Raw genomic sequence first — 54,324 nt, forward strand, 5'->3', positions numbered from 1 at the left:
CATCCCTGGTACCGTCACCACCGGCCCTGTCAGCCTGCATGCCGCCTCCGCGCCCCGCCTCCGGTCGCCGAACCGTATAAGGCGACACCCCGCGCCCGGGCGCTAATCGCCTCGGCGCGCACCGATTGGGCATAACGTTTCGTTACGACCCTGCTTACACCGCGCTTCCCTTCCCCAATGGCGATGCCCCCCGCGAAAAGGGCGTGCACCGACGTGCTTATCCGCGCCTATCGCGATGCTTTCGGCGTCGATCTCAAGGCACTGGTCAATGCCGATATGCGCAGGGCCTTCGCCGCCTATCCGCGGAATCGGGCCTCGCCCCCCCCCGATCGCAGAATCGATCACGGCCGCGTCCCCAATCTCGCCCGCTTCCTTACGCGACAGGGCACGCGCCTGCCTGTACTGCGCGATGGCACTGGCTGGCAGGCTGGCCACATCTTCACGTCGCTGGTCGCCGGCACGGGCACGGGCACGGGCACGCATATCGGCATCGTGACGGACCGCGCGGCGCCGAGGCACCGCTCATCCGTCACAATATCGGCGTCGGCGCGCGCGAGGAGGATGCCCTGCTCGACTGGCCGATCACCGGCCGCTTCCGCTGGCAAGTCTAGAGGCCGCTTGCTATCGGCGCGCCAATCCCAGCGAAAGGCATGAGATGGTCCCCCGTTACGCGCGCCCCGAAATGACTGCGATCTGGTCGCCCGAGAGCCGCCTGGCGATCTGGTTCGAGATCGAGGCGCACGCGACCGAGGCGCTGGCGGATCTCGGCGTGGTGCCCAGGGAAGCCGCGGACGCCTTGTGGAAATGGTGGGCAACCAAGCCCGTAATCGACGTCGCCGCGATCGACGCGATCGAAGCCGTCACCAAGCATGACGTCATCGCCTTCCTCACCTGGGTCGCCGAGCAGGTTGGCGATGAGGCTCGCTACATGCACCAGGGCATGACCAGCTCCGACGTGCTCGACACGGCCCTCGCGGTCCAGCTTGCCCGCGCCGCCGATATCCTGATCGCCGATATCGACCATTTGCTCATCGTGCTCGAGCGCCGCGCCAAGGAGCATAAGCTCACTCCCACGATCGGTCGCAGCCACGGCATCCATGCCGAGCCGGTCACCTTCGGCCTCAAGCTCGCCCAGGCCCATGCCGAATTCGCCCGTAACCGCGCCCGCCTGATCGCCGCCCGCGAAGATATCGCCACCTGTGCGATCTCGGGCGCAGTCGGCACCTTCGCCAATATCGATCCGCGCGTGGAAGCGCATGTTGCCGCCAAGCTCGGGCTATCTGTGGAGCCCGTCTCGACCCAGGTCATCCCGCGTGATCGCCACGCGATGTTCTTTGCCACGCTCGGCGTCATCGCCAGCTCGATCGAGCGCCTCGCTACCGAGATCCGCCACCTGCAGCGCACCGAAGTGCTCGAAGCCGAGGAATATTTCTCGCCGGGCCAGAAGGGCAGCTCGGCGATGCCGCACAAGCGCAACCCGGTGCTCACCGAAAATCTCACCGGCCTCGCCCGCATGGTCCGTAGCGCGACCATCCCGGCGATGGAGAATGTGGCCCTGTGGCACGAGCGGGACATCAGCCACTCCTCGGTCGAGCGCTATATCGGCCCCGACGCGACCATCACGCTCGATTTCGCGCTCGCCCGCCTCACCGGCGTAGTCGACAAGCTGCTGATTTACCCCGAGCGCATGCAGAAGAATCTCGATCGCATGGGCGGCCTCGTCCATTCGCAGCGCGTTCTGCTCGCGCTGACGCAAGCCGGGATCAGCCGCGAGGATGCCTATGCCCTGGTCCAGCGCAACGCGATGAAGGTCTGGGAATCCGACGGGCAGCTCTCGCTGCTCGAGTTGCTCAAGGCCGACCCTCAGGTGACCGCCGCGCTCGGCCCGGAGCAGCTCGAAGACAAGTTCGACCTCGGCTATCACTACAAGCAAGTCGACACGATCTTCGCCCGCGTCTTCGGCAGCTAGCCCACCCGTCTAGCAATGTAGGGAATCGCCCGTTACGCCTCCGTCCCAATCAGCGGGGAGGCAGGCAATGGCGATCGGCGCATCGGTAGGCAAAGGCGGCATCAACGATCTGGCCGACGTCATCGTCGTCCAGCATCTCCTCAACGATTGGCTTGCGGCAACCGGCCAGCCTCAGCTTACGCCCGACGGCGATTGCGGCACGCGCACCATCGCCGCGATCACAGCCTATCAGGCGCAAGTCGTCGGCCTCCCCAAGCCCGATGGCCTCGTCACCCCTGGCGGCAAGACCTGGACTGCGCTGGCAGGCGGCCAGGGCTCGCAGGCCTCGCTTAGCGGCGCCGCCTGGTGGCGCGACAACCAGGCCAAATATCCGAACAGCGACAAGCTTGCCGACCTCGCCTCCCCCTTTCGCGAGCGCGCCGCGGCCTTCATCGATGCGCTCAAGGAAGCCGGCGCCAAGGTCGCCATCTCCGCCACCCGCCGCAACCGCACCCGCGCCCACCTCATGCATTATAGCTGGCGCATCTCCCGCGGCGAAGTCGCCCCCAGGGACGTGCCCGCCCTGTCCGGCCTGGCGATCCGCTGGGATCATGGCGACCTCGCCAGATCGAAAGCGGGCGCGAGGGAAATGTCCGACCTGTTCGCCATCGCCTACCAGCCCTCGCTGACGTCGCTCCACATCGAGGGCCGCGCGATCGACATGACGATCGGCTGGACCGGCACGATCCAGGTCAAGGACAAGACCGGCAAGAAATGGCCCCTCGCTGCTCCCCGCACCGGCGACGCCAACTTCGACCTTCACAAGATCGGCGCCACCTACGGCGCCATCAAGCTGCTCAGCGATCCGCCCCATTGGAGCGACAATGGGCACTGACCGCCACATTCCTCAAAAAGCGACGAAACCCCCGGCGAGACCGGTTGACAGCCCCCACCCCCACCCGTAGTGGCCACCGCCTACCCCGTGCCCAGATGGCGGAATTGGTAGACGCACCAGCTTCAGGTGCTGGCGGTCGCAAGGCCGTGGAGGTTCGAGTCCTCTTCTGGGCACCATTTTTCGCTTCGCAAGCAAGCTCTCAAAAACACCCCACTGGCCGCCGCGCATCGTCGTCGCTAAGGCGCATCGAGCGACAGCGGAGAAGCGAGAACCATGCCCGATCAGCCGATCCTTGTGCTCACGACCGGCGGCACGATCGACAAGCAGTATTTCGACGCACTCAGCCAATATTCGATCACCGACACCGTGATCGCGCGGCTGCTTGAGGTCGCGCGGGTCGGCCAGCCGTTCGAGATCGATGAAGTCATGCGCAAGGACAGTCTCGAGATTGTCGACGCGGACCGCGCCGCGCTTGCCGCGCGCATCGCCTGCGCGCCGCATTCGCGCATCGTCATTACCCATGGCACCGATACGATGACCGAGACCGCGCGCGCGCTGGCTGCCATTCCCGGCAAGACGATGGTGCTGGTCGGCGCGCTTGCCCCCGCGCGCTTCGCCGAGAGCGATGCCGCATTCAATCTCGGCATGGCCTTCGCCGCAGCGCAAATCGCCCCGCCCGGCGTTTATATCACGATGAACGGCACGGTGTTCGACGGGCTGCGCGTCATGAAGGACCGCGAACGCGGGGCCTTTGTCGCCAGCGAGTGATACGGCAAAGCAGGGTAAAGCGGTTGGTGGAGCTGAGGGGAATCGAACCCCTGACCTCTGCAGTGCGATTGCAGCGCTCTCCCATCTGAGCTACAGCCCCGCCGCCTGGCCCGAGCACCCCCGGGAGGCATTTTCATTAACTCCCGCCACTGCCCGATGCAACTGCATCCGCGCGCGCGGCGAAGCGCATCCGCCATGCGCCGGACGGCTCCCCGGCCCCGTTCCGCCTGGAACCAACATAGGTTTCAGCCGCTTGAATCGGAACGAGCATACCCGCCAGCCGCACGGAGATGGACCCATGGCAGACCGATATTCAGACGATCGCTTCTTCGGCCCCGAGGACCAGTATCAGGTCAGCGGGTCCTCCGATTATCGCACCTCGCGGCATCCGAGCGCGCGGGATTATGCCGCAGCCGGCACGGATCTGGATCGCGGCTCGGACCGATTCCGCAGCCGCGACGAGCACTACAATCAAGGCGATTACCGCCCCCGCGCCGATCGCGACTATCCGCGCGGCCGCGAACAGCAGGGCCGCGACAATCACGACCGCGGCTTCCTCGAGCGCGCGGGCGACGAAGTCCGCTCCTGGTTCGGCGACAGCGAAGCCGAGCAGCGGCGCGAGCGCGACCTGCGCAATCACGATCAGGCCTATGGCGCCTGGCGCCGCGAGCGGATCGACGAACTCGACCGCGACTATGACGAATATCGCCGCGAGCATGCCCAGCGCTTCCACAACGAATTCAGCTCGTGGCGCAGCGAGCGCCAGGGCCAGCGCGACAGCGTCCGCCGCGTCGCCGAGCATATGGAAGTCGTGGGCTCCGACGGCAGCCATGTCGGCACGGTCGACAAGGTCCGCGGCGACCGCATCATCCTGACCAAGAATGACAGCGAGGCCCGCGGCCACCACCATTCGATCCCCTCGCGCTGGGTCGATTCGGTCTCCGACAAGGTGACGCTGCGCAAGACCGCGGACGAAGCCCATGCCGCGTGGAAGGACGAAGAGCGCTCGGGCGCATTTTTCGGCGACGAACGCGACGACCGCAACGATTGGCGCGGCGATCACAATCTCAACCGCAGCTTCCGCGGCACCTATTGACCTTTCTCATTCCTCCCTCGCGCAGCGGGGGAGAAAGAGCTTCAGCTAGGAGCCCCGGGGTTTTCGTGAGCGCCCCGGGGCTCCGCCTTCATTTGCGCGCCAGGAACGCCATCAGCGCAGCGCGGAACGCGTCCGGCTGATCGAGCATGATGAAGTGCGCCGAATCCCCGATCCCGACGAATTCGGCTTGCGCGAGCCCGGCATATTGGCCGCGGAAGAATGCATCCGCGGGCGCCTGGCGCGGATATTCCGCGTTCCAGGCATAAGCGATCGTCGCCGGCGCGCGGATCGCCTTGAGTTCGCCGCGCAGATCGGTGGTCAAATTCTCGTAGAGCGCCTGCGCCACCACTCGCGCGTCCGCCGCCATTGCCCATTCGACTGCCCTTGCCCGCCCCTCGGGCTTGCGCGTCAGCGTCGCGACGTTGGCTTCGGCAGCCGCGCGGCTCGCCGGCTTGCCATAGCCCGCAGCGACGGCATCGCGCATCTGCGCGGCCCGCGGCGCGACCATGTCGACGGTCAGCTGGGTCCCGGGAGGGGCCAGCTGCACGGCGAAGAATGGCAGGGCATCGACCACCATCAGCCGCCCGACCAGATCCGGATGCCGCGCCGCCAGCATCAGCCCGATCAGCCCGCCCATCGAGTGCCCGACCACCGCCGGGCTCTTGAGCTTGCGCGCGGCGATCAGCGTACGGATATCCGCGACCACGCCCTCGATCAGGCCCGGCATGAGATTGCCTCGCGGATCGTCCCCGCCAAAGCCGTTGACCTGCACCAGATAGACGCTGTGTCCCTTGGCCAGCTCAGGCGTAACTGCGTCCCAGGCGGCACGCGGGCTGCCGAGGCCGGGGATCAGGATCACCGGCGCGCCCTTGCCGATCACTTGCACCGAGATGCGATCCATCTGGATCGCCGCGGCGGGAGCAGGCGCGGGTTGCGCGGACGCAAAGGAGGGAACGCTCGCGGCAATCGCGAGCGCGAACAGGATATTACGGATCATTTTGGATTTCCTGAAAAGATTGCGAGCGCGTCGCGCGCTCCTTCGCCGTCATCCCCGCGCGAGCGGGGACCCAAAGCCACGAGCGAAAACTTCCGCCACCCTGGGTTCCCGCTTCGCGGAATGACGAATGCTTACTGGGCGAGGAACGCCATCAGCGCCGCTCGAAACGCCTCGGGCTGGTCGAGCATGATGAAATGCCCGCTATCGCCCACGCCGCGCACATCGAGCTTCGGCGTCCCGGCATATTCGTTGCGGTAAAATCCCAGCACCGCTTCCTCGCCACGCGCCGCGGTCCAGGGCACCAGCACCGTCATCGGCGCCGCGATCCCGCTCAATTGCCCGCGCAGGTCGGTCAGCAGATCCTCGTACATTGCCTGCGCCGAAACCCGCATGTCGGCCTTTGCCGACCAGGCCTTCACCATTTCGCGCGATTCCGGCTTGAGCGCATTGGTGTTGGCGATCGCGCTCAGCATCGCATCGGGCACCGGCTTGCCGTAGAGCCCCGTCATCCGGGTACGGAATATCTCGGCCTGCGGCTTGACGGCCTCCAGGGTCGCACCGGGAAAGAAGGCGGATCCGGCAAACGGCAGCGCATCGACGATCATCGCCTTGCCGACATCGCCGGGATGCGCCTTGGCCAGCATCAGCGTCGCGAGCCCGCCCAGCGAATGGCCGATCACCGCGGGCTTCACCAACTTGCGGTCCACGATAAGCTTGTGGAGATCGGCGACCAATCCGTCGATCACCCCCGGCGCCAGATTGGCACGCGGGTCCTCGCCGGCAAAGCCATTGACCTGCACCAGATAGACCGCATGGCCTTTGGCCAGCTCGGGCGCGACCCCGTCCCACACCGCGCGCGGGCTGGAGAGGCCGGGGATCAGGATTACCGGCGAACCTTTGCCGATCACCTGCACAGAAATATGGTCCATCTGGATCAAATTGGCGGGCGCGGTCTGCGCTGCGGCAGGCCGAACTGCGGCAGGCTGGACAGGAGCGCTGAACCCCGGCGAGCCGTTTGCGGCCCAGATCGCGACAAGGATGGCGTAGAGCGGGAGCCGGCCCTTGCGGCAGGCGGCGTTGCGAAGAATGCGGTTCATAGTGCGGTTTCCTTGGAAGGATTGGTGAAGATGTCCTCGATCGCCATTTCGAACAGGTCGGCGATGCGGAAGGCGAGCGGCAGCGACGGATCGTAGCGGCCGGTCTCGATGGCGTTGACGCTCTGGCGCGAGACTTCGAGCCGCTCGGCCAGGTCCTGCTGGCTCCAGGCGCGCTCGGCGCGCAGCACGCGAAGGCGATTATTCATTCGCCGCCCCCCGCCATGCGCTCACGCAGCACCATCGCGCACTGGGTCAGGCCCATGCCGGCGCACCACAGGATGAAGGCGAAATAGGCCGGCATGTGCGGCAAGACGCCCGCTTCCTCCATGAAGCCCCAGGCCGAAGTGATGCTCAGCATCAGCCCCAGCCCGCCGAGCATCGCCGTGACGAGGCGCGAGCGCAGATACTCGTCCGTCTCCTCGATCAGATAGAGCCCCATCACGCCGATCACGGCGATGATCGGCAGCGCAGGCAGGATCGAGAGAAAGACCAGCGCAATGCCCTGCGGCTCGAAATGCCGCAGCGCCCAGGTCGCGCTGAACAGCGAAACGACATAGGCGGTCATGGTCGGCACGAACCGCTTCAGATAACGCCGCCCCGCAGGAGTATTGGTCTTCATGTAAAGCTCCCTTTCGAATCAGTAAAGGGAGCTTTACGTATCGCGGGAGGGTTTGTCAATGACGCTGGACATTATATACATGACAAAGCACACCGACACGCGTACCCCCTCAGGGGACAGGCCGGCGTTATTTGATCCTTTAGAGCGGGTGCTATACGCCTCGGCGCGTGAAAGCACTTGCCGCCTTGAGGACAGAGAAAGTGCTCGTTAGCGCGGGCGCTTGGCACAGTGGCAATATCACCAAAGCTGAGTTCCCGCTGGCGCACGTCACCAAGCTAAAACTGTCCAAGGCTTGGCAGTGGTCGGTTCACGTAGTTGCGGATGCCGCGCAGGAATATCGCCTGTTAGTGGCATTCGACGCGGGTAAAAGCCAATACTGGGCATGGCTGGGCGCGACATTCGGCGGCGACCAAGCCGTAATTGGGCGTGTGGAATTTCATCATTCGCACGATGGTTGGCACTGCCACTGGAAGACCGGCGCGCTGGTGGACGTTCCACGCGGAGCGGTGAAAGCCGGGGGCTCTAAGGAGCGCCGTCACCAGTGCAGCGGCCCACCTCAGCAAGTCAGCAAAACCGACGCTTTCAAACTCGCTTATAAGCTGTTCAACGTGTCAGCCCCTCCAATGGAGTTTGGCGCATGAAGGAGCAGCTTTGCCATGCATTCTGCGCTCAGCTTCATGTGGAACGCGTGCTTGTGGGGTGGGCGGTGCAAACGCCGTATCGCCTTCCGGACGGCGATCCGGTAGTGTTCTTCATCGTTAACGAGGCAGGCGGCATCGCGCACCTTGAGGATGATGGCGCGACCGTTGGTTTACTGGAAGCGGGAAACGTTTCGCTAGATAAGCGCGGCGCAAGGTACGCAGCCTTCTCGGATCTACTCGCGCAGCATGACGCCTCGTATGACGAGGACGCCGGGGTCATCCGAACCGCAGATGTGCCGGTCGCGGAGATAGCGGACGCGGCGGTGAAATTCACGGCCTTGATGTTGCGCGTGCACGATCTGGCGTTGCTCACGGTGGAACGGGTGAAGCAGTCGTGGCGTGACGATGCCGTGCGCGACCTGCACGCAAAATTCGACGGCGTGGCGAAGGTCGAAGAGAATGTGCCGGTGTCGGCAAAGATGACCGGCATCGAGGCCGACGTGGTTATACGCGCTCCAGACAGGCCCCCGGTAGCCGTGATCCTGGCCACGACGAACGCCAAGGGGTTGACCGCCTTGGTGCTCAAGATGGAGTTGGCGAAGTACCAGAATCAGGACACGCCAGTCATTCTCTTAGTCGAGCGCTCAAAGGACAATCCGCTGGCGGAAGGTACGTACGCCCTCGCCCAATCCCGCCTTGACGGTGTGCACACCTACCGCGGCACCGAAATTGAGGCTATGTCGGCAATCTCCCGCTTCGTGCCGGGACCGGAGACGTTGCAATGACGGTACGCCAGATCAGCGAAGATGATGTACTCCGCCGCATGCTGAGCACCCCGCCAAAGCGCCACGAGCCGCTTACGGAGTCAAGCGAGCCTCGGCGGCGGGGACGGCCAATCAGCCCGCACGGGAAAGAGAACCACACCTAACCTTTGTGATGGTGAGAGCCACAAGGCAGGTTCATGGCTCTTGGCATGTCATACGTCAGCTACGCGTTCCGCCATGATCCCAAGCAAGCCCGTGAAAATACGGCACAACTTGATCGCCTGACCGAGCAAGCGCGGCGGCTACTTGCTCGACCTATCTACCCGCGCGATCGATTTTAATCCTTCATCATCCACGGCGGAAGCATCCAGCGGGAGCCGTAGGCCCCGCCCTTAAACACGCGCTTACGCCCTAGCGCGGGATGCTTAGGCTGCGAAGCCAGCAGTCCGCCGATAGGTCAGGCGCTTACCGGCGATGCCGCGGAGGGCAATGTCGGCGCGCTCGTCATCGGCAACGCCGACTGCAACGCGGTTCGTGTAGCGGAAATCGAACTCGGCAAGATAGCGCTGCAAGTGCTGCGAGCCGCAATGCTGGTAGATGCCGCGCATGCCGCGCTTGAAGATGCCGAAGAAGCCCTCAATCGTGTTCGTGTGGATCGTGGCGTCGGCACGGCGGACATACTCGCCGCGAGCGTGGTCAACGTAGGTGTGCGAAGCGTAGGCCTTGCCGACTGCCTTATACATCTGCGCGCCGTCCGTCATAAGGCGGGCTTCCGGCGCGATATGCTTGGCGAGGATCGGCGCGATCGACGCGGCGCTAAAGTGGCCGGTGAACACGATTGACGTTGCGCGGCCCGTTGCGCGCTCAACGAGCGACAGCACCTTGTTCTTGTTGTGGATCGCCATGCGGCTCTCGCCGGGGACGCGGCCAATGTAGGTTTCGTCCACTTCGACCATGCCGCCGTCGCCGCCCATGGGGGTGTCATCGGTCGAGATCATGGCTTCGCGGATGCGGTGCGCCATGAACCAAGCCGTCTTGTAGGTGACGCCTAGCATGCGGTGCAGCTGGTGGGCCGAAATGCCCTTCTTGCTCGATACAATCAGATGGTTCGCAAGCAGCCACTTGTTCAGCGGAACCTTGCTGTCTGCGAACACGGTCCCAACGGTGACGGTGAACTGCTGGCGGCATGCGTTGCACTGAATGACGCCCTTGCGGATCGAGCCTTCCGGGTTCTTCTTGCTAGGCTTGCCGCGCTGGTCAGGCAGGCGCTTCGCATCGAGGCAGCCACAGTGCGGGCAGACCGGGCCTTCCGGCCAGCGCAGGGCTTCCAGATGCTCGCGGGCGGCGTCTGCGTCGATGAAGCGGGGGGCGGTGATGTTCGTCATGCCCTCTTATGGGCGCGTCACCGCTGCTTTGTCAAGTATATAATGTCCATGACGCTTTCCATAAAGGAAAGCGAGCGCGACGCCGCAGGTCGCGTCCTGAGACGGTGGCTTTCCAAAGGATGTATGCAAGGCATGGACGCCGGCCCTTACGCGGCCGGCCGGAGCCCCAGCCGGCGCAGCCCGAGGACGATCCCGAGCGTGATCAGCACCGCAGCCACGTCCGCTAGCCAGTCCATGAGTTCCGAGGAGCGGTGCAGAGCCGGGATTACCTGCACGACTTCGATCAGCACGCCGAACCCGGCCAGCCAGAGCAGCAAAGCAAGCGGGCGGCCGGCATAAGCCCCACTCCCCAGCACTGTCAGAACGGCAAAGGCCACGATGTGCTGGACCTTGTCGGTGGGAGCCAAGGGCACATTGGGAGGATGCGGCAAAGTCGCCATGACGAAGGCGAACACCAGCGCAAGCCAGAAGGCCGCCACGAACGCACGCCGGATCACGCGGTCAGGCCCGGCTGGCGGTCGTGCCCGATTCGGTTACCCAGCCATGCTGCGTGCGGATCATCGGCTTGCCGCAGCCGCGGCAACGCGATCGAAAGCTCTCGCCATCCTGATGGGCATGCCCGCGGCTGCGCACATGCTTTCCGCGCGCGCAATTGAGCAACTGGACGAGGTTCATTGGCCGCTCCCCCCTAATCGGAGCGTAACCATAATGGTCCTAAATTGCTGGAAAGTCCATGAGCCGGCAACAATCGCGAAACAAACTGCCCGCTAGCGCGCCAATTCTTCCAGCATTCCCGCCGCCAGGAGGCTCAGCGTATCGTCGCGCGCGCCCATTACAACGATGCGGTCACCCCGCTGCGCGGTCGCCGCCAGATGCGCCGCCGCCGCCGCACGGTCGGGGATGTGCATCGCCTGTTTCCCAGTTGCCGTAACGTCCGCGACGATATGCGCGCTGGTCACCTCGCGATTGGCAGTGCCGCCATGATAGACCGGGTCGGGCAAGACGAGCAGATCGTCGGCGCGCAATTTGCTGGCGAACATCGCCACTAGCTCGCTGCGCATCACCTTGAGCGGGCCATAGCCATGCGGCTGAAAAAGCAGCAGCAATCGTCCCGGGAAAGCATGCAGCGTATCGATGGTGGCGGCGATTTTATCGGGATTGTGCCCAAAATCGTCGATCACTGCGACTCGGCCGGCCTCGCCGACCAGTTCGAAGCGCCGCTTGAGCCCCGCAAACCCCTCAATCGCGGCAACCGCATCCGTCAGGGGCACGCCGGCCAGCGTCGCCGCCCCGATCGCCGCCAGCGCGTTAGCGACATTGTGCCGCCCGGGTACGCCCAGATGCACGCGGTGCGTCTCGCCGCGATATTCGAGATCGAAGCCAATTGAATAAGCCTCGGGCGCCAGGTTGCGCGCCGCCAGATCGGCCTCGCCTTCCACGGCAAAGCTGAGCTTGCGCTCCAGCCCCATCGCCAGCGCCGCGCTCTCCGCGTCGCCGACATTGACGACCGTCGTGACTGCCTTGGCCGCGAAAGCGCCAAACAAGTCGCGCAATTCCTCCAGGCTCTTGTGATCGAGGCTGACATTGTTGAGCACGGCGATCCGCGGCGAATAGAGCGCGATCGATCCATCGCTCTCATCGACTTCGCTGACGAACGCCTCACCTTGGCCCACCAACGCACTGGCAAACGGCGCGTCGGGATTGGCGAAGTTCTTCATCACCGCGCCATTCATCACCGTGGGATCGCGCCCGCAGGCATGCAATATCCACCCGATCATCCCGGTCACGGTCGATTTGCCGCTGGTTCCCGCCACTCCGATCCGCATCGGCGCTGCGTTGAACAGGCTGGCAAGCAATTCCGCCCGCGTCATCCGCTCGCATCCCGCCGCTTCCGCCGCGATCATATCGGGCACATCCGCCTCGATTGCCGCCGACGCCACTACGATCTGCCCGCTCGAAACTCCGCTGCCATCCTGCGGAAACAGCGTCACGCCACGCTTTGCAAGATCATCGAACTTGGCGGGCAAGCGCCCCGAATCCAGGCTGCGGTCCGATCCCGATACCTTGGCACCCTGCCCCGCCAGGATCATCGCGAGCGGCATCATTCCCGATCCGCCGATCCCGACGAAGAAGTAAGGTTTGCGATGTTCCATGGCCCCGCGCTATCGCCAGTTTGAAGGGAAGGGGCAAGAGATGCGCATCGGAGTGGTTGCACCAGCACGAACCGTCAGCAGGGAGGGCTCGGCGCGCATGGCTGCGTTCATGGCGCTGACCTATCCGCAGCACGAGATCGTCTTCCACCCACAATGCTATCTCACCGAGGGCCATTTCGCCGGATCCGACGAAGTGCGCGCCGCCGCCTTTCTCGAATATGCCAACGATCCCGCAATCGACGCGATCTGGTTCGCGCGAGGCGGCTATGGCTCGAACCGTATTCTCGAAAGGGTCATGCCCAAGCTCGGACCCGCCGCCAAGACCAAGACCTATATGGGCTATTCGGACATGGGTTTCCTGTTGGGCGCGCTCTATGCCCGGCGGATCGGCTTCCCGTGCCACGCCTCGATGGCGAGCAGCATGGGCAAGAACGATAGCGGCGAGGATGCCGGCTGGGCGCTCGGCTGGCTGATCGACAAGGACAAGAAGGCCCTCGAACCCAGCCTGCTCGACGGCCGCCCCGCCGCCGCCTTCAACCTCTCGATCCTGACCGCGCTGATCGGCACACCTTGGCTCCCCGATCTCACCGATCACGTGCTGATGATCGAGGAAGTCGGCGAGCCGACCTATCGCGTCGATCGCATGCTCTTTACCATCGCGCACGCCACCCAGCTCAAGGGCATTGCGGGGGTTCGCTTGGGCGCGATCAGCGACACCGTCCGCAACGATGTGGATTTCGGCGAGAGCGACGAGTTCATGATCAACCGCTGGTGCCGCGAAATGGGCGTGCCCTATCTCGGACGCGCCGAAATCGGCCATGTGAAGCTGAACCGCGTCGTGCCCTTCGGCGTTAGCGTCCAGGCTTGAGCGTTTAGGGGGAAGTCGATGCCGGGTGGTCTGGTAGCATTGTTGGACGACGTCGCGGCGCTGGCCAAGCTGGCCGCGGCCTCGATCGACGACGTCGCCGCAGCGGCGGGGCGCGCCAGCACCAAGGCCGCGGGCGTGGTGATCGACGATACCGCAGTCACCCCGCGCTACGTCGTCGGCCTCTCGCCCGATCGCGAGCTGCCGATCATCTGGAAGATCGCGGTCGGGTCGCTGCGCAACAAATTGCTGTTCATCCTCCCCGCCGCGCTCGCTCTCAGTTCGCTGGCGCCGTGGGCGCTCACGCCCTTGCTGATGATCGGCGGCAGCTACCTCTGCTTCGAAGCCGCCGAGAAGATCATGGAAGCGCTCACCGGCGTCCACCACGAAGCCGAAGTCGCGGAGATCGTCGATCCCGCCGAATTGGAAGCCCGCCAGGTCGGCGGCGCGATCCGCACCGATTTCATCCTCTCGGCCGAGATCATGGCGATTGCCCTCGCCGATTTGCCCGAGCTTTCGCTGGCAATGCGCGCAGCCGTCTTGGTCGCGGTCGCCGTCGCGATCACCGCAGGCGTCTACGGGGTCGTCGCGGCGATCGTGAAGATGGACGATGTCGGCCTCCATCTCAGCCAGCGCGCCTCGCGCACCGCCCGCGCGGTCGGCCACGGCCTGGTCAAAGCAATGCCCGTGCTGCTCAGCGCGCTCTCCAACATCGGCGTCGCCGCCATGGTCTGGGTCGGCGGCGGGATCATCCTCCACGGCCTCGCGGCGTTCGGCCTCGGCGCCATCCCCCACGCCGTCGACCATTTCGCCGAGACCACCGCGCATGCCGTCCCCTTCGGCCAGGGCCTCATCCAATGGCTGATCGGCGCCTTCGCCTCGGCAGTCGTCGGGCTGGTCGTTGGCGGCGTCATCGTCGGGGTGCTGCACGCGTGGCACGCCCGCAAGGGGGCACGCGACCGACACGCCCACGCACTAGGCGCTACAGCAAGCTCCCCTGCGCCCCCGCCTGGTGCGACACCCGCGTTTCCACTCGCGATGCCTTCTTCACCGGACTGATCAGCGGCGGCAGCTTCGGCTTCCTCCCCGAGAAAAGCTCTTCCAGCGTCACGAACTGCAGCGCCGGAAACCGCCCGAACTCGGTCTCGATCACGGGCTGCGACGCCGCTTCGTCGCGCATCCCCTTGGTCGGCAGCCCCTTCATCACGAACAGCCCGAAGCGATGCTTGTCGCGCTCCATCACCCGGCCCAGATCGCGCACCATATTGGGGTTCACATGGTCCCCGGCCTTGACGCTGATCACCCCCGTCTCGATCCGGCCTTTCGCGGCGAGATAATTGAACCAGCCATCGACGCCCTTGTCGCCACCCTTCTTCTCGCGCGGAAATCCGCCGACCTGCCATGACACCCATTGCTGGAACTGGTGCGGATCCTCCTCCGCCAGCCGCTCCGCGCTCGCCAGATCCTTGGGCACCCCGATCGTCTCGAAGGCGATGCCGGGATAGCCGCTGCGCATCCGATCCTCGATCATCCCGATCGCAATGTGGGTGACATCGATCCCGATCCATTTGCGATCGAGCTTCTGCGCGGCATCGACCGCCGTGCCGCATCCGCAGAAAGGATCGAGGACAACATCGCCCGGATTTGAGGAGGCCGCGATGATCCGCTCGAGCAGTTCGCGGGGCTTCTGGGTAGGATAGCCTAGACGCTCCTGCTCCGAGCCGTGAAGCGGCTGGATGTCGGTCCAGTCATTCTGCAGCGCCACGCCCGGCATCTCGTCAAGGTAACGCTTATATTGCGGGACACGGCCGGGGTTGGTCTGGATTATCCGCCCCGCGTCATGAAGCGCCTGCATTTTCTCTCGCGAATAGCGCCAGTATCGGGTCACGCCGAGAAATTCGTAATGCGGGTTTCGCTTGGCCGGGTTCGAGCCACCCGGTGCGGTAATGTCGCCCAGCCGATAGCGCCTTCCGGTTTCGGGTTCGACATGCCGGTAGAAGGATTGGACGTAGCGCTCTTCATAAGGCGTGTAGAGCCAGTTAAACGTCCACTCCTTCGATTTCGTGTAGAAGAAGATGATATCCCGGACATTACCGAACTGCTTGCGACCCTGGGCTGCGTCATTGTGCGCGCTCTGCCGGCGCCAACTGATCTCCGTCCGAAAATTCTCCGCACCAAACACTGCATCCAGCACCAGCTTCAGATAATGCGAAGCCGTCGGATCGCAGTGCAGGTACAGCGATCCCGTCGGTTTCAGCACGCGGTGCAGTTCCACTAGCCGCACCGCCATCATCGCCAGATACGCCATCAGCGGGTTCTCACCGATCGCCGAGTGCATCGCCTCCATCATTACTTGCAGCTGGCGATTGGTCCCACCCGCAATGTCCAGCAATGCGTTCTTGGAAGCGTCTCCCCAGGTCCAGGTGTCATCGAAGGCCTCAATGCTCGCCTCGCTGCCCGAGCCGCCCGAGGCCTTGAACAACACGTTATATCCAGCGTTAGAATTGAACGGCGGATCAAGATATACGAGGTCTATGCTCGCCGCGCCAATATGCTCGCGCAACACGTCGAGATTGTCGCATAATAGAGTTGGCTCATTATAGCGCGTCCATTCCTGCCCTGAGATGGCGGGAACATTAAGCGCTCAAACCACGAACATGCGCAGAAGCGGATCCGATTTGGAGTAAACTCGCGCCGGCGGGGCTAACGACCTGTAGACACTCGCTGATGCGTGTCTGACGCACCCACGTTGCTGGACGGCGCGCGCACGCAAGATTGAAGATTGCCACGGTTCTCTCGTCCCCCCGAACGTCAATCGATCAGAGTAGAACACGTATACATGCCAATGTTAAGGCGCTTTTGTACCTATTGCACCAATACAGCCGCGCCATCATCGCTATTCGCTAGCTAAAGACGGATTTCTGCCGCCGCCTCCTTGATGCGTTATTTAATATTACTCCAAAACGGATAAATCAAAGCGACGCTAGCGCGCCGCTCAACTTGCCTAGATCTCCCCCACCGGTCAGCTTGGCCCAGGGCTCGAATCACGTTGTCTTCTCGCAACATCGTCCGGGTGCCCCGGTGAAAGCCGGCGTCGCTCTGGGGGAAGCTGCGAATGGAAGATGCGCGGAACGGCAATTCGCTAGGCCAGGGAGCGACGGTGTCGCTGCTCGTGCTGGTCATCGTCCTGTTCGGGCTCGTCGTCGGCTATGGCTGGCTGCGTCTCCTGGCCTCCGCCATGGACCCCAAGATCGCCGGCTTCGTCGCCGCGCTGATCACCGTGATCGCGATCCTGCTGGCGCGGATGATCGGCCGCATCTGGCTCTCGGACCAGGGCCGCGGCAAGCTCCTTTTGCTCTACCCGATCCTGTTCGTCATCAGCGCGCTCGGCACGATCAATGCCGCATTCTATAATTTCGAGGGCGGCTCGGTCCTTCTCCAGGTCATCGACGATACCGAGACCCAGCTCGCATCGCTCGATGCCGCCTCGAAGCGGGCATTGCGCGACGAAGGACCCGCGGCGCAGGCCGCCGCCGAAGTCGAGCGGCTGCTGATCCAGCTGCAGAGCGAGATCATGAACCCGCAAAATTGCGGCGTCGGCCCCGAAGCGCGGCGGATCATCGGATCGATCAACCGCATCCTGCCCCAGTTCCAGGCGCTGTCGAACACACGCGGCGTGCCCGCATGCGATGAAGAGACGCTGCGCCAGCTGTACAAGGTCTATGAGAACAACGCGCTGCGCATGCTCGATATCGATCCCGCGCGGCGTGAGCGCATCGCGGTGCGCACCGCTATTGCCGGACCGGTGGCGCGCGCGATGGAGGAATTGCGCAAGGCCGAAACCCGCCTCGCTACCGGCGGCGGCTTCGGCAATGGCTATACCCAGGCGCAACTGGCGCTGGAAAACGCCTCGACCGTCTACACCGATGCGCGCGAGAAGCTGGCCACCGCCCAGCCTGCCGCGGCGGCCACACTCGCCCCCGCGGTCGATATCAGCCGTTCGCGCGATCTCGGCTCGATCACCACCATGCCCGGCACGCTGGCGTCGCGCCTCGATTACTGGACGACCTGGTTCTATTTCGTGACCGCCGTCCTCTTCGATCTCTTGCTGGTGTTCCTGTTTCTCGAAGGGCTGCGCCAGGCAGTCCCCTCCGCCGCACCGGTTCCGCTCCGGCAGAACGATCCGCAATTCCTTTGGGTCAACGAGGGAGCCTGAACCATGGCCAAAAGGCGCAACTCGCCGAGCCCTGCCGCAACGCCCGGCTATACCAAATCGTCCTTTGCCTTTGGCGCTGGCACTGCGAACGACGCGGCGCCCGCTCCCGATCTGGACGAGGAATATGAGGACGAAGACGAGCCGGCGGAGCATGCGGCCGCCGCAACGCCTCCGCCCGAGCGGGCCGACGAAGCGCGGCTAGGCTCGCTGGCCGATCATCTCGAACGCACTGGCCGCCACCCGGTCGTCATCTTCGGCATCGGCTCTGCGGGAAAGACCACGCTGCTGATGTCGCTCGTCCAGGCGATCAACCGCAGCAATGAGGTCAATATCTTTCTCGGCGAGCAGATCCTCCCCGAGGAAGATCCGCGTGCCGAGCAATCGCACGAGCAGGCAATCACCTTCTTCGAGCATGACGCCCAGGCCTTTGCGCTGGGCGAGCCGGTGCCGCCGACCCGCCTAGACGATCCCTATTTCATCCCCGTCGATATCGTCCACAAGCGCAACGGCCGCGTCGTCCGTCTGGCTCTGCTGGAAGGCAAGGGCGAATGGTATGCCCCCATCACCGGGGTCAAAAAGGGCAGCATGTTCCAGAAGTTCAAGCGGGACCTGGCGGATCTGCTCGAACTCTATGGCGAAAGCATCACCGTGTTATGGGTCGCGCCCTATGCCATCGGCGCCGGCAAGAAGCGCGACACCCGCAACAGCGATCTGGGCCTCACCGGCGCGATCAACAATTATCGCAAGCATCGCACTGCGATCTCGCAGGATTATCATCTGTTCCTGCTCAACAAATGGGATTGCTACGCCCCGCCGTTGCAGGACGACCCGCAGTTCAGCGTCGTCACCGAGACGCTGGTCGATGGTCTGATCGGCGAACTCTACCCCAATTCCTGGCCCAATTACGAAGCGCTGTCGCTCCAGACCGTCGGCCGTCGCTTCTTCATGCAATATGCGTCGGGGCACATCGTCGGCGATCAGGTGCGCGTGCCGCCGCAGCGCCACCGGTCGGCATTCGATCGCTATCCCCGCACCGTATGGAACTGGCTTTACGGCAACGCCACCCAGACCGAAGTCGGCGCCGCCGGCGCACGCACCCGCGAAACGCTGTTCCCCGACGTGCTGCCGCGCCCCGCCCGCGCCGAGCCGTTCTGGACGAAGCTGTCGCGCTGGATCCTGGCGCGCTGATCGGGGCCTTCGGCGCATGATCACGACCTGCCTGATCGGCACTGATACCCAGGTCAGGGTCCGGCCTTTGTGGACACGCGACAGCTTGCAGGGCGAATTCGTGGCGCAACTCAACGGCTGGGCCGACCTGACCGAGCTGGTCCTTCCGCCTGGGGGCGAAGCGCTCAAGATTGCGCGTTACAGCTATCAGGACGAGATTTTCACTTGGATCGGAATCTACCGTCACGCCCAAGCTTTCAATTCAGACCGCAGGAGCAACTTTATCGGCGCGGGCATCCTGTTGCGCGCTTCCCTGGTCGATCCCGCGGCGGCCCTCGAATATCTGGTCCAGGTGTTTGGGGCCTTCCGCGAGAAATTCGTCCCCGATGATCGGCAGACTGTCGGGCTGCTCGATATCGATCCGGCGAGCATCGCAATCCCGCAAAGCGCCCGCTTGCTGAGTGATTCGATACAGGCCCTTCCCGCGGGCGGCCTGACTGCTGCCGGCAAGTCTCGTGTCGGCAGCGGACTGATCTTCATCGAGGGCAAGGACGTCGACGATGCGCTCGCCGCCCGGTATCTCGAATGGGCGCAAAAGGGCTGGCAATTCCAGAAATACCACACGCTGATTATCGGCGCCCAACCTGCCAAAATGCTGATGACCAAGGCAAAAGTGGTCAGGCCGCAGGAAGTCGGCACATGGCAACCGCCCGCGCCCCCGCCTCCCCCGAAGCGCCCGCCCGCGCAAAAGCGGAAATCGGCGTCGAGTGCCAAGGGAGGCGGCCCCAGTTTTTCGGCCCAGCCGCAATCGTTGGCGCTGGATTTTCCGCCCGAGCGACCGGACCGGTTCTGGTTGGGGGTTACCGCCGGGATCATCGCGGCGGCGTGCATCGGCGCGGCAATTTGGGGCCTCTACATTGCGCAGCTCTGGGTGAACCGCGTGCCCGTTCCCCAGTCCACGACGGATCTCGAACCAATTACGGAGACCACGCCCGAGGCTAACCCTCCGGTCCCTTCCGCGACGAGCCATGATTTGAACGGTGCTCTCGCTACCACCGAATCCTTCTTCAAACAGCTCTGCGCAACCGGTGTTCCGCAGGGCACATGGTCGCGTGCCACGGCATCAGACTACATCACCACATTCGCCGACACGTACAGCCCCCTATGCCCGCTTACGGTCACGGTCGGCGCCGCGCAGGAGCGGGTCATCGAAGACGAGGGCAATGGCAAGGTACTCATCGCCGACGTCAAGCTGACCGCGGCCGGCGGTACCGTTGGTCGGCCCTGGAAAGCATCTGGCACCGTCGTGTTGCGCACTATGCTCAATTCCGCTGACCAGCCGCAGTCGTGGAAGATATTCTCGGTCACCTTCGATACGCCCGTACCATAGGGTCCCGCGAATTCATCTCTGTTCTGAACCGCTTGTCGCGCGCGCCGTTGATACCCATCTGGGCGCCTTCGCCGGGCGCTTGCAAGCCGCGAACAAATCTGGAACAGAATTACCGCATGGCACTCACCACCATTTCCGTCCGCGGCGCGCGCGAGCATAATCTCAAGGGCGTGGACATCGACATCCCGCGCGATACGCTGACGGTCATCACAGGCCTTTCGGGCTCGGGCAAATCCTCGCTCGCCTTCGATACCATCTATGCCGAGGGCCAGCGCCGCTATGTCGAGAGCCTGTCGGCCTATGCCCGCCAGTTCCTCGAGCTGATGCAGAAGCCCGATGTCGATCATATCGAGGGCCTCTCGCCTGCAATCTCGATCGAACAGAAGACCACTTCGCGCAACCCGCGCTCGACGGTCGCGACGGTCACCGAAATCTACGATTATATGCGGCTCCTCTGGGCCCGTGTCGGAATTCCCTATTCGCCCGTCACCGGGCTCCCCATTGCCGCGCAGACCGTCAGCCAGATGGTTGATCGCGTCCTGACCCTCCCCGAGGGCACCCGTCTGCTCCTCCTCGCCCCCGTCGTCCGCGGCCGTAAGGGCGAGTATCGCAAGGAGCTGCAGGAGTGGCAGAAGGCCGGCTTCCAGCGCGTCCGCATCGATGGCGAGATGTATCTGATCGAGGACGCCCCCGCGCTCGACAAGAAGTACAAGCATGACATCGAAGTCGTCGTCGACCGCCTCGTGGTCGGCGGCGAAATCGGCACGCGCCTCGCGGAAAGCTTCGAGCAGGCGCTCAAGCTCGCCGAGGGCCTCGCTTATGTCGATCTGGTCGACACCGTCGCTCCCGGCCGCGAGAACGAAGCGACTGATGCCGGCGCGATGAAGAATGCCGGCATCCCCGCCAACCGCATCGTCTTCTCCGAAAAATTCGCCTGCCCCGTATCCGGCTTCACCATCGCCGAGATCGAGCCGCGCCTTTTCTCGTTCAACGCCCCCCAGGGCGCCTGCCCCGCTTGTGACGGCCTCGGCGAAAAGCTCGTGTTCGACGAAGACCTCGTCGTCCCCAATCACGAACTGACCATCAAGAAGGGCGCAATCGTGCCCTGGGCCAAGTCCAATCCGCCCAGCCCCTATTACATGCAGGTGCTCGGCAGCCTCGCCCGCGAGTTCGGCTTCAGCCTCGATACCGCGTGGAAGGACCTCCCCGCGGAAGTCCATTACACCATCCTCCACGGCACCCGCGGCAAGCCGGTCACGCTGACCTTCGTCGACGGCCGCAAGTCGTACGACGTCAAGAAACCCTTTGAAGGCGTGATCGGCAATCTCAACCGCCGCATGCTCTCCACCGAAAGCGCGTGGATGCGCGAGGAGCTCAGCAAATACCAAAGCTCGCAGCATTGCGAGACCTGCCACGGCGCCCGCCTCAAGCCCGAGGCGCTGGCGGTCAAGATCGCCGGCGAAAGCATCAGCCACGCCACGCACCTCTCGGTGGTCGACGCCCTCGCCTGGTTCCAGAAGCTTCCCGCCACCCTCACCGATCAGCAGCGCGAGATCGCCCGCGCGATCCTCAAGGAGATCGACGAGCGGCTCGGCTTCCTCAACAATGTCGGCTTGGATTACCTCAACCTCGACCGCACCAGCGGCACGCTCTCCGGCGGCGAATCCCAGCGCATCCGCCTCGCATCGCAGATCGGCTCGGGCCTCTCGGGGGTGCTCTACGTCCTAGACGAGCCCAGCATCGGCCTCCACCAGCGCGACAACGACATGCTGCTAAAGACGCTCCGCCGTCTGCGCGATCTCGGCAACACCGTCCTGGTCGTCGAGCATGACGAAGACGCGATCCGCACCGCCGATTACGTCATCGATATGGGCCCCGGCGCCGGCGTCCATGGCGGCGAGATCGTCGCGCAGGGCACGTTCGAGCAAGTCCTCGCCAACAAGAACAGCATCACCGCCGACTATCTCGCCGGCCGCCGCTCGGTCCCGCTCCCGGACAAGCGCCGCAAGGGCAATGGCAAGAAGCTCACCGTCCACAACGCCACCGCCAACAACCTCACCGGCGTCACCGCCAGCATCCCCCTCGGCACCTTCACTTGCATCACCGGCGTCTCGGGCTCGGGCAAGTCGAGCTTCACCATCGACACGCTCTATGCCGCCGCCGCGCGCAGCCTCAACGGCGCCCGCATCCTCGCCGGCAAGCACGACAAGGTCACCGGCCTCGAATATCTCGACAAGGTCATCGACATCGATCAGTCGCCGATCGGCCGCACCCCGCGCAGCAACCCCGCCACCTATACCGGCGCCTTCACCCAGATCCGCGACTGGTTCGCCGGCCTCCCCGAGAGCCAGGCGCGCGGCTACAAGCCCGGCCGCTTCAGCTTCAACGTCAAGGGCGGCCGCTGCGAGGCATGCACCGGAGACGGCCTGCTCAAGATCGAGATGCACTTCCTCCCCGACGTCTACGTCACCTGCGACGTCTGCCACGGCCAGCGCTACAATCGCGAAACGCTCGAAGTGAAGTTCAAGGGCAAGTCCATCGCCGACGTGCTCGACATGAACGTCGAGGACGCCTTCGAATTCTTCAAGGCCGTCCCCCCGATCCGCGACAAGATGGCGATGCTGGCGGAAGTCGGCCTGGGCTATGTCAAGGTCGGCCAGCAGGCCACCACGCTGTCGGGCGGCGAAGCCCAGCGCGTAAAGCTCGCCAAGGAACTCGCCCGCCGCGCCACCGGCCAGACGCTCTACATCCTCGACGAGCCCACCACCGGCCTCCATTTCGAGGACGTCCGCAAGCTCCTCGAAGTGCTCCACGCACTGGTGGAGCAGGGCAACACCGTGGTGGTGATCGAGCACAATCTCGACGTCATCAAGACCGCGGACTGGGTGCTCGATCTCGGCCCCGAAGGCGGCGTCAAGGGCGGCGAGATCGTGGCGCAGGGCACGCCGGAGCAAGTCGCCAAGGAGCCGCGCAGCTTCACCGGCAAATACCTCGCGCCCCTGCTGGAGCGGAAGAAGGTGCGCGAGGCGGTAGCGGCGGAGTAATCTCCTTCTCCCTCTCCCCTTCAGGGGAGCTGCGGGCCGATGATGCCCCCCGCGTCACCTGAACAGCGCGGGGCGCTGTTCACCCGCAACTGGCCAGGGAGCGGGGCACTCTCCCCAAGCGACTCCGCCAATAGCTCCGGGTCCCCGCTTCCGCGGGGATGATGGCAATGCGAACTCCCCCGCCTAACCCCCTGTTCTAATTGTTTCCCCCGCGTTACGGTCCCCCCCACGCGCCGGTATCTCGCCGGCGTCGAGGGGGATCACCCACATGAAGAACATTGCACGCATCGCCGCAGTCGCGGTCCTGTTCGCCTGCGCACCGGCCGGGGCCCAGGACGGCAACGACTGGAAGTTCCAGCTCGTAAACCGCAGCGGCACCGCCGTCTCGGCTTTCTACACGATCAAGCGCGACGGCAAGTGGAGCACCAACTGGATCAAGTCCCAGATCGCCCCGCAGCGCACCTTCAACATGAGCTTCTTCGACGCCAAGGACGAACGCTGCGAAGTCCGCACCCGCATCGTCTTCACCGATGGCAGCGAATTCGACACGGCGGTCGATTATTGCGGCATCACCAAGGTGATCGTGAACGACGAGACGATGTTCTCGGAGTGAGTGCGCGCGGCCCGGCGGCGGCCTTCAAGGCTGCTGCCGGTCTGGCGAAGCCCAGCGCGTAAAGCTCGCCAAGGAACTTGCCCGCCGCGCCACCGGCCAGACGCTCTACATCCTCGACGAGCCCACCACCGGGCTCCACTTCGAGGACGTCCGCAAGCTCCTCGAAGTGCTCCACGCACTGGTCGAGCAGGGCAACACCGTGATGGTGATCGAGCATAATCTCGACGTCATCAAGACCGCAGACTGGGTGCTCGATCTGGGGCCGGAGGGCGGCGTGAAGGACGGCGAGATCGTCGCGGAAGGCACGCTCGAGCAAGTGGCGAAGGAGCCGCGAAGCTTCACCGGGCGCTATCTGGCGCCGTTGTTGGAGCGGAAGGGCGCGAAGGAGGCGGTGGCGGCGGAGTGAACTAGGGATAGACTCCAGATGCGTAACAGGTATCTTTCGGTAATTAAGAAGGATACCTATGCCTGTAACGCCATCCAGCATTAGCTACCCTGAACTTGTGTTTGGTATAGCTGGCCCAATCGGAATAGATATCGACGCGATAATTAGAGCTCTCCGTGACGAACTGTCCGCTGTGGGCTACGCCAGCGCAACGATCAAAATTACCGATGAGATTTCAGATATCCACTCCTCGGAAGACAAGCCGATGGTGGATTCCTTTTATAATTTAATGCGTTATAAAATGGCGCACGCGAGTGCAATCTGCCGAGAGAAAGAAGATGTTGCGTATCTCATGCGGCTCGCAATCCGAGCAATACAGCGAGAGCGGGAAGCGCTTTCAGACGACGATAGACCAGCCGGAAATCCGGATGACGGTGAAGAAAGCGTAACATCTGTCCCTATTGAACATGATGATGTGGCGTTTCATCGGTTACTTGGTGACCGAAAAATCTCGTTTCGTTGTGCGTATATTATTCGTCAGATTAAGCGCCCTCAAGAAGTTGAGCTACTTCGGTTCGTATATGGAAAGCAATTTATATTGCTTTCTGGCTACGGCACCCAAGGAGATCGTCAAAAAATTCTAGAAGAAAAGATTAGGCTCAATAGCGTTGGAGACCATAGACGCTCTCGAGAGTCGTATCTCGCTAGTCAGTTAATGGAACAAGATGCGAGTGAAGATGAAGATGAATTTGGGCAGCACCTTCGTGATGCGTTTCATTTAGCTGACGTCGTGGTAGATGGCGTAGATGTTCAAAAGATGCGTACCAATATAAATAGATTTATTAATGCCTTCTTTGGCCTAAATGAGATAGCACCATCAAAAGCAGAGCATGGAATGTTTGCCGCCTTTGCGGCATCATTGCGATCAAGCGATCTATCTCGACAAGTGGGTGCTGCGATATTTTCACCTGAAGGTGAGGTTATAGCAGAAGGCTGCAATGAAGTGCCGAAAGCTTTTGGAGGCACATATTGGGACGGCGAGATGCCCGACTACCGTGATATAAAGCTTGGTCGAGACTCGAACGATATTCTTAAAATCGACGTTCTACGTGATCTAATTCAGCGCATGAAGCAGAACGGGTTACTTTCTGACAAGGCGTCTAAAGCCGGTTCAGTGAATCAGATTGTGAATTTTCTTGTTGGCAGAGGAGATGCTTCGGAGGAATTTAAAGAGGTTCGCGGATCTTTAAAAAATGCTAAAATCCTTGATCTTACAGAATATGGTCGAGTAGTTCATGCTGAAATGAACGCAATTTGCGATTCAGCACGCAACGGAACCGCAGTGTCGGGTAGCATTCTTTATACAACCACGTTCCCTTGTCACAACTGTACAAAACACATCATTGCAGCTGGTATTAAGGAAGTGGTTTTTCTAGAGCCATATCCGAAAAGCAAAGCGAAGGAGCTTCACGATAACGAAGTCGAGATTGAGGGAGAAAGTACTACAAAAGTACTCTTTAACTTTTTTTCTGGGATTACACCAAATCGATACGATATAATTTTCAGTAAGAGTAAGCGTAAAAAAGAAGGCGTGGCGGTCCGATGGCAGCAAGGTGGCCCGATCCCCATGATAGTTGTTAAAGAGCCGTCTTATATTCTTTTGGAAGACTTGGTCATAGAAAGCTTGGCTGGAGCCCCTTCGGCTGGTGATTAATGCGCTAACCGTAGTGGAGGTCTATCCCGCCGCGGCAAAGCCGCGTCGTCGAACGGCGCTCGCAGCGCCGCCGGCCGGGCTTGCCCACGCTTTGCGTGGTGCTGGATTTAGTGAGTACTAAATCCTAGCATCCGCTGCGCCATGCCCCACCTCCCCACAAACCCCGCCCATCTCGGCCGCAACGCGACCGCCACCGTCGAGCCCGCGATGACCGATGAAAGCTGGTACGCCGCCTACGCCACCCGCCACGCCGCCGACGGCATCGAGGGGCGCCTCGTCTCCCAATATGATTTCGCCGAAAGCTGGACGATGTGGGAGGTCCACCCCCATGGCGCCGAGATGGTGATCTGCACCGCGGGCGAAATCACCCTCCACCAGGAGCACGCCGACGGCACCACAAACACCGTCACCCTCGCCCCCGGCGATTACGCGATCAACCCGCCCGGCTGTTGGCACACGGCCGACGTTCCCGCGGGCGTCACCGCCACTGCGATCTTCATCACCCCCGGCGAAGGCACCGATCACCGGCCGCGGTGACCGCCTGCCGGGATTCCGCGCAGGTTCAACTGGCCACTCCGCGCTTTCTGCGCCTCTGCGTGAAACCACCTTCTTCGCGTCTTTGCGGAACCATCTGGCCCCGCCGCGGCAAAGCCGCGTCGTCGGTCGGCGCTCGTAGCGCCGCCGGCCGTGCGCGCCTAATGCGCTTGCGATTAGCTTGCGCTAATCGCTTTGCCGGCGCGCAGAACACACCCAGAACAAAACGCTGTCCTACACCCCAAAACATCTATAACTGGATCGTCCTCTTCTCATATCCGGAGGACAAGATGCCAAACCAAGCGCCCCCGCGGCTCTCCCGCGGCCCCGCCGAAAACCCCTTCAACTATCCCGAAGGCGCGCATGCCGCGTGGCAATCGCATCTCGATGCCGGCCGCCTCGCGCCGCCCACCCCCGCCCCGCCCGAGACCATCGCCAATCGCGAAGCGACTGCGCGCCTCTTCGCCCGCATTGCAAAGGGAGCCGCGCAATGAGCGTTCCCGCGGAGATCTTTCCCCCCGCCCCCGCTGGCGCCTCCGCGCACGGCGATCACGCCCTCCCCACTGTCTCGCAGCGCCATGACGGCTGGACCGCGGATCGCCAGCGCATTTTCCTCCAGGCCCTGTCCGAAGGCGAAAGCGTCACCAATGCGTGCAGGCTTGTCGGGCTCACCATCCAGTCCGCCTACAGCTTCCGCCGCGCCGCGCGCGGGGCCAGCTTCGCGATCGGCTGGCAGGCGGCGCAATTGCTGTGCCGCGAGAAGCTCGCCGACGATCTGCTCGATCGTGCGCTCAACGGCAGCGAGCATATCCATTTCCACGCCAATGGCGACGAAACCCGCTATATCCGGCACGACAATCATTTGGCCGTGAAAGTCCTCGCCCGGCAGGATCGCCTCGCCAATCGCGCGCATAAGGAAACCACCCATGCCGCCGCGCGGCTGGTCGCGGGCGAGTTCGAGCAATATCTCGAGTTGATCGGGCGCGATGGCGGCCCGGCGCGCGCGGGCCTGTTCCTCGGCACGCGGCTGGGCGCCGAAGAGGCGGGCGAGGACGATCTCGCCCCGGTCCGCACGCTCGCCCGCGCCGATCGCTGGCTGCGCACGCACACCGATCTCGCCGATCCGCTTGCCACTGCCGATCTCGATCCCGCCCGGCGTGCGGGCTGGACCGCCGAGCAATGGGCGCGCGCCGAAGCCGCCGGTCTCCTCCAGCTCGCGCCGCCGCCCGCGCCCGAGGCCGAAAACACCCCCGAAGTTTATAAACTTCCTCAAGAGATTGAGGACGCCGGCAACGCCAGCGAGCCGGTCTGGTGGGATGATTCCGAGGAGAAATTCCATACCAGCTTCCCGCCGCCGCCGCACTTTTGCGGGGAGGAGTGGGGGCGCTACGGCGATGAGGATTATGAGCGCGAGCTGGGTCCCGAAGAGGAGGAAGTGCTCGCGGCGCAAGAGCGCGCCCGCGCCGACGAGAAGCGCGCGATCGACGAACCCGAGCGCGTCGCCTGGTTCGGCCTCGCTGCGGCCGATCCCGAGCCGGCGCAGAAGCGCGCGCGCCGCGCCCGGCCCGAGGCAGAGGCGGAGGAGGAGGCAGAGGCAGAGGCTGGCGGTCCCTGAGTTTGCGAGAACCTCCCCGCCCCCTCACGCGTTCAGCCGCCAACGCCCGCGCATTCCGCGCCCGGTTCCAGGAGCAACGCATGAGCATTTTCGGCAAGATCAAGGACGCCATTTTCGGTCACAAGGCCGCCGCCCAGCCCGCGCCCACGCCTGCCCCCGCCGCGACGCCCACTGCGCCGACTCCGCAGAACCAGCAGGCCGCCGCCGCGCCCACCTCTGCCGAGCCCGTCGATGTCGAGCGCGTGCTCACCGAAAAGCTCGCCGCCAAGGGCAATCCCGACCTCAACTGGCGGACGTCGATCGTCGATCTGATGAAGCTGCTCGATCTGGATTCGAGCCTCGACAACCGCAAAGAGCTCGCCACCGAACTCGGTTATAGCGGCGCCAAGGACGGTTCGGCGGAGATGAACCTGTGGCTCCACAACGCGGTGATGCTCGAGCTGGTCAATAACGGCGCCAAGGTCCCCGCCAAGCTGGCGGATTGAGGGCGCGCTCAGCGGGGGAGGAAGGGTCGGGTTGAATTAATTAACCTCGACCCCATATCAGGGCCGGGCAATGCTCGCCGAAATGGCGGCTTCCGAATGCGGAACGCGCATTGCCCTGGCCCTCTTCCCCTGCACCTCTGCCCGCTTTGCGGCGGGTTTCCGTGCATCCGGATGGGCTTTCTCAACCAAGTAAAACAGGAAAACGAATTGAATTTCTTCGACCAAGTACACGAAACGCAGATTTCACGACCCTACCGCCAACCGCGCATCGCGAGCGGCACGATACCCCTCCACCGCCGCTTGTTCCCCGTGGACGAGTCGCGGCACGAGACCCGGCGCTAGGCGAGATCCTCGCCTACGCCGACTACCATCAGCAATAGTATCAGCACGGCGAGCATCGCCACGTTCCATTTGCGCGATTTCACTTTCAGCAGCGCGGCGAACAGCACCAGCATCGAAAATCCCGCGCCCATCACCACCAGATCCACGTTGTTGAGCTCCACTTCCGGAGTGGGCGCCATGATCTCCAGCGTGATCTGACCGATCCAGCTCCCGACATTGGCCAGCAGCAGCCCTCCGACCACCATCCGGTTCTGCTTGTCGTACCAGTCATTGAAATCGGGCCATTGCTCGGGCTCGTCGGGAAAGATCAGCGTCGCGGCCAGATAATAGACGCCGACGATCGCGAGCACGAAGACCAGGGTCAGGTAATTGGCGCCAAGCTGTTCGCGCGCTTCCCAGGCCATCAGCCAGAAGCTGGTCAGGTCGAGCATCACGAAGATGCCCAGCAAGGGCGTCAGCCACCCGATCTTGATCGGCCGCGTCCCCCGCTTGAGCTTCAGCGCCCGCGAAAACCCGCTTAACACTTCCGCCACCGCCAGCCCAAGCAGCAGCCCGAACACCGCAAAGACTAGGTCGAACGGAGACACGCTATCGCCGCCTCAGAAGGCGCCAGACACCCGCTTGGACTTGGCTCGCAGCGCCGCGACTTCATTGCCCACCGCGGCAATGCCCTTCGCGCTCGCGTCATTGGCCTTGGCGCAGCTAACCGTGCTGATCCCCCGCGCCACATCGGGGGCATGATCCGCCGCATAGCGAACGAACTGCCCCTCATAGGTGGCGAGCGAATTGACGAATGCCGCCCAGTCCTTGAGCAGCTTTTCGTCTTGCCCTTCGGCCGGCACCAGCCGCGGCAGGCTCACTTCAGCGGAAAACTTCGCCTCCGGATCCGCCACCCGGCACCCTGTCGATCCGGTCTCGGTCGCCCAGCTGGTCTCGATCTTCCAGGTGCTCAGCACGTCGTAACGCTGCGAAGAATCGCCGGGCACCGCTGGGCGCGCCGCCTTTTTCGACTTGCGGATCTGGTCGGGCGTGGTCCCGGTCACGTCATACCATTTGACGGTGACCCCCGAGATGGCGGCAAGCGCGGCGGGGGTTTCGGGACTGGTCTGCGCCGCGACGGGCGATGCCAGCAGCAGGGCTGCGAGGGTCAATCGGATCATCGCCGGGTTGTGCCGCACTCCGCCGTGGCGGGCAAGCACATGGCTCAATTTGCTTTTTCGGCCGCCAGCGCCCATATGCCTGCTTGCTACAGTCGCATATCGACGGTCTTCGGCGCTTTGCGGCTCCTTCTTCCTTCCTTCCCTGCCCCTCGCAGCAACACGAGGGCTCTCCACGCTCGGAGACCCGTCAGAGAAAGAATGGAATTCCAAATGGCTATCACTGGCACCGTCAAGTTTTTCAACGCCGACAAGGGCTATGGCTTCATCGCTCCTGAAGACGGCACGGCCGATGCGTTCGTGCACATCTCGGCTGTCGAGCGCGCCGGCATGTCGACGCTGAACCAGAACCAGCGCGTGAGCTACGAGCTCGAGGAAGACCGTCGCGGCAAGATGGCTGCGGTCAACCTTCAGGCGGCAGACTAAATTCCGCTTGCCGGCGCATTCGTGCGCCGGCCGAGACCGGCGCCGGGCGATTTCCTTTCGGGGATCGCGCGGCGCCGTTCTTCCTTCCCTCTCGCCCCGGAGGCTTCATGGCCGATCTTCTCACGCTCTATCTAGACAATGCCAGCCGCGCTCAGGCCGACGCCGACGCCGCGACGCTCGACAATGTCCGCGACCGCAATTTGCGCGCCGCGCATGCCTGGGAGCAGATGGCCGATCGGATCGCGCGCACCGAGCGCGCCCGTGCCTCCCGTGAACCCCATGGCGATCCCGCACTTCACGAGCTGCAATCTACGGCACCGTAACGATTGTCCGGAACAGGCGCGCGGCCTAGTGGTTGATCGGTGGAAACCGACACAGGATAATCACATGGCCCCGCGCAAGACCCCTACCGGCACTCCCCGCGCCACGACGCGCCGCACTCCCGCCAAGCGCGCCGCCGCGCCCAAACCGGCCACACCCGCCGCCGAGGGTGAGCCAGAGCCGACTGAGGCGAAGGCCGTTACGGCCAAGGCTTCCGCTGCAAAGACTTCCAAGGCTCCCGCCGCCGCGAAGGCGAGCGAGAAGATTCCGACCAAAAAGGCGCCTGCCAAAAGCGCTGCAGCGAAGGCGCCTGCTGCGCCCAAGGCTCCCGCCGCTCCAAAAGCTCCCACCGTACCAAAAGCTGCGGCAGCCAAGCCGGCCGCACGCCGCAAGCCCGCCGCTGCCAAGCAAATCGCTCCAGCAGCCCCGCCCTCGCCCAGCCTTGCTGCCCGCGTCGAAGCCGCGCCCGTCGCGGTTAAGGCCGCGGGGATCGCCGGGCTGGCGGCCGCACTCGGTGGCGCCGTAGTCGGGCTCCTCCGCCTCTTCCGCCGGCCCGCGCGCGAAGGCACCGTTCCAACCGATCTGATGGGCGACACGCATCCGGACGGCAGCACCCGCGCGATCGGCGATTTCCGTCCCGATCCGACTGCGCCCGTCCCCGAGAGCGAGCGTGAGGCACTGCGTCCTCCCCTCGCAAAGCCCACGCTGGTGGGCGGCCAGGGTGACAATCTGCCGGGCTCGGACGGCCAGCGCTGATCGCTAGCAAGGAATATCTCTCCTGTGCACAGCATCGTGCTGCACGCGGTAGCCGGCGCCGCGATCGGCTCTGCGGCGGACCGCCATAAAGTGCGCTGCCGCTAAGGTTTGACTATCACGGGGCGTGGCGGCGTTCGACCGCCGCGCCCTTGGTTTGACAAGGAGGAACGGAATTTGACGACCCGCACCGCCAGCGCGCGCTATGAAGGCTTCGGCAAGGAAGGCCGGGGCCATGTCAGCACCCAATCGGGCGTGCTAACGGACCAATTTTACGGCTTCAGCACACGCTTCGGGGACGAGCCCGGCACCAATCCCGAGGAGCTCATCGGCGCTGCCCATGCCGGCTGCTTCACGATGGCGCTCAGCTTCGCCCTCGCCCGCGCCGGCTTCTCTGATGGCAGCATCGAGACCGAGGCGGCGGTCAAGCTTGAGCAGGATGGCGAAGGCGGCTTCACCATCACGCGCTCCGACCTAACGCTCATCGCAAGGGTGCCCGGGATCACGGAAGAGCAGTTCCAGGCGCTAGCCGAGGGCGCCCACGCCAATTGCCCGGTCTCCAAACTGCTCAAGGCCGAAAGCGCGCTCAGCGCAACATTGGCCTGATCACACCCGTCATCCCCGCGAAAGCGGGACCGAGGGTTTCGAGCCGGATCGTGGATGAGTCTTGGATCCTCGCTTCTGAGGGAGATGGGGAGCTGAGCCGCATGCCTAGCGGCGCCCGATCACCCGGCCGACGCCCTCATGCATCGCCGGGTCTTCGCGCCCGCATTCACGCTCGAGCTTGTCGCGGATCGCGATCAATTCCTTTTCGCTCAGATGCTCGATCCCGATAAATTCGTTGCGCCCGCTCTCAGCGGCGCGGATCAGTTCGTCGAGCTTGGCCTGGATCGCCGCGGCGTCGCGGTTCTGGGCATTCTGGATCAGGAACACCATCAGGAAGGTCACGATCGTCGTGCCGGTGTTGATCACCAGCTGCCAGGTATCGGAGAATTTGAAGACCGGGCCGGTCACGCCCCAGATCAGCACCACGAGCAAGGCCAGCACAAAGGCTGGCGGCCGCCCGGCCCATCCGGCCACCAATTGAGCGAAGCGTTCGAACCAGCGTCCCATGCATCTCTCCCGGCAGGATTTGATGCATGTTAGCGGGGAGCGAGTGGCAGGTCACGGTCCGTGTGGCGGGCCACCTCGCTCCAGACGCAAAAGGGGGCCGGCATTGCTGCCAGCCCCCATGTCACCGGACTTCGGCCATTTGACCCGGACGGATCGCAGGGCCTGGTTTCGGCGGCATGCTCCACCCGCGCCGGCAAGGGCATGCGGGTTTCGCGTCGGTCGCCGAGGCCGAATTCTCCGCACATTTCCCGAGGGTCCTGCGCTTCCTTTCCGGTCTCTGGCGGCCCGCTTCAGATCCGCCGCAAGCGGCGATCTGGAGCCTCGCGGAACGCTTTCCCGATCGATCCTCCAACCGTTCCACCGCTTGCGCGGCTTCCGAGCCGATGGGTCGCTCTTCGTGTTCGTCCCATCCACCGCACGTCTCGCTTTCGCGCCGCCGCAATTTCCGGTCCGTCCATCCCGGCCTTCCCTTCACGCTTTCGCCGCGCTTTCGCGCCGCTTCGGCTTCCGGTTCCGCCGTGCTTCGGCCGTCTCTCAAGACTTCCGCTACGCTTGCGCGCCGCATCGGTCTGCAACTGTCCGTCGCTGGCATCCCTACGTTCCTGTCTGGCTGGTTTCCCGAAGGCACCTGTCCGGACAAGTACGGTAAGTTTCTGATCCCGCTTTGGTTTCCCGCTGCCGAACCGTCTCCTTACAGTTATGAAGGTGTCACCGATTCCGAGTCGCGCAAAGCATCAAAACGCTCCGTGCGCCTGTTGATAACGTGGATAATGGGGAAAAGTTGGAAGGCCCGAGGCGGCGAATCGCGCGGGTCTGGTCACGTGCCGGGCCTTTAGCGCCGCGCTTCCGGAGCGCAACCCTGAACCGTCGTTCATGCAACCTGCCCTCCCCCGGAACGTTTCGCTCGCGGCCCCTGCAATTGCCCCTGCAGACACAATGGAGTGAAACATGCGTAAGATGATGCTCGCGCTCGGCGCGATGACGATGGCAGTCCCGACTTCGATGGTAGTGCCGGTCGCGGCGGCCAAGGCCGGCGTTGCCAACCCAAGCTCGGCCGCTGCCTTTGACCAACGTCGCAACCGCAATCGTAACCACAGCTACCGTGAGTGGCGCGGCCGTGACGGCAAGCGCTATTGCCGCCGTTCGGACGGCACCACCGGCCTGGTCGTCGGCGCAGTCGGCGGCGCGCTGGTCGGCCGCACGATCGACACACGTGGCGACCGCACCGGCGGCACCGTGCTCGGCGCGATCGCCGGCGGCCTGGCCGGCCGCGAGATCGACCGTGGCAACAGCCGCAATCGCTGCCGCTAAGCAAAATAAGGGGGTCCGTGCCGTGCGGGCCCCCTTTCCCATGCAAGCACCCGGTTAACCAACGCGCGCTATAGATCGCGCATGCTCCGCGTGCTTGTCCTCTCGTCGCTATTCCCTGACGTCTCGCGCCCCAATTTCGGCATCTTCGTCGAGCGCCAGACGCTCGCGCTGGCACAGCGTCCGGATACCGAGGTCCGCGTCGTCGCTCCGCGTGGGGTCCCGCCTTGGCCGATCCGCGCCCTGCCGCGTTACCGCAAACTGACCGCACTGCCCGCCCGCGAGAATTGGAAGGGCTTGGAAGTCGTCCGCCCCCAATTTCTCAATGTGCCGCTAACCGGCGGCCGCTTCCACGCAACCGCCCTGATCGAAGCGATTACGCCGGTGATCGATGCGGTCCACCGCGAGTTTCCGTTCGACATCATCGCCGGCGAGTTCTTCTTCCCGGATGGTGTCGCCGCCGTCGAGCTCGGCCGCCGCCTCGGCGTCCCCGTTTCGATCAAGGCACGTGGATCCGACGTACACCATTGGGGCCGCCTCCCCGTTACTGGCGAACAGGTCCGCGCCGCCGGCTGTGCGGCGGATGGAATGCTCGCGGTAAGCGAAGCGATGCGCAGCGACATGATCGCGCTAGGCATGCCCGGCGAGCGGATCGAGGCGATTATAACCGGCGTCGACCTGGATCGCTTCGCCCCGCGCGACCGCGCCGCGGCTAAGGCCGAACTCGGCATCGCCGGTCCGCTGATCCTGTCGGTCGGTGCGCTGATTCCCCTCAAAGGGCATGAGATCGTGCTTCGTGCGATCGCGACCATGCCCGGCGTGACGCTGTGCATCGCCGGCGATGGCCCCGATCGCCAGCGGCTCATGACCCTCATCGCCAAGCTCAGCCTTGAGCTCCGCGTCCGCCTGCTCGGCAACATCCCTCACGCCAAGCTCGCCCATTATCTCGCCGCCGCCGACGCAATGGCGCTAGCCTCCGAGCGCGAAGGCCTTGCCAATGCCTGGCTCGAAGCGCTGGCGAGCGGCACACCCGTGGTGATCCCGGACGTAGGCGGCGCGCGCCAGGTGGTCGGCAATGCAAGTGCCGGCCGCCTCGTCGAGCGCACGCCCCAGGCATTCGCGGCGGCACTCGCCGAAATCCTCGCCGCCCCGCCCGCTGCCGGGGCAGTGCGTGCCAATGTCGAGCCCTTCACCTGGGCCGCGAACAGCGAGCGCCTTCACGATTATTTCACTCGCTTGGTCCGTGCGCATCGATCGCGGCAAGACGCCAAAGCAATCCCCTGCTAGAACGCCCTGGAGCAGTTCGGGGGGATTGATGACGGAGAGCAGCGGCAGCGAAGCGCAGGGCCCGGGTCACTCGCTTGAGCGGATGATCTTCTTTTCGGACGCGGTGTTCGCCATTGCGATCACTTTGCTCGTGATCGAGATCCACGTGCCCGAAATCCATCACGGCACCGACAGCGACTATCTGATGGCGCTTGTTCAACTGCTGCCGAAATTCGCCGGCTTCTTCGTCTCCTTCTTCGTCATTGGTGCCTTCTGGGCCGGGCATCACCGCGCCTTCGATTGCGCACGCAACTGGGACCCGCGCCTGATCGCCCCCAATCTAATGCTGCTCAGCGCCATCGCGGCGATGCCGTTCTTTACTGCTTTCGCATCCGAATATCCCGGCGAGCGCGTTCCGATCGCGCTCTATTGCGGCTGGATGGTGCTGACTGCCCTGCTCAACATCCGCCTCCAGCGCATTGCCACCGCCCCGCCCGTCGCCGGCGGACAGGTTCCGCCCGAGCAGCGGCGGCTGGTCCGCCAGCGCGGGCTTGCAGTGCTGCTCGGCGCCATCACCGCGTTGGCCCTCGCCCTGGTGCACCCGTTCCTTGGCCAGCCCGGGTTGGTCTCGATCCCGCTCTGGCGACTCCTGCTCGGGCGTCTCGGCGTCCCGCGCTGAAACCCGATGCGCCCTTCCGCCGTTGATCGTGTGAAGGAGAAACGCGATGGCCGACCCCCAGACCGGCACCCCGAACGAAAATCTCTCGACCGAGCACCAGAAGGAAGGCGACGCCCGCTTCCCTTCGGACACGCTGGATCGCGATCAGACACCGGACACTGACGAGGAGGGCGACGAAGAGAAGATCGGCGTCGGCTGAGCCGGCGCGGGGCCGCCAAGCCGCGCAATGGCCGCCTCGAGCGCGCCGATCCGCGTCTCGAACCGCGCCTGGCTGGCCTCGCGCTGGCGCACGATGGCAATCGCCCGCGCCACCGGCCCCGCGATGTCGGCCAGCGCCTCCCGCTCGTCCTTGCCGAAGAAGCTGCCATCGGGTCGCGGGCCGAGCAGCAGCCAGCCGACCCGCCCGCAGCCTTCGGCTTCCAGCGGCACGCGCATGGGAAACAGCCCGTCGCCACGGTCGCAATCAAGCCCATCGGCTTCGCGCGGCACCCAGCCCTGCCGCCATTCGGAGATTTCCTCCGCGCCAATGTGCCGGGCCGCCTCCAGCGCATCGCCGACGATCAACGCGGCATGCCGCGCGCGCGCGCCGGTCTCCGCCCGCTTGAGCACCGCACGAGCAATCTCGCCCAGCGACGCCGTTTCGCGCAAATCCCCGACCAGCACCGGCAACCCGTTGCGAAGCGACAGCAGGCCCTGCTGAAAACGCCGTTCGGACCAGGCGCTCAGGCGGTGGTGCATCGGCGCGATCATCACCGCAGCCAGCGCCGCGCCGATCCCGCCCGCCACCGTGCCCATGCTGCCCTCGAAATATTGCTGCCCGAATGCCTCGACCAATTTCTCCCCCGCCGCGAAGACGAGCAGCAGCGAGACGGTGAGTGCCGCATAGACCGCCGAGCGGCTGATCGTCGCCTCGGCATCGTACAGCCGGAAGCGCAGCAGCGACACAATCAGGCCCAGCGGCAGCGCCACCACGGACACGAAGGACGCAACGGCAAAGAACAGGAAGGCAAGCGAGCTACCGGCAGTAAAGCGCCCGATCTTCGCAACTTCGAACAGGATCAGCATCACCAGCGTCAGCAAGGTGATGCACGACCCTCCGACCACCCATTTGATCTGCTGGCGTTCGGCGCCCGGCGGTGTCGAGCGATAGCGCTGGATTACCGCCACTGCCGCCGCCAGCGCCGCGGGGATCACCCCGATGCTGATCAGCCCGCCCGCCGTCTGCATCCACCGCGCCCAAAGCCCGATCATCGCTGCGCCGTTGAGCAGCAGATTGCACAGGATCAGCACCACGATCACCGCAACCACCCCGCGCGCGGTTCGCGATGTGAAGCGCCCGTCGGGGAACCCCGCAATCGCCAGGAACGATGCCAGCCAGCCCGTCACCCACCACGCCTGCAGCGCCTCACGCGGCACTGGCGTGTCGCTCCACCACCATAGCGATCCGCCGCGCATGCACAGCATCAGCAACGCGAAGGCGAACAGCATCGTCTCGGCATCGCCTCGCCGCCGATATACCAGCAGCAACGACGCGGCGATCATCACCAGCGGGAAGCATTCGCGCGAGAGCAGCTCGACGATCACATAGAGCCACACCGGCAGCCCGCTCGAAGGATCGGTGGCTGCCCACGGCGAATCGCTGCGCGCCAGCGTCGCACTGCGCGCCTTGCCGTCCTCCCCCACCAGACCCAGAACGATCCGCGTGCCGGCGTCGCCCAGCCGATCGCCAATTTCGAACTCGCTCGCCCCCGTCCGCAGCGCCTGCTCGTTGACTTGCACGATCCGATCGCCGACCCGTACGCCGGCGCGGGCAGCCTCGGGCGTGACGGCCCCGATCCCGTGCCCCGCCGCGCCATAGGTGAACGTCCGAAGCCCATAGGCCATCGTCGCGGGCACATTGTGCGACATGTCGCGCACCGCGAACCACAGCCCGAATGCGACTGCGACGATCGTCGGCAGCGCAATCAGCCAATAGGCGGCGAGCACCACGCAGCCGCGCCTCCCGGCGATCGACGGTAATCCCTGCGGAAGTGCCATACCTGCCCCCTCCGCTCAGCCTATCGCGAAGCCGCAGCGGTTCAAGGGGATAGCGTCAATGCTTCCTCGCCCATGCCTTTGCCTGGCGCCCGGCCAGCTCGACCAGATCGCCCTGCACCAGGTTCATGTCGATGAGGTGGAGCCCCCAGGAAGCCAACACAGTCGGGCCTACCTTGATGTCCCCGCCGACATCGTCGGCCCTCGGATCGGCGGGATCGGCATTGGTCGTCACCGCCAGATAATTGAACCCGTCCTTGCGCACGCATTCGGTGGAGAGCAGCCCCGGAAGCCGCACGAACGGCGTTGTCACCGGCTTGCCGTCATTGCTCCAACGCGGGCCTTCACCGCTGCTGAGCAAGCTGCCTGCGGTCGCCAGATAGGCATCGGCCACTGCCCGCCCGCCGCCGAGCGCCGCCGGATTGGTGCATCCCGCCTCGATACCGGGCCGGTCGCCCTTGCCGAAGCGGCTGTCGGCAGGGGGCGGCGCCGAGGCGCGGAAACTGGCGAAGGTCACGATGCAACCTGCCTGGTCGGCGGAGCGGCACAGGGGAATGGTCTGGGAGAGCCCCCCGACATCCTTGCCGATGGGCACCGGCACATTGCTCCCGATCAGCATCGCCGAAATCATCAGTTTCTCCGCCGGCTTGCCCTGGACCGCGCGCCCGATCAGCTGCGTCAGCACCGACGAGCCCTGGCTGTGCCCGATGAACACCACACCGCGGCCCTTATTGTCATGCGCCAGATAATCGTTCCAAGCGGCCTCGACATCGCGATACGCCATCTGCCGATCGACCGCGGGCGTCTGTCCGGTCATCAGCGCGCGCAATGCAGTCAGCGTCACCTGACGATAGATCGGCGCGAACACCCGGCACTTCGCGCCGAACCGCGCTGCCTGGAACTGGATCACCCGCCGCTCCTCGTCGCCCGGCACGAGATCGCTGTTCGGCGTCGCATCGAGCGAAACGGTCGGATAGACATAGAAACAATCGAAGCCCGGCTCTTTCGCCGCGGCGAACTTCTCGATCGTCCGCGAGCCGTCCGCGGCGATTACCGTCGTGCTCAGATCCTGCGCGCACGCATCCTGCCGCCCCGGCCGGCACAGCCAATTCCCATGCTGGCGATAATCGGGATCGTCGCCCAGCGTGACGCTGGCAAGAGCAAGGGCTAGCATCAGCATGGCATCTCTCCCAACCCGACGCCGTCTCGCGGCGATCGGAAAATGTTGATGAAGTTTAGTGTTTTCGGGGGGCGTGTCGAGCTGGAGCCGGGGCTCGACAGCGGCACAGTATCAGGACAGGCGAACGGCTTGGGCATCGCCGGACTCAATCATATTCGACGGGGTGTAGGACAGCTTTTTTCGCAATTTGCGCATAGCTTGCGCAGCTGAATTGGATCAATCCAGTGGGTAAAGCGCTCCGGCGACCCAGCGCAATTCGGCGCGTAGCACGCCCCAGGCGCGCGCCGCCGCGCGGCTGTCCATCGCCTCGACGCCGATACCCCGCGCTCCCAGTGCCTTCACGAAAGCAAGCGGCGGCCGCCGCATCGTCGCGCCTGTGCCGAGCAACAGGAATTCGGGCTTGGGGTTCAACGCCAGCAGCGGCGCTAGGTCGCCTTCGCCGAGTTGATCGAGCGGCGGCGGCGTCCAGCCATCGGCACGCTCGGGGCTGATCAGCAGTCCTTCATAAACGCCGCCATCGACCTTGAACCCACGCCCCGAAAAGCCGGAGATCACCGGCCCCTCGGCGCCCTGGCGGTTCATTTCCATTACTTTGGCTCGCGCGGCCCCACGCGCTCAGCACCTGCGGCCACGCTCTTGTCAGGCTTTTCCTCGCGGAAGCCCGGCTTGAGCCCGAGCGTGATCAGCAGCGACGACGAGACATAGACCGACGAATAAGTGCCGACGACGATGCCGAGCATCATCGCTGCGGTGAAACCGCGCAGCACGTGCCCGCCGAACAGCAGCAGAGCGCCCAATGCCAGCATGATTGTGACCGAAGTCATGACCGTACGCGGCAGGGTCTCGTTGACCGACAGATCGATCAGCTCGCTCATCCCCATCTTGCGGTATTTTCGCATATTCTCGCGGATACGGTCGTCGATCACCATCTTGTCGTTGATCGAATAGCCGATGATCGTCAGCACCGCGGCCACGATGTTCAAGTCGAACACGAATTGGGTGAGCGCAAAGAATCCGAGCGTCATCAGCACGTCGTGGATGATCGCGACTGCGGTCGATACACCGAACTGCCATTCGTAGCGCAGCCACGAGAAGATCGCGATGCCGATGATCGCGAGGAACACCGCGAGCACGCCGTTGAAGATCAGCTCGTCCGAAACCTTGCCCGAGACGGTCGAATAATTGTTGAAGGTCGCGCCGGGGAATTTCGCCGCAAGCGTCGTCTTCACGGTCTCGACCATCTTGTCGACAGCGTCCGGCGCGCTCGATTCGGGCAGCGGCAGGCGGATCGTCACCGTGTTGTTGCTGCCGAGCTGCTGGAGCGAGCCTTCGCCGAAGCCGAGCCCGTTCACCGTCGAGCGAATCTCGTCGAGCGGCGGGGCCGAGGCAAACTTCTCCTCGATCGAGACGCCGCCGACAAAGTCGACGCCCATGTTGAGCCCGCGCGCAAACACCAGGCCGATCGCCGCCACCGTCAGCAATGCCGTGATGACGAACGCGATGTGGCGAACGCGGACGAAGCCGATGTTCGTATTGTCGGGAACGATCTTGAGGAGCCGCATGCTTGGCGTCCTTTAAATGTTGATTTCGCTGGGGCGGTTCTTGCGCACCCAGATCGAAACCATGAGCCGGGTAAAGACCACGGCGGTGAAGACGGAGCTGGCGATACCGATCAGCAGCACGACTGCGAAGCCGCGGATCGGGCCCGAGCCGAGGATCAGCATGATCACGCCGGCAATGGCGTGCGTCACATTGGCCTCGAAGATCGTCCGGCTGGCTTCCTTATAGCCGAATTCGAACGCCTGCGTCACGCTGCGGCCGCGGCGCCGCTCTTCGCGCACGCGCTCGTTGATCAGCACGTTGGCGTCGACCGCTGTGCCGATGGTCAGCACGAAGCCGGCGATGCCGGGCAGCGTCAGCGTGGCGTTGAGCATGCCCATCACCGCGAGGATGATCAGCACGTTGATCGTCACTGCCAGCGTCGCATAGATGCCGAAGCGGCCATAGGTCAGGATCATGAAGGCGATGACCGCGATGATCGCGATAATCGATGCCGTGATGCCCGCCTTGATCGAATCCGCGCCAAGCTCGGGGCTGACGGTGTTTTCGGAAACGACCTTGAGTTCGATCGGCAGCTTGCCCGAACGCAGCGCAATCGCCAGTTCGTTCGCGGTCTCGACGGTAAACCCGCCCGAGATCGTGGCGCTGCCGCCCAGGATCGGCTCGTTGATGTTGGGGGCCGAGATCACCTGGTTGTCGACGATGATCGCGAACGGCTTGCCCGAATTCTCCTGCGTCACCTTGGCGAAACGCCGCGAGCCTGCGCCGTCGAGGCTGATCGCCACGTCGGGCCGGCCCTGCTGGTCGAAGGATTGGGTAGCGTTGACCAGCATGCCCCCATCGATGATCACGCTGCGGAACACTGCGATCTGACCGCCGCCCTCCTGATAGGGCAGCACCTGGCTGCCCGGCGGGATCTGGCCAGAAGCGATCATTTCGGGAGTCACGGTCGTATCGACCAGCTTGAATTCGAGCTTCGCGGTCCGGCCGAGCAATTTCTTGAGCGCGCTTGGATCCTGCAGGCCCGGCACCTGGACGACGATGCGGTTCGACCCTTCGCGGATCACGGTCGGCTCGAGCGTGCCGAGCGCGTTGATGCGCTTATCGACGATCTCGCGGGCGTCGTTCATCGCCTCTTCGGCCTTCGCGCCGAGGCCAACCGAAGTCGGGGTCAGCACGAAGCGGCTCGAATCGACAACCGCAATGTCCCACTCACGCTGGCCGGTAGTGCCCACCCCGCTGCCGGTGATCGTCAGCAGCTTCTCGCGCGCGGCATCGACCTTCGATGGGTCGCGGACCATGAAGGTCACCTTGCCGCCCTGCACCGATATGTCGCCGATATCGACGCGCGGATCGCGCCGCATGTCGGTGCGGACCTGTTCCTTCATCTGCTCGAGACGCGCCTGCGCCACGCCGCTGGTATCGCCTTCGAGCAGCAGATAGCTGCCACCCGCGAGATCGAGGCCCAGATTGATCGCCGGCTTCGGCATCCAGCCCGGCCATTTCTCGCGCGCGCTCTGCGGGAAGAAGCTCGGGATCGACAGCGCGATCATGATCGCGATGCCGATGAAGATCGTCAGCCGCTTCCAGCGGGGAAAGTCCAGCATCAGTCGTTCGCGGGCTTGCCGCCGAGCGGCTGCACGCTCTGCAGCGTGGCCTTCACGACCCGCACGCCCTTAACGGTGGCGCTGAGATCGAGCTCGACTTCATCGTCGGTAACCTTGGTGACCTTGCCGATCAGCCCACCGCCGGTGACGACGGTGTCGCCCTTCTTCACGGCGCTCACCGAATTCTGAAGCTCCTTCATCCGCTTTTGCTGCGGGCGGATCATCAGGAAATAGAAGACCACGAAGATCAGGACGAGCGGCATCAGCGAAACGATGGCGCCCATCGCGCCGCCGCCGCTGGATCCTGCCGCGCCTGCGGCCTGTGCATATGCTGGGGAGATGAACATGGCTTCCCGAATGTCTGGAGACAGGAGCGAAAACCGCCCCGTTCAAGCGGCGCGCGCTAACATGCGTTCACGGCGCACGCAACTATTGTCACAGCGGGTTGCATCCCGCGCGCAAGCGGCATAGAGGCCGCTCCCCTGAGCCCGCTATGGCGGACGCAGGTCTCTGGTCGGGGCGTAGCGCAGCCTGGTAGCGCATCACACTGGGGGTGTGGGGGTCGCAGGTTCGAATCCTGTCGCCCCGACCAATCGAGACCAAATGGTCGCAGGCGAATTGGCAGTCGCGGGGCCGACTACCTCTGAACTTCGCCGCCATGCACTCGCTAACATTATACTGTCGGCAACCCGTCAAGCAGCTTGTCGAGCGTCAGCGGAAAATCGCGAACGCGTATGCCCGTCGCGTTGTAGATGGCGTTCGCAACCGCCGCGCCGGCACCGGAAATGCCGAGTTCGCCAATGCCCTTGGCCTGCAATGGATTGGCGTAGGGGTCGCGCTCGGGAAGAAACACGATCTCGATGTCCGGCACGTCGGCATGGACGGGCAAATGATATTCGGCGAGGTCGCGGTTGACGATCTTGCCCGAGCGCGTGTCGTGGACCAACTCCTCGGTCAGCGCCGCGCCGATGCCGAACACTACGCCGCCGATACATTGCGACCGCGCGGTCTTCTCGTTGAGGATCCGCCCGGCAGCGAAAGTGCTGAGCCAGCGCTTGACGCGCGCTTCGCCGGTGATTGCGTTAACGTGCACCTCGCAGAAATGCGCGCCGTATGAGGCCTGGCGCATATTCTCGTCGAGCTTGCCCGATTCGATCTTGCCGGTGGTCGCCATTCCCTCGCCGACCAGTTCGGCGATGCTGGCGCTTCGGCTCGCGCACATGGCCTGGCCGTCCTTCAGGGTCATATCCTCGGGCGCGCAGCCGAGCCGGTCGGCGAGCCGTTCGCGCAAGCCCTCACAGGCTAGATAGACAGAGGAGCCGCTGCTGCCCGCGCCCCATGACCCGCCCGAGCCTGCGCCGGGGGGAAAGCGATTGTCGCCCAAGCGCACTTCGATGCGCTCGATCGGCAGACCGAGCATCTCGCCGGCGATCTGGGCGAGGATAGTGTAGGTGCCGGTGCCGATATCGGTCATGTCGGTCTCGACGATCGCGCGGCCGTCGGATGTCAGCTCGACGCGCGCTTCCGAGGTCATCAATTTGTTCGAGCGCGCCGATGCCGCCATGCCGTGGCCGATCAGCCATTCGCCGCGACGCAGGCCGCCGGGTGTGGTGTTGCGCTCCGCCCAGCCAAAGCGCGCGGCACCCTGGTCGAGACAATCGACCAGGCTGCGGCTTGAAAAGGGCACGCCCTTTTGCGGATCGCTCTCGGGCTCGTTGCGCTTGCGCAGCTCGATCGGGTCGATGTCCAGCTTCACCGCCAGTTCGTCCATCGCGCATTCGAGCGCGAGCATGCCGACTGCCTCGCCGGGGGCGCGCATCGAGCCGGAGAGGACGCGGTTTATGCGCACGATGTCGTGCGTGATTTCGCGATTGGGCGCTTCGTAGAGGAAATGCGTCGAGGTGCCGGCGGGCTCGAAAAAGTCCTCGCCCGGCAAATTGCTCGAGATCGTCGCGTGGCCGATGCCCACAAGCTTGCCATCCGGCGTGGTGGCAAGGCGTACGCGCTGGTGCGTTTCGGAGCGGCGGACGGTGGCGTCGAACACTTGCTGGCGCGTCATCACCGCCTTGACCGGCCGGCCGAGCTTCTTAGCCGCCACCGCCGCCGCCACGGATTCGGGAGCGATGCCAAGCTTCGATCCGAAACCGCCGCCGACATAGGCCGCGACGATCCGCACCTGATCAGCCTCGAGCCCCAGCGCATCAGCCAGCTGCTGCCGATCGGAGGCCGGCATCTGGTAGGAGCCATAAAGCGTCAGATTGTCGCCATCCCAACAGGCTATAGAGGCATGCGGCTCCATCGCCGCGCTGTTCTGGCTCGGCGTGGTGTAAGTGACGTCGATCGCTGCTGCCGCACTTTCCATCGCCGCATCGAGATCGCCCTTGGCGAAATGCGGATCGACCGGTCCGCCCGGGCTCGGCTCCTCGGCCTCGCCGAGCCGATCATCGAAGCTATATCGTCCTGCTTTGCGCTCGACCTCGATCTTCAGCCGCTCGCCCGCCGCGCGTGCAGCTTCATAAGTCTCGGCGACGACGATCGCGATCGGCTCGCGGAAATACTGGACCTCGCGCACGCCCTGCTCGGGCGCTTCGGTCTCGCCGCCTTGGCCGGCATTGCGAAGGAAGGTCTCGTAATCGATCACCACGTCGATGACGCCGGGCATCGCCTTGGCGCCGTCCACATCGATCCCGAGCACCGTGCCCGCCCCGAACGGCGCCTCGACGAGATAGCCATAGGCCAAATTGTCGATTTGATATTCGGCGGCATAGGGGGCGCGGCCCGAAACCTTGAGCGGCCCGTCGATGCGATCGAGCGGGCGGCCGATCACGCCCTGCGCGCCATCGAGCAGGCTGTGCTCGACAGGCTCGTCCATCACCAGATTGCGCTTGGCATCGGTCATCGCGCCGTCTCCGTGAGTTCGCGCAAACAGGCGATCAGCGTGCGACGCGCCAGCGGCAGCTTGAAGTCGTTGGCACCATAGCCTTTTGCGTCGCGCAGCAATGCATCCGCGGCGGCTGCGAAACTCTTCGCGTCCGGCGCCGCGCCGATAAGCGCCTGTTCCGCAGCCGTGTCGCGCCACGGGATCGTGCCGAGTCCACCGAACGCCAGCCGCGCCGAACTGATCCGTCCATCCTCGACCGCCACCGCCGCGCCGACGGAAACCAGGGCAAAGGCATAGGAAGCGCGATCGCGCACCTTGCGATAAATCTGGCGGCCGGCCGGCGGCGCGGGCAGCTCGACATGCGTGATGAGCTCGCCATGCTCCAGCACCGTCTCGATCTGCGGAGTGTCGCCAGGCAGGCGGTAAAAGTCCCCAAGCGCGATACGCCGGGTTTCCCCGTCCGGGCGCAGCGTAACGACCGCCGCGTCCAGCGCGCGCATTGCCACCGCCATGTCGGAAGGGTGAGTGGCGATGCAATGATCCGAAGTGCCGAGCACCGCGAGGATGCGGTTGAACCCCTCACGCGCCGAGCAGCCCGAGCCGGGCTCGCGCTTGTTGCAGGGCGTCGCGGTGTCGTAGAAATAATAGCAGCGGGTGCGCTGGAGCAGATTGCCACCCGTTGTCGCCTTGTTGCGCAACTGCCCCGACGCACCGGCGAGCAGCGCCTGTGACAGCAGCGGATAATCCCGGCGCACGATCGGATGCGACGCAAGGTCCGAATTGGGCACCAGCGCGCCGATGCGCAGCCCGCCCTCGCCAATTTGCTCCACCTCGCGCAGATCGAGCCGGCTGATATCCACCAGCCGCTCGGGTGTCTCGATCTGGAGCTTCATCAGGTCGAGCAGATTGGTGCCGCCGGCAATGAAGCGTGTGGCCGAAGCGGTCGCCGCCTGCACCGCGCCCATGGGGCTTTCGGCGCGACTATAGTCGAACGCCTTCATGCGGCTTCGCCCGAGGCTTCAAGGATCGCGGCGACAATGTTCGGATATGCCGAACACCGGCACAGATTCCCGCTCATCCTTTCGCGGATTTCCTCTTGGGAAATCGCTGGCGCGGCGTCTTCCGTCTCGCTGACATGGCTCGGCCAGCCCTTCGCAATTTCGTCGAGCATGCCCACCGCCGAGCAGATCTGCCCGGGTGTGCAATAGCCGCACTGATAGCCATCGTGGCGGACAAAGGCGGCCTGTAACGGGTGGAGCGCCTCGGGAGTGCCGATCCCTTCGATCGTTATGATCTCGTCATCCTCGTGCATGACGGCCAGCGTCAGGCAGGAATTGATCCGGCGGCCGTTGATCAGCACGGTGCACGCCCCGCACTGCCCGTGGTCGCAACCCTTTTTGGAGCCGGTGAGCATCAGATGCTCGCGAAGCAAATCGAGCAGCGACGTCCGGACGTCGACATCGACCTCATGCAGCACGTTATTGACTCTAAGCCGCATGAACTCACCTCACCGTCGCGAGGCGCTCAACGCACGGGGCTGGCGGGGTTTCCTTAATTCGAGTCTGTCGCGCTTCCGGTTCAGGGCCGTGCCAGCGGCGTCCATTTCTGCGTGCCGGCGCTGTTCTCGATCATCGTTTCGACGAATGCCATCGTGCGCAGGCCGTCGGCGATACCGGGGAACCAGTTGTCGGCGCCGCGTGCGGGCGGGGCACTCGCGCCCGTCCGTATCGCTTGGGCGAAGCTGCGGTAGAGATTGGCAAATGCCTCTAGATAACCCTCAGGATGCCCCGCGGGGGTTCGCAGCCGCGTCAGCGTCGAAGCGGCAAGGCCCGGTCCGCCGGCGCGGACGATCTCGGCGGGGCGGTCGAGCCAGCGCAGGGTCAGCGTGTTGGGCTCCATTTGCGACCATTCCAGCCCACCTTTCTCGCCATGGATACGCAGGCGCAGGCCGTTCTCGTCTCCGGCGGCAATCTGGCTGGCCTTGAGCACGCCCCGCGCGCCGCCTTCCAGCCGCAGCAATGCCGCCACGTCGTCGTCGAGGCGGCGGCCGGGGACGTGAATGGTCAGATCGGCGCTGAGTTCTTCGACGGCAAGGCCCGAGACATGCTCAGCGAGATGAAAGGCGTGGGTGCCGATATCGCCGAGGCAGCCGCCGAGCCCGGCGCGCGCGGGGTCGGTCCGCCACTCGGCCTGCTTATTGCCTTCGCGGTCGATGGGTTGGCTCAGCCAGCCTTGCGAGTACTCGACTTGCACCAGCCGGATCGCGCCGAGATCGCCGCGCGCCACGCGTACGCGCGCCTCTTCGACGAGCGGGTAGCCGCTATAGGTGAAGGTCAGCCCGTAGAGCTTGCCGCTGCGCTCGACGGCGGCGGCGATGGCCTGCGATTCGGCGAGGTCGAGCGCCATCGGTTTGTCCGAAATCACGTGAAATCCCGCATCGAGCGCGGCGATCGCGGCAGGAGCATGGAAATGATTGGGAGTGACGATCGCCAGCACCTGCATCCGCTGATCCTCCGGCAGGGCGTTTTCGCCGGCGAGCATGGCTTCGAGCGTCGGATAGGCGCGGGCAGGATCGAGACCCAGCGCCACGCCGCTGCGCCGGCCGCGCTCGGCATCGCTGCTGAATGCGCCGCAGACCAGTGCATATTCGCCGTCGAGTGCAGCTGCCATGCGGTGCACCGCGCCGATGAACGCCCCTTCGCCCCCGCCGACCATGCCGTAGCGAATTCGCGGATATGTGCTCGCCACTGCGCTCTCTCCCGATGATTGCGATCAACCGAGCCGGTCAGGCTTGCGCTGCGCGCCGGCAACCGCTTAGATGCTGTCAACGATGTCAACCGACTGGTTGCCACACTCGGAGGGGATAGTGAAAGCTTTGATCGCGCTGCCCCTCGCGGCAGCATCGCTCGGCGCGTTAGCGCTAACGGCCGCGTCCCCGAGCGTTGGGGCGAGCCCCGCGCAGGATGCGGGCGCGCAGGCATTCGCCACGTGCCGCGCCTGTCATACGCTTCCCGCTGGCGGCAAGAGCGTGATGGGTCCCAATCTCAACGGGTTGTTCGGCCGCAAGGCGGGCTCGGTGGCGGGGTTCAATTACAGCGCTGCGCTCAAGGCATCGGGCATCGTCTGGGATGCGAAGAGCCTCGACCAATATCTTGCCGCGCCGACCGCAAAGGTGCCGGGCACGCGCATGGTGGTGAAAGTGGCCGATCCGGCCCGCCGCGCGGCGTTGATTGCGTATCTGAAGGCAGAAACGAAGAAATAGAGTTCGTCTCAAAGGGAGTGGTCATGAAGGGTCCGGCGGTTTTTCTCGCGCAGTTCATGGGCGATGCCGCGCCGTTCGACACCCTGCCCTCCGCCGCGCGCTGGATGGCCGAGGCGGGCTATGTCGGCGTGCAGATTCCGACTTGGGACAGCCGCTGCATCGATCTCGCCACTGCTGCCGAGAGCCAGGATTATTGCGACGAACTGGCCGGCACCTGCCGCGAGGCGGGCGTCGAGATCACCGAGCTTTCGACGCATCTGCAGGGCCAGTTGGTCGCGGTGCACCCGGCTTATGACGTAGCGTTCGACGCGTTCGCGCCCGATGCGCTGAAGGGCAAGCCGGCCGAGCGGCAGCAATGGGCAGTTGAACAGCTCCATCTATCCGCCAAAGCGAGCCGCCGGCTGGGGCTGGACGCGCATGCGACCTTCTCGGGCGCTCTGGCCTGGCCCTATCTATATCCCTGGCCGCAGCGGCCGGCTGGTCTGGTCGAGGAAGCGTTCGGCGAGCTCGCCAAGCGCTGGTGGCCGATCCTCGATGCGTTCGACGAGCAGGGCGTCGATCTTGCTTATGAGATTCATCCGGGTGAGGATCTGCACGACGGGGTGACTTTCGAGCGGTTCCTGGCCGGCGTGAACAATCATCCCCGCGCGAACATCCTCTACGATCCCAGCCATTATGTGCTGCAGGCGCTCGATTATCTAAGCTTCATCGACATCTATCACGAGCGGATCCGGATGTTCCACGTCAAGGACGCCGAGCTCAACCCGAACGGGCGCTCGGGCGTATATGGCGGGTTCCAGGAGTGGGTCGACCGCCCCGGCCGCTTCCGGTCGCTCGGCGACGGACAGGTGGATTTCGGCGGAATCTTCTCGAAGCTGACGCAATATGGCTATGCCGGCTGGGCGGTGCTCGAATGGGAATGCTGCCTCAAGCATCCTGAGGACGGCGCGCGCGAAGGCGCCCCGTTCATCGCGGCACATATGATCCGGCGTGCTGACAAGGCATTCGACGATTTCGCGGGGGGCAGCGATCCGGGGATGAACCGCAAGCTGCTGGGGCTGAGCTGAAGACAAACGGGGGGGACGCACGATGGGCGAGGCATTCAACAAAAGGCGGCTGTTCTGGCTGGGCATCCTGGCCCTGTTCACCGCGGCAGCGGGCCTCGCCATTCGCGGCGCGATCGCCAGCGGGCTCAAGAGCGAGTGGATCGATCCGATCGCGCCATTGCAGGCGGGCGAATTGCTCGCCGCGGCCCTCGGCGCCGCATTCCTCAGCTTTGCCATCACGCTCTTCATCGCCAGTGCTTTGCTCGATCAGATCGGCATGAAGCGATGCCTGGTCGGCGCCGGTCTGTGCTTCTTCTTCGGCCCCCTGCTGATCGTCACCGCGGGCAATCTCGCGACCGGGATGTCGGTCTACACGATCGTCTGGCTCGGCATGTTGCTCAGCGGGATCGGCTGGGGGCTGACCGAAGCGGCGATCAATCCGCTGACTGCGCAACTCTATCCCGAAGACACCACGCACCGCCTCAACGTGCTCCACGCCTGGTTTCCCGGCGGCATCATCATCGGGGGGCTCGCCGGCTTCTTCCTCTCGGCGACCCTACCGTGGCAGGGCATCATGGCGCTGGTGATGATCCCCGCGGCCGCGACCATATTGATCGCCGCGACCACCAAATTTCCACCGCCGCTGCGCAGCGAGAGCGGCGTGAGCTTCGGCGAGATGGTCGGCGAAGTGTTTCGCCGGCCGAGCTTCTTCATCTGGTTCGGAGCGATGTTCCTGACTGCCGCATCCGAGCTCGCGCCGGGCCAGTGGATCGATGTTGCGCTTTCGAACCGCGTCGGCATGCGCGGCATCCTGCTGCTGGTTTATGTCAACGCTTTGATGTTCGTGTTCCGCCATTTCGCGGGGCGGCTGGCCAACCGAATCTCCAACCCCGGGCTGCTTTGGGTATCGAGCCTGCTTGCCGCAATCGGGCTGTTCATGCTGTCGCAGGCCCAGACGCCGGTGGCGGCAGTCATCGCCGCCACGGTCTGGGGCCTGGGCGTGTGCGTGATGTGGCCGACGATGCTCGCCTCGGTCGCCGAGCGCTATCCGCGCGGCGGATCCTGGGCGATGGGGCTCGTCGGCTCGGCGGGCGCGCTCGCCAGCTTCTTCGTCCTGCCGCTGCTGGGAGGCATGTTCGACAAGGCCAAGGTCGAATTCGCGGGCGGGCCAGAGGCGTTCGCGGCGTTGACCGGCGCAGCCAAGCTCGCTGTCGAGGATGCGGCGGCTTCGGTGTCGTTCCAGAAGCTGGCGATCCTGCCGGTCGTCCTGCTCGCGGTGTTCGGATTCATCTGGCTGCGCGAGCGCGGCAAATCGCGCGCGGCACTGGCGGGCGAAGCAGCATGAAGCTGAGCCGGCGTTCCCTGGTGACGGCGGGCGTTATCGGTGCCGGGGTGGCAGCGGTCGGAAGCGCTACGCCGTTGCAGAACGCCGCGCGCTTCTCGCTGGGCTATGCGCCGCACGAAGGCAGCTTCAAGAGCCACGGCAATCGGATCGAGCAGATCGCCTTTGCCGCCGATCAGGGCTTCACTGCCTGGGAGGATAATGAGGCGGCAGGACGCAGCGTCGCCGAGCAGAATGCCATGGCCAAGGCGCTCCAGCAGCGCAGCATGACGATGGGCGTGTTCGTCGCGAGCATGCCGCGATGGGGCGAGATGCGGCCGGTGCTTGGCGGCAATGACGGCGCCGACCGCGAGGCGTTCCTCGCCGATATCCGGGCATCGGTGGATGTGGCCAAGCGGCTGAACGCGAAATGGATGACAGTCGTCCCCGGCTTTCTCGACCGCAAGCTGCCGATCGAGATCCAGACCGGCCGGATCGTCGACACGATGCGCCGCGCGGCGGATATCGTCGCGCCGCACGGCCTGGTGATGGTGATGGAGCCGCTCAACACTTTGGTCGATCACCCGGGCGTGTTCCTGCAGACGGTTCCGCAGGGATTCGCCGTCGCGAAGGGCGTGAACAGTCCGGCAGTGAAAATACTCGCTGACCTCTATCACCAGCAGATCCAGGCGGGGCATCTGATCAAGACGCTGGAGAGCTGCTGGGACGAAGTGGCCTATATCCAGTTTGGCGACAATCCGGGGCGCAAGGAGCCGGGCACCGGCGAAATCAACTATCGCAATGTGGTGCGCTGGCTGCGCGCGAAGCAATTCGCCGGCGTGATCGGCATGGAACACGGCAATTCAATCGAGGGGCGCGCGGGCGAAGAGGCGCTGGTCGCCGCCTATCGCGCGATCGACGCGGCATGAGGGGGATGCAAGTGAAACGGATCGCATGGGGCGTCGCCATCGCCGGCGTGCTGACAGGAAGTCCTGCCTGCTCGCAGGAGGCTCCGGGTTTCCGCGACACGCCGATGCTGCCTGGCGGCAAGTGGCGGGTGCACGATGCCGATCGGCCGCAACCGGTAGTGGTCACGCCGGGCGCAGTGCCCGGCGCCGCGCCATCGGATGCGGTAATGCTCTTCGACGGCAAGTCGCTCGATGCGTGGCAGGCGACCGGGGTGGCGTGGACGCTCAAGGATGGCGTGCTGACCGTGCCGCCGCGCGTGGGCGGCAAGGACAGTACGCTCGTCACCAAGGCGAGCTTCGGCGACGTCCAGCTCCATCTCGAATTCCGCTCGCCGACGCCGCCGACCAGGACTTCGCAGGACCGTGGCAATAGCGGCATCTGGTTCATGCAGCGCTACGAGATCCAGATCCTCGATGGCTATCAGAACCCGACCTATGCCGATGGCACGGTCGGCGCGATTTATGGCTGGAAGCCGCCGCTGGCGAACGCCTCGCGACCTCCCGGCGAATGGCAGAGCTATGACGTGATCTTCGAGCGGCCGCGTTTCGCGGCCGACGGCAAGTTGCTCCGTCCGGCCTATGTCACTGCCTTGCTCAATGGCGTGCTGGTACAGAACCGCCAGCCCTGGCTGGGCAGCACGGTGTGGCGCAAGGCCGCGAACTATGAGGCGCATGGCGATGCCGCGCCGATCCAGCTGCAGGACCATGATTCGCCAGTGTCCTTCCGCAACATCTGGGTGCGCCCACTGCCCGAAGCAGCGGCGAGCCACGATTTTCAGGGTGAAGTGAAATGAGCCTAGACCGCAGAGACGCGCTGGCCGGAATGGCCGCGATGTTCGGCGCCGCCCTGTTCGCACCGATCGCCCGCGCATCGGCGGCGGGGGCCGGCGGGATCCAGGATGGCCCGCCCAGCACGCCGCTGTTCACTGACGAGCAACGGGCGCTGGTCTCGGCGCTCAGCGAGCGGGTGATGCCGACCACCGATACGCCCGGCGCGATCGCCGCGGGCGTGCCCGCCTTTATCGAGAAGATGCTCGCCGACTGGGCCTCGCCCGACGAGCGCAAGCCGATCCTGGCTGGGTTGGAAGCGATCGAAGTGCGCTGCCAGGCCGATTACGCGCTGGCCGCGGCAAAGGCCGCGCCCGAGCAGCATGACGCGCTGCTGACGCTGGCGATGAACAATGCCCTGCCCGGCGGGGCGGAGTTCTTCGACAAGTTCCGCCAGCTCGTCGTCACCGGCTATTTCACTTCCGAGATCGGCATCACTCAGGAACGCGAATATCTCCCCGTGCCCGGCCGATACGATGGCGCCTTCGCGTACACCCCAGGCAACAAGGTCTATTCGTCATGATGATCAGCAGGCGGCAATGGATGGCGGGCGGCGCGGCGCTGGCGACGACTCTCGCGGCGGGGCCTTTGGCGGCGCGAAGCCTCAAGGCGAAGCCGATCGGGCTCCAGCTCTATACCTTGCGCGACATCTTCGCCGCCGATCCGATGGGCACGCTCGGGAAGGTCGCGGCGATCGGCTATCGCGAAATCGAGTTCGGCGGCGGCGGCTATGACAAGATGGATCATGCCGCGCTGCGCAAGACGATGGACCGGCTGGGGCTGCGCTGTCCCTCGCTGCATATCGGCTATGAGGCCCTCGGCGGCGATTTTGACGGCGCGGTCAAGATGGCGAAGACGCTGGGCGCCGACACCGTGGTGCTGCCCTGGATGGTCCCGCAGCTCCGCAACGGCGAGAGCTGGAAGGTGGCGGTGGCCAATTTCAACTTATGGGCGCGCAAGCTCAAGGCATCCGGGCTCGGCTTCGCCTATCACAACCATGATTTCGAATTCACCGTGAAGTCGGAAGGGCGCAGCCTGTTCGACATGCTGGTCGCCGATGCAGATCCGGCGCTGGTCAAGATCGAGCTGGATCTGTTCTGGGCAGTCGCCGCGGGCGAGGATCCCAAGGCAATTATCAAGCGGCTGCCGGGGCGGATATATTCCTATCATGTCAAGGACCGCACCGCGGACGGCAAGATGGCCAGCGTCGGCGCCGGCACCGTGGATTTCGCCAGCATCTTTACGCTCAACAAGCTTGCGGGCGTGAAGCATTTCTATGTCGAGAACGATCAGGCGCCGGCGCCGTATCTGCCCGACATTCAGGCGAGCTTCGCGGCACTGAGCCAGCTCCGCGCGTAACCAGAATTCGGGGGGAATTGTAATGGCGGACCAATTCGATGCGATCGTCATCGGCTCAGGCGTGAGCGGCGGATGGGCGGCGAAGGAACTCACCGAAAAGGGCCTCAAGGTCCTGATGCTCGATCGCGGCGTGATGGTCGAGCATGGCGAGAATTACGATTATGACGGCAAGCCGGCTTACGAGATCCCCAGCCGCGACATCATGCCGAAGTCGTTGATCGAGAAAGACTATTTCATCGCCAAATATGGTTATGTCTCGCCGTCCAACCAGAAATATTACAATAACGACCGGCTCAATCCCTATGCTTATGGCGAAGGCGAGAAATTCTACTGGATCCGCCCCGGTGCGGTCGGCGGCAAGTCGCTGATCTGGGGGCGGTGGAGCTTTCGCTGGGCGCCCGAAGATTTCGCGGCCAACAAGCGCGAAGGTGTCGATGGCGAATGGCCGATCGGCTATGACGACCTCGCGCCATGGTATGACTATGTCGAGAACTATATCGGCGTCTCGGGGTCGCGCGAGAA

58 protein-coding genes, 3 tRNA genes and 1 pseudogene (1 of these 62 running past the window's edge) are annotated in these 54,324 nt (G+C 64.4%); 39 read left to right on the forward strand and 23 right to left on the reverse strand.

Translation table 11 applies throughout. The features are described from left to right. Positions 1 to 177 precede the first annotated feature (177 nt). From ACZZZM_RS16730 to ACZZZM_RS16750, 5 genes are all read left to right on the forward strand, one after another. Complete coding sequence (locus tag ACZZZM_RS16730; protein WP_463596205.1) at positions 178 to 654, forward strand: DUF1287 domain-containing protein; 477 nt, start codon at positions 178 to 180, stop codon at positions 652 to 654. A gap of 1 nt (position 655) precedes the next feature. After that, positions 656 to 1,969, forward strand: coding sequence for an adenylosuccinate lyase (purB, locus tag ACZZZM_RS16735; protein WP_463596206.1), 1,314 nt, complete (start codon positions 656 to 658; stop codon positions 1,967 to 1,969). A gap of 67 nt (positions 1,970 to 2,036) precedes the next feature. Continuing rightward, complete coding sequence (locus ACZZZM_RS16740) at positions 2,037 to 2,843, forward strand: peptidoglycan-binding domain-containing protein (RefSeq protein ID WP_463596207.1); 807 nt, start codon at positions 2,037 to 2,039, stop codon at positions 2,841 to 2,843. Between the two features lie 89 nt (positions 2,844 to 2,932). Beyond that, positions 2,933 to 3,019: transfer RNA gene (locus ACZZZM_RS16745), tRNA-Leu, on the forward strand. Between the two features lie 97 nt (positions 3,020 to 3,116). Continuing rightward, the gene (locus ACZZZM_RS16750) at positions 3,117 to 3,611 is read left to right on the forward strand and encodes an asparaginase domain-containing protein (RefSeq protein ID WP_463596208.1); all 495 of its coding nucleotides are present in this window, start codon (positions 3,117 to 3,119) and stop codon (positions 3,609 to 3,611) included. A gap of 24 nt (positions 3,612 to 3,635) precedes the next feature. Here ACZZZM_RS16750 and ACZZZM_RS16755 read toward each other — a convergent pair. Next, positions 3,636 to 3,711: transfer RNA gene (locus ACZZZM_RS16755), tRNA-Ala, on the reverse strand. A 198-nt stretch (positions 3,712 to 3,909) separates the two neighbouring features. Between ACZZZM_RS16755 and ACZZZM_RS16760 the strand changes: the two genes are divergently transcribed. Further along, complete coding sequence (locus ACZZZM_RS16760; protein WP_463596209.1) at positions 3,910 to 4,707, forward strand: DUF2171 domain-containing protein; 798 nt, start codon at positions 3,910 to 3,912, stop codon at positions 4,705 to 4,707. Between the two features lie 88 nt (positions 4,708 to 4,795). Here ACZZZM_RS16760 and ACZZZM_RS16765 read toward each other — a convergent pair whose 3' ends face one another. The 4 genes from ACZZZM_RS16765 to ACZZZM_RS16780 form a co-directional block, all read right to left on the reverse strand. Beyond that, the gene (locus ACZZZM_RS16765; protein WP_463596210.1) at positions 4,796 to 5,704 is read right to left on the reverse strand and encodes an alpha/beta fold hydrolase; all 909 of its coding nucleotides are present in this window, start codon (positions 5,702 to 5,704) and stop codon (positions 4,796 to 4,798) included. Between the two features lie 131 nt (positions 5,705 to 5,835). Beyond that, positions 5,836 to 6,801 carry an alpha/beta fold hydrolase gene (locus tag ACZZZM_RS16770; protein WP_463596211.1) on the reverse strand — a complete coding sequence of 322 codons (966 nt, stop codon included), beginning with the start codon at positions 6,799 to 6,801 and terminating at the stop codon, positions 5,836 to 5,838. Next, complete coding sequence (locus ACZZZM_RS16775; protein ID WP_463596212.1) at positions 6,798 to 7,007, reverse strand: helix-turn-helix transcriptional regulator; 210 nt, start codon at positions 7,005 to 7,007, stop codon at positions 6,798 to 6,800. The genes ACZZZM_RS16770 and ACZZZM_RS16775 overlap by 4 nt, the downstream gene beginning before the upstream one ends. Continuing rightward, complete coding sequence (locus ACZZZM_RS16780) at positions 7,004 to 7,420, reverse strand: hypothetical protein (protein ID WP_463596213.1); 417 nt, start codon at positions 7,418 to 7,420, stop codon at positions 7,004 to 7,006. The genes ACZZZM_RS16775 and ACZZZM_RS16780 overlap by 4 nt, the downstream gene beginning before the upstream one ends. A gap of 167 nt (positions 7,421 to 7,587) precedes the next feature. Here ACZZZM_RS16780 and ACZZZM_RS16785 point away from each other — a divergent pair, with 167 nt between their 5' ends. Both ACZZZM_RS16785 and ACZZZM_RS16790 read left to right on the forward strand, forming a co-directional pair. Beyond that, positions 7,588 to 8,061 (forward strand): hypothetical protein, encoded by a 474-nt coding sequence (locus ACZZZM_RS16785; protein ID WP_463596214.1) that lies wholly within the window; start codon positions 7,588 to 7,590, stop codon positions 8,059 to 8,061. Then, positions 8,058 to 8,846, forward strand: coding sequence for a DUF1828 domain-containing protein (locus tag ACZZZM_RS16790; RefSeq protein WP_463596215.1), 789 nt, complete (start codon positions 8,058 to 8,060; stop codon positions 8,844 to 8,846). The genes ACZZZM_RS16785 and ACZZZM_RS16790 overlap by 4 nt, the downstream gene beginning before the upstream one ends. Before the next feature lie 404 nt (positions 8,847 to 9,250). Here ACZZZM_RS16790 and ACZZZM_RS16795 read toward each other — a convergent pair whose 3' ends face one another. The 4 genes from ACZZZM_RS16795 to ACZZZM_RS16810 form a co-directional block, all read right to left on the reverse strand. After that, complete coding sequence (locus ACZZZM_RS16795) at positions 9,251 to 10,210, reverse strand: IS1595 family transposase (protein WP_463596216.1); 960 nt, start codon at positions 10,208 to 10,210, stop codon at positions 9,251 to 9,253. A gap of 146 nt (positions 10,211 to 10,356) precedes the next feature. Continuing rightward, complete coding sequence (locus tag ACZZZM_RS16800) at positions 10,357 to 10,707, reverse strand: VanZ family protein (protein ID WP_463596217.1); 351 nt, start codon at positions 10,705 to 10,707, stop codon at positions 10,357 to 10,359. A gap of 4 nt (positions 10,708 to 10,711) precedes the next feature. Next, positions 10,712 to 10,885 carry a hypothetical protein gene (locus ACZZZM_RS16805; protein WP_463596218.1) on the reverse strand — a complete coding sequence of 58 codons (174 nt, stop codon included), beginning with the start codon at positions 10,883 to 10,885 and terminating at the stop codon, positions 10,712 to 10,714. Between the two features lie 92 nt (positions 10,886 to 10,977). Further along, positions 10,978 to 12,363 (reverse strand): UDP-N-acetylmuramate--L-alanine ligase, encoded by a 1,386-nt coding sequence (locus tag ACZZZM_RS16810; RefSeq protein WP_463596219.1) that lies wholly within the window; start codon positions 12,361 to 12,363, stop codon positions 10,978 to 10,980. Positions 12,364 to 12,403: 40 nt separating this feature from the next. On the opposite strand from ACZZZM_RS16810, the gene ACZZZM_RS16815 reads away from it, so the two are divergent. Together ACZZZM_RS16815 and ACZZZM_RS16820 are read left to right on the forward strand one after the other, a co-directional pair. Beyond that, a complete protein-coding gene (locus ACZZZM_RS16815; RefSeq protein ID WP_463596220.1) occupies positions 12,404 to 13,231 on the forward strand; it encodes an LD-carboxypeptidase in 828 nt (275 codons plus the stop codon). A gap of 18 nt (positions 13,232 to 13,249) precedes the next feature. Then, positions 13,250 to 14,287 carry a DUF808 domain-containing protein gene (locus ACZZZM_RS16820; RefSeq protein ID WP_463596221.1) on the forward strand — a complete coding sequence of 346 codons (1,038 nt, stop codon included), beginning with the start codon at positions 13,250 to 13,252 and terminating at the stop codon, positions 14,285 to 14,287. Here the strand turns inward: ACZZZM_RS16820 and ACZZZM_RS16825 are convergent. After that, the gene (locus ACZZZM_RS16825) at positions 14,211 to 15,713 is read right to left on the reverse strand and encodes a DNA methyltransferase (RefSeq protein WP_463596222.1); all 1,503 of its coding nucleotides are present in this window, start codon (positions 15,711 to 15,713) and stop codon (positions 14,211 to 14,213) included. The two genes, ACZZZM_RS16820 and ACZZZM_RS16825, sit on opposite strands and share 77 nt — an antisense overlap. Before the next feature lie 630 nt (positions 15,714 to 16,343). Between ACZZZM_RS16825 and ACZZZM_RS16830 the strand changes: the two genes are divergently transcribed. The 11 genes and pseudogenes from ACZZZM_RS16830 (at position 16,344) to ACZZZM_RS16880 (ending at position 28,391) form a co-directional block, all read left to right on the forward strand. Beyond that, a complete protein-coding gene (locus tag ACZZZM_RS16830) occupies positions 16,344 to 17,444 on the forward strand; it encodes a hypothetical protein (RefSeq protein WP_463596223.1) in 1,101 nt (366 codons plus the stop codon). A 3-nt stretch (positions 17,445 to 17,447) separates the two neighbouring features. Further along, on the forward strand, positions 17,448 to 18,632 hold the full coding sequence (locus tag ACZZZM_RS16835) for a hypothetical protein (protein WP_463596224.1): 1,185 nt from the start codon (positions 17,448 to 17,450) through the stop codon (positions 18,630 to 18,632). Between the two features lie 16 nt (positions 18,633 to 18,648). Continuing rightward, positions 18,649 to 20,001, forward strand: a complete 1,353-nt coding sequence (locus ACZZZM_RS16840; protein ID WP_463596225.1) for a hypothetical protein — start codon at positions 18,649 to 18,651, stop codon at positions 19,999 to 20,001. Between the two features lie 116 nt (positions 20,002 to 20,117). Further along, positions 20,118 to 23,045 (forward strand): excinuclease ABC subunit UvrA, encoded by a 2,928-nt coding sequence (gene uvrA / locus ACZZZM_RS16845; protein ID WP_463596226.1) that lies wholly within the window; start codon positions 20,118 to 20,120, stop codon positions 23,043 to 23,045. Positions 23,046 to 23,313: 268 nt separating this feature from the next. Continuing rightward, positions 23,314 to 23,658, forward strand: coding sequence for a hypothetical protein (locus ACZZZM_RS16850; RefSeq protein ID WP_463596227.1), 345 nt, complete (start codon positions 23,314 to 23,316; stop codon positions 23,656 to 23,658). A 43-nt stretch (positions 23,659 to 23,701) separates the two neighbouring features. Then, positions 23,702 to 24,064: pseudogene (locus ACZZZM_RS16855) on the forward strand (excinuclease ABC subunit UvrA); the annotation flags it as partial. A gap of 58 nt (positions 24,065 to 24,122) precedes the next feature. Further along, positions 24,123 to 25,757, forward strand: coding sequence for an anti-phage dCTP deaminase (locus ACZZZM_RS16860; protein WP_463596228.1), 1,635 nt, complete (start codon positions 24,123 to 24,125; stop codon positions 25,755 to 25,757). Between the two features lie 141 nt (positions 25,758 to 25,898). Beyond that, positions 25,899 to 26,294 (forward strand): cupin domain-containing protein, encoded by a 396-nt coding sequence (locus ACZZZM_RS16865; protein ID WP_463596229.1) that lies wholly within the window; start codon positions 25,899 to 25,901, stop codon positions 26,292 to 26,294. A gap of 287 nt (positions 26,295 to 26,581) precedes the next feature. Beyond that, on the forward strand, positions 26,582 to 26,785 hold the full coding sequence (locus tag ACZZZM_RS16870; protein ID WP_463596230.1) for a hypothetical protein: 204 nt from the start codon (positions 26,582 to 26,584) through the stop codon (positions 26,783 to 26,785). Next, entirely contained in the window at positions 26,782 to 27,906 is a 1,125-nt protein-coding gene (locus ACZZZM_RS16875; RefSeq protein ID WP_463596231.1) for a hypothetical protein, read from the forward strand. The genes ACZZZM_RS16870 and ACZZZM_RS16875 overlap by 4 nt, the downstream gene beginning before the upstream one ends. 80 nt (positions 27,907 to 27,986) lie before the next feature. Then, positions 27,987 to 28,391 carry a DUF3597 domain-containing protein gene (locus ACZZZM_RS16880; protein WP_463596232.1) on the forward strand — a complete coding sequence of 135 codons (405 nt, stop codon included), beginning with the start codon at positions 27,987 to 27,989 and terminating at the stop codon, positions 28,389 to 28,391. Between the two features lie 338 nt (positions 28,392 to 28,729). Here ACZZZM_RS16880 and ACZZZM_RS16885 read toward each other — a convergent pair whose 3' ends face one another. Further along, complete coding sequence (locus ACZZZM_RS16885) at positions 28,730 to 29,320, reverse strand: hypothetical protein (protein WP_463596233.1); 591 nt, start codon at positions 29,318 to 29,320, stop codon at positions 28,730 to 28,732. A 12-nt stretch (positions 29,321 to 29,332) separates the two neighbouring features. After that, complete coding sequence (locus ACZZZM_RS16890; protein WP_463596234.1) at positions 29,333 to 29,893, reverse strand: DUF922 domain-containing protein; 561 nt, start codon at positions 29,891 to 29,893, stop codon at positions 29,333 to 29,335. A gap of 210 nt (positions 29,894 to 30,103) precedes the next feature. Here ACZZZM_RS16890 and ACZZZM_RS16895 point away from each other — a divergent pair, with 210 nt between their 5' ends. The 4 genes from ACZZZM_RS16895 to ACZZZM_RS16910 all read left to right on the forward strand — a co-directional run bounded on the left by ACZZZM_RS16895 (position 30,104) and on the right by ACZZZM_RS16910 (position 31,996). Continuing rightward, positions 30,104 to 30,316: a cold-shock protein gene (locus tag ACZZZM_RS16895; RefSeq protein ID WP_463596236.1), complete on the forward strand. Its 213-nt coding sequence runs from the start codon at positions 30,104 to 30,106 to the stop codon at positions 30,314 to 30,316. Between the two features lie 107 nt (positions 30,317 to 30,423). Then, entirely contained in the window at positions 30,424 to 30,639 is a 216-nt protein-coding gene (locus ACZZZM_RS16900) for a hypothetical protein (RefSeq protein WP_463596237.1), read from the forward strand. 64 nt (positions 30,640 to 30,703) lie between these two features. Further along, a complete protein-coding gene (locus ACZZZM_RS16905; protein ID WP_463596238.1) occupies positions 30,704 to 31,393 on the forward strand; it encodes a hypothetical protein in 690 nt (229 codons plus the stop codon). Between the two features lie 174 nt (positions 31,394 to 31,567). Next, a complete protein-coding gene (locus tag ACZZZM_RS16910; RefSeq protein ID WP_463596239.1) occupies positions 31,568 to 31,996 on the forward strand; it encodes an OsmC family protein in 429 nt (142 codons plus the stop codon). A gap of 105 nt (positions 31,997 to 32,101) precedes the next feature. Here ACZZZM_RS16910 and ACZZZM_RS16915 read toward each other — a convergent pair whose 3' ends face one another. After that, entirely contained in the window at positions 32,102 to 32,503 is a 402-nt protein-coding gene (locus ACZZZM_RS16915) for a low affinity iron permease family protein (RefSeq protein ID WP_463596240.1), read from the reverse strand. 176 nt (positions 32,504 to 32,679) lie between these two features. On the opposite strand from ACZZZM_RS16915, the gene ACZZZM_RS16920 reads away from it, so the two are divergent. From ACZZZM_RS16920 to ACZZZM_RS16940, 5 genes are all read left to right on the forward strand, one after another. Then, entirely contained in the window at positions 32,680 to 33,339 is a 660-nt protein-coding gene (locus tag ACZZZM_RS16920; RefSeq protein ID WP_463596241.1) for a hypothetical protein, read from the forward strand. Positions 33,340 to 33,451: 112 nt separating this feature from the next. Beyond that, positions 33,452 to 33,814, forward strand: coding sequence for a glycine zipper 2TM domain-containing protein (locus ACZZZM_RS16925; RefSeq protein WP_463596242.1), 363 nt, complete (start codon positions 33,452 to 33,454; stop codon positions 33,812 to 33,814). A gap of 81 nt (positions 33,815 to 33,895) precedes the next feature. Next, entirely contained in the window at positions 33,896 to 35,098 is a 1,203-nt protein-coding gene (locus ACZZZM_RS16930) for a glycosyltransferase (protein ID WP_463596243.1), read from the forward strand. A 28-nt stretch (positions 35,099 to 35,126) separates the two neighbouring features. Next, positions 35,127 to 35,756, forward strand: a complete 630-nt coding sequence (locus ACZZZM_RS16935; protein ID WP_463596244.1) for a TMEM175 family protein — start codon at positions 35,127 to 35,129, stop codon at positions 35,754 to 35,756. Between the two features lie 46 nt (positions 35,757 to 35,802). Continuing rightward, complete coding sequence (locus ACZZZM_RS16940; RefSeq protein WP_463596245.1) at positions 35,803 to 35,955, forward strand: hypothetical protein; 153 nt, start codon at positions 35,803 to 35,805, stop codon at positions 35,953 to 35,955. Here the strand turns inward: ACZZZM_RS16940 and ACZZZM_RS16945 are convergent. The 6 genes from ACZZZM_RS16945 to yajC form a co-directional block, all read right to left on the reverse strand. After that, positions 35,901 to 37,793, reverse strand: coding sequence for a hypothetical protein (locus ACZZZM_RS16945; RefSeq protein ID WP_463596246.1), 1,893 nt, complete (start codon positions 37,791 to 37,793; stop codon positions 35,901 to 35,903). The two genes, ACZZZM_RS16940 and ACZZZM_RS16945, sit on opposite strands and share 55 nt — an antisense overlap. 55 nt (positions 37,794 to 37,848) lie before the next feature. Next, positions 37,849 to 38,970 carry a DUF3089 domain-containing protein gene (locus tag ACZZZM_RS16950; protein ID WP_463596247.1) on the reverse strand — a complete coding sequence of 374 codons (1,122 nt, stop codon included), beginning with the start codon at positions 38,968 to 38,970 and terminating at the stop codon, positions 37,849 to 37,851. A gap of 216 nt (positions 38,971 to 39,186) precedes the next feature. Beyond that, positions 39,187 to 39,558 (reverse strand): Mth938-like domain-containing protein, encoded by a 372-nt coding sequence (locus ACZZZM_RS16955; RefSeq protein ID WP_463596248.1) that lies wholly within the window; start codon positions 39,556 to 39,558, stop codon positions 39,187 to 39,189. After that, the gene (secF, locus tag ACZZZM_RS16960; protein WP_463596249.1) at positions 39,558 to 40,532 is read right to left on the reverse strand and encodes a protein translocase subunit SecF; all 975 of its coding nucleotides are present in this window, start codon (positions 40,530 to 40,532) and stop codon (positions 39,558 to 39,560) included. The genes ACZZZM_RS16955 and secF overlap by 1 nt, the downstream gene beginning before the upstream one ends. Before the next feature lie 12 nt (positions 40,533 to 40,544). Continuing rightward, positions 40,545 to 42,137: a protein translocase subunit SecD gene (gene secD, locus ACZZZM_RS16965; protein ID WP_463596250.1), complete on the reverse strand. Its 1,593-nt coding sequence runs from the start codon at positions 42,135 to 42,137 to the stop codon at positions 40,545 to 40,547. Beyond that, the gene (yajC, locus tag ACZZZM_RS16970) at positions 42,137 to 42,484 is read right to left on the reverse strand and encodes a preprotein translocase subunit YajC (RefSeq protein WP_463596251.1); all 348 of its coding nucleotides are present in this window, start codon (positions 42,482 to 42,484) and stop codon (positions 42,137 to 42,139) included. The genes secD and yajC overlap by 1 nt, the downstream gene beginning before the upstream one ends. Positions 42,485 to 42,652: 168 nt before the next feature. Here yajC and ACZZZM_RS16975 point away from each other — a divergent pair. Continuing rightward, positions 42,653 to 42,729 (forward strand) — tRNA-Pro (locus tag ACZZZM_RS16975). An 81-nt stretch (positions 42,730 to 42,810) separates the two neighbouring features. On the opposite strand, the gene ACZZZM_RS16980 is transcribed toward ACZZZM_RS16975, so the two are convergent. The 4 genes from ACZZZM_RS16980 to ACZZZM_RS16995 all read right to left on the reverse strand — a co-directional run bounded on the left by ACZZZM_RS16980 (position 42,811) and on the right by ACZZZM_RS16995 (position 47,733). Further along, positions 42,811 to 45,036 (reverse strand): xanthine dehydrogenase family protein molybdopterin-binding subunit, encoded by a 2,226-nt coding sequence (locus ACZZZM_RS16980; protein ID WP_463596252.1) that lies wholly within the window; start codon positions 45,034 to 45,036, stop codon positions 42,811 to 42,813. Next, a complete protein-coding gene (locus tag ACZZZM_RS16985; protein WP_463596253.1) occupies positions 45,033 to 46,019 on the reverse strand; it encodes an FAD binding domain-containing protein in 987 nt (328 codons plus the stop codon). The genes ACZZZM_RS16980 and ACZZZM_RS16985 overlap by 4 nt, the downstream gene beginning before the upstream one ends. Continuing rightward, positions 46,016 to 46,516, reverse strand: coding sequence for a 2Fe-2S iron-sulfur cluster-binding protein (locus ACZZZM_RS16990; protein ID WP_463596254.1), 501 nt, complete (start codon positions 46,514 to 46,516; stop codon positions 46,016 to 46,018). Before ACZZZM_RS16990 ends, ACZZZM_RS16985 begins: the two co-directional genes overlap by 4 nt. 80 nt (positions 46,517 to 46,596) lie before the next feature. Next, on the reverse strand, positions 46,597 to 47,733 hold the full coding sequence (locus ACZZZM_RS16995) for a Gfo/Idh/MocA family protein (protein WP_463596475.1): 1,137 nt from the start codon (positions 47,731 to 47,733) through the stop codon (positions 46,597 to 46,599). 151 nt (positions 47,734 to 47,884) lie between these two features. Here ACZZZM_RS16995 and ACZZZM_RS17000 point away from each other — a divergent pair, with 151 nt between their 5' ends. The 8 genes in view from ACZZZM_RS17000 to ACZZZM_RS17035 are tightly spaced (at most 23 nt apart) and all read left to right on the forward strand, a layout consistent with a single transcriptional unit that may run on beyond the window. After that, entirely contained in the window at positions 47,885 to 48,280 is a 396-nt protein-coding gene (locus ACZZZM_RS17000) for a c-type cytochrome (RefSeq protein ID WP_463596255.1), read from the forward strand. 23 nt (positions 48,281 to 48,303) lie between these two features. Beyond that, complete coding sequence (locus tag ACZZZM_RS17005) at positions 48,304 to 49,347, forward strand: sugar phosphate isomerase/epimerase family protein (RefSeq protein WP_463596256.1); 1,044 nt, start codon at positions 48,304 to 48,306, stop codon at positions 49,345 to 49,347. Between the two features lie 22 nt (positions 49,348 to 49,369). Next, on the forward strand, positions 49,370 to 50,671 hold the full coding sequence (locus tag ACZZZM_RS17010) for an MFS transporter (protein WP_463596257.1): 1,302 nt from the start codon (positions 49,370 to 49,372) through the stop codon (positions 50,669 to 50,671). Next, on the forward strand, positions 50,668 to 51,576 hold the full coding sequence (locus ACZZZM_RS17015; protein WP_463596258.1) for a hydroxypyruvate isomerase family protein: 909 nt from the start codon (positions 50,668 to 50,670) through the stop codon (positions 51,574 to 51,576). Before ACZZZM_RS17010 ends, ACZZZM_RS17015 begins: the two co-directional genes overlap by 4 nt. An 11-nt stretch (positions 51,577 to 51,587) precedes the next feature. Then, the gene (locus ACZZZM_RS17020; RefSeq protein ID WP_463596259.1) at positions 51,588 to 52,409 is read left to right on the forward strand and encodes a 3-keto-disaccharide hydrolase; all 822 of its coding nucleotides are present in this window, start codon (positions 51,588 to 51,590) and stop codon (positions 52,407 to 52,409) included. Beyond that, entirely contained in the window at positions 52,406 to 52,966 is a 561-nt protein-coding gene (locus tag ACZZZM_RS17025; protein ID WP_463596260.1) for a gluconate 2-dehydrogenase subunit 3 family protein, read from the forward strand. Before ACZZZM_RS17020 ends, ACZZZM_RS17025 begins: the two co-directional genes overlap by 4 nt. Then, the gene (locus ACZZZM_RS17030) at positions 52,963 to 53,802 is read left to right on the forward strand and encodes a sugar phosphate isomerase/epimerase family protein (RefSeq protein WP_463596261.1); all 840 of its coding nucleotides are present in this window, start codon (positions 52,963 to 52,965) and stop codon (positions 53,800 to 53,802) included. Before ACZZZM_RS17025 ends, ACZZZM_RS17030 begins: the two co-directional genes overlap by 4 nt. A 22-nt stretch (positions 53,803 to 53,824) precedes the next feature. Further along, a protein-coding gene (locus ACZZZM_RS17035; RefSeq protein ID WP_463596262.1) for a GMC family oxidoreductase crosses the window boundary here: on the forward strand, positions 53,825 to 54,324 show its start. Its footprint extends 1,177 nt past the window's final position; the window shows 500 of its 1,677 coding nt (coding positions 1-500); it begins with the start codon at positions 53,825 to 53,827; its stop codon lies beyond the right edge, outside the window.

The organism is Sphingomonas sp. AC522 (assembly GCF_979258125.1).

Bases quoted from the DNA above. Each gene is read 5' to 3' on its own strand.
- ACZZZM_RS16730 (WP_463596205.1), top strand. From the start codon at position 178: ATGGCGATGCCCCCCGCGAAAAGGGCGTGCACCGACGTGCTTATCCGC.
- purB (WP_463596206.1), top strand. From the start codon at position 656: ATGGTCCCCCGTTACGCGCGCCCCGAAATGACTGCGATCTGGTCGCCC.
- ACZZZM_RS16740 (WP_463596207.1), top strand. From the start codon at position 2,037: ATGGCGATCGGCGCATCGGTAGGCAAAGGCGGCATCAACGATCTGGCC.
- ACZZZM_RS16750 (WP_463596208.1), top strand. From the start codon at position 3,117: ATGCCCGATCAGCCGATCCTTGTGCTCACGACCGGCGGCACGATCGAC.
- ACZZZM_RS16760 (WP_463596209.1), top strand. From the start codon at position 3,910: ATGGCAGACCGATATTCAGACGATCGCTTCTTCGGCCCCGAGGACCAG.
- ACZZZM_RS16765 (WP_463596210.1), bottom strand. From the start codon at position 5,704: ATGATCCGTAATATCCTGTTCGCGCTCGCGATTGCCGCGAGCGTTCCC.
- ACZZZM_RS16770 (WP_463596211.1), bottom strand. From the start codon at position 6,801: ATGAACCGCATTCTTCGCAACGCCGCCTGCCGCAAGGGCCGGCTCCCG.
- ACZZZM_RS16775 (WP_463596212.1), bottom strand. From the start codon at position 7,007: ATGAATAATCGCCTTCGCGTGCTGCGCGCCGAGCGCGCCTGGAGCCAG.
- ACZZZM_RS16780 (WP_463596213.1), bottom strand. From the start codon at position 7,420: ATGAAGACCAATACTCCTGCGGGGCGGCGTTATCTGAAGCGGTTCGTG.
- ACZZZM_RS16790 (WP_463596215.1), top strand. From the start codon at position 8,058: ATGAAGGAGCAGCTTTGCCATGCATTCTGCGCTCAGCTTCATGTGGAA.
- ACZZZM_RS16795 (WP_463596216.1), bottom strand. From the start codon at position 10,210: ATGACGAACATCACCGCCCCCCGCTTCATCGACGCAGACGCCGCCCGC.
- ACZZZM_RS16805 (WP_463596218.1), bottom strand. From the start codon at position 10,885: ATGAACCTCGTCCAGTTGCTCAATTGCGCGCGCGGAAAGCATGTGCGC.
- ACZZZM_RS16810 (WP_463596219.1), bottom strand. From the start codon at position 12,363: ATGGAACATCGCAAACCTTACTTCTTCGTCGGGATCGGCGGATCGGGA.
- ACZZZM_RS16815 (WP_463596220.1), top strand. From the start codon at position 12,404: ATGCGCATCGGAGTGGTTGCACCAGCACGAACCGTCAGCAGGGAGGGC.
- ACZZZM_RS16820 (WP_463596221.1), top strand. From the start codon at position 13,250: ATGCCGGGTGGTCTGGTAGCATTGTTGGACGACGTCGCGGCGCTGGCC.
- ACZZZM_RS16830 (WP_463596223.1), top strand. From the start codon at position 16,344: ATGGAAGATGCGCGGAACGGCAATTCGCTAGGCCAGGGAGCGACGGTG.
- ACZZZM_RS16835 (WP_463596224.1), top strand. From the start codon at position 17,448: ATGGCCAAAAGGCGCAACTCGCCGAGCCCTGCCGCAACGCCCGGCTAT.
- ACZZZM_RS16840 (WP_463596225.1), top strand. From the start codon at position 18,649: ATGATCACGACCTGCCTGATCGGCACTGATACCCAGGTCAGGGTCCGG.
- uvrA (WP_463596226.1), top strand. From the start codon at position 20,118: ATGGCACTCACCACCATTTCCGTCCGCGGCGCGCGCGAGCATAATCTC.
- ACZZZM_RS16850 (WP_463596227.1), top strand. From the start codon at position 23,314: ATGAAGAACATTGCACGCATCGCCGCAGTCGCGGTCCTGTTCGCCTGC.
- ACZZZM_RS16860 (WP_463596228.1), top strand. From the start codon at position 24,123: ATGCCTGTAACGCCATCCAGCATTAGCTACCCTGAACTTGTGTTTGGT.
- ACZZZM_RS16865 (WP_463596229.1), top strand. From the start codon at position 25,899: ATGCCCCACCTCCCCACAAACCCCGCCCATCTCGGCCGCAACGCGACC.
- ACZZZM_RS16870 (WP_463596230.1), top strand. From the start codon at position 26,582: ATGCCAAACCAAGCGCCCCCGCGGCTCTCCCGCGGCCCCGCCGAAAAC.
- ACZZZM_RS16875 (WP_463596231.1), top strand. From the start codon at position 26,782: ATGAGCGTTCCCGCGGAGATCTTTCCCCCCGCCCCCGCTGGCGCCTCC.
- ACZZZM_RS16880 (WP_463596232.1), top strand. From the start codon at position 27,987: ATGAGCATTTTCGGCAAGATCAAGGACGCCATTTTCGGTCACAAGGCC.
- ACZZZM_RS16890 (WP_463596234.1), bottom strand. From the start codon at position 29,893: ATGATCCGATTGACCCTCGCAGCCCTGCTGCTGGCATCGCCCGTCGCG.
- ACZZZM_RS16895 (WP_463596236.1), top strand. From the start codon at position 30,104: ATGGCTATCACTGGCACCGTCAAGTTTTTCAACGCCGACAAGGGCTAT.
- ACZZZM_RS16900 (WP_463596237.1), top strand. From the start codon at position 30,424: ATGGCCGATCTTCTCACGCTCTATCTAGACAATGCCAGCCGCGCTCAG.
- ACZZZM_RS16905 (WP_463596238.1), top strand. From the start codon at position 30,704: ATGGCCCCGCGCAAGACCCCTACCGGCACTCCCCGCGCCACGACGCGC.
- ACZZZM_RS16915 (WP_463596240.1), bottom strand. From the start codon at position 32,503: ATGGGACGCTGGTTCGAACGCTTCGCTCAATTGGTGGCCGGATGGGCC.
- ACZZZM_RS16920 (WP_463596241.1), top strand. From the start codon at position 32,680: ATGCTCCACCCGCGCCGGCAAGGGCATGCGGGTTTCGCGTCGGTCGCC.
- ACZZZM_RS16925 (WP_463596242.1), top strand. From the start codon at position 33,452: ATGCGTAAGATGATGCTCGCGCTCGGCGCGATGACGATGGCAGTCCCG.
- ACZZZM_RS16930 (WP_463596243.1), top strand. From the start codon at position 33,896: ATGCTCCGCGTGCTTGTCCTCTCGTCGCTATTCCCTGACGTCTCGCGC.
- ACZZZM_RS16935 (WP_463596244.1), top strand. From the start codon at position 35,127: ATGACGGAGAGCAGCGGCAGCGAAGCGCAGGGCCCGGGTCACTCGCTT.
- ACZZZM_RS16940 (WP_463596245.1), top strand. From the start codon at position 35,803: ATGGCCGACCCCCAGACCGGCACCCCGAACGAAAATCTCTCGACCGAG.
- ACZZZM_RS16945 (WP_463596246.1), bottom strand. From the start codon at position 37,793: ATGGCACTTCCGCAGGGATTACCGTCGATCGCCGGGAGGCGCGGCTGC.
- ACZZZM_RS16950 (WP_463596247.1), bottom strand. From the start codon at position 38,970: ATGCTGATGCTAGCCCTTGCTCTTGCCAGCGTCACGCTGGGCGACGAT.
- ACZZZM_RS16955 (WP_463596248.1), bottom strand. From the start codon at position 39,558: ATGGAAATGAACCGCCAGGGCGCCGAGGGGCCGGTGATCTCCGGCTTT.
- secF (WP_463596249.1), bottom strand. From the start codon at position 40,532: ATGCGGCTCCTCAAGATCGTTCCCGACAATACGAACATCGGCTTCGTC.
- secD (WP_463596250.1), bottom strand. From the start codon at position 42,137: ATGCTGGACTTTCCCCGCTGGAAGCGGCTGACGATCTTCATCGGCATC.
- yajC (WP_463596251.1), bottom strand. From the start codon at position 42,484: ATGTTCATCTCCCCAGCATATGCACAGGCCGCAGGCGCGGCAGGATCC.
- ACZZZM_RS16980 (WP_463596252.1), bottom strand. From the start codon at position 45,036: ATGACCGATGCCAAGCGCAATCTGGTGATGGACGAGCCTGTCGAGCAC.
- ACZZZM_RS16985 (WP_463596253.1), bottom strand. From the start codon at position 46,019: ATGAAGGCGTTCGACTATAGTCGCGCCGAAAGCCCCATGGGCGCGGTG.
- ACZZZM_RS16990 (WP_463596254.1), bottom strand. From the start codon at position 46,516: ATGCGGCTTAGAGTCAATAACGTGCTGCATGAGGTCGATGTCGACGTC.
- ACZZZM_RS16995 (WP_463596475.1), bottom strand. From the start codon at position 47,733: ATGGTCGGCGGGGGCGAAGGGGCGTTCATCGGCGCGGTGCACCGCATG.
- ACZZZM_RS17005 (WP_463596256.1), top strand. From the start codon at position 48,304: ATGAAGGGTCCGGCGGTTTTTCTCGCGCAGTTCATGGGCGATGCCGCG.
- ACZZZM_RS17010 (WP_463596257.1), top strand. From the start codon at position 49,370: ATGGGCGAGGCATTCAACAAAAGGCGGCTGTTCTGGCTGGGCATCCTG.
- ACZZZM_RS17015 (WP_463596258.1), top strand. From the start codon at position 50,668: ATGAAGCTGAGCCGGCGTTCCCTGGTGACGGCGGGCGTTATCGGTGCC.
- ACZZZM_RS17025 (WP_463596260.1), top strand. From the start codon at position 52,406: ATGAGCCTAGACCGCAGAGACGCGCTGGCCGGAATGGCCGCGATGTTC.
- ACZZZM_RS17030 (WP_463596261.1), top strand. From the start codon at position 52,963: ATGATGATCAGCAGGCGGCAATGGATGGCGGGCGGCGCGGCGCTGGCG.